At 43.6% G+C, this 55,845-nt stretch carries 61 protein-coding genes and 1 riboswitch (2 of these 62 only partly in view); of the genes, 43 read left to right on the forward strand and 18 right to left on the reverse strand.

What is annotated here, in order from left to right:
- Together parE and parC are read left to right on the forward strand one after the other, a co-directional pair.
- Window positions 1-743 carry the end of a DNA topoisomerase IV subunit B gene (gene parE, locus AC2Q9J_RS08605; protein WP_499038989.1) on the forward strand. Its footprint begins 1,234 nt before the window's first position, so only the last 743 of its 1,977 coding nucleotides appear in the window; its start codon lies off the left edge, out of view; it ends in the stop codon at window positions 741-743.
- Window positions 740-3,166, forward strand: a complete 2,427-nt coding sequence (gene parC / locus AC2Q9J_RS08610; protein WP_499038991.1) for a DNA topoisomerase IV subunit A — start codon at window positions 740-742, stop codon at window positions 3,164-3,166. Before parE ends, parC begins: the two co-directional genes overlap by 4 nt.
- 233 nt (window positions 3,167-3,399) lie before the next feature.
- Here parC and AC2Q9J_RS08615 read toward each other — a convergent pair whose 3' ends face one another.
- From AC2Q9J_RS08615 to AC2Q9J_RS08625, 3 genes are all read right to left on the reverse strand, one after another.
- Complete coding sequence (locus AC2Q9J_RS08615) at window positions 3,400-3,876, reverse strand: DUF948 domain-containing protein (protein ID WP_499038993.1); 477 nt, start codon at window positions 3,874-3,876, stop codon at window positions 3,400-3,402.
- A gap of 92 nt (window positions 3,877-3,968) precedes the next feature.
- Window positions 3,969-5,060, reverse strand: coding sequence for an FAD-dependent oxidoreductase (locus AC2Q9J_RS08620; RefSeq protein ID WP_499038995.1), 1,092 nt, complete (start codon window positions 5,058-5,060; stop codon window positions 3,969-3,971).
- Between the two features lie 15 nt (window positions 5,061-5,075).
- Window positions 5,076-5,657 (reverse strand): CDP-alcohol phosphatidyltransferase family protein, encoded by a 582-nt coding sequence (locus AC2Q9J_RS08625; protein WP_499038997.1) that lies wholly within the window; start codon window positions 5,655-5,657, stop codon window positions 5,076-5,078.
- 179 nt (window positions 5,658-5,836) lie between these two features.
- Here AC2Q9J_RS08625 and AC2Q9J_RS08630 point away from each other — a divergent pair, with 179 nt between their 5' ends.
- The 7 genes from AC2Q9J_RS08630 (at window position 5,837) to AC2Q9J_RS08660 (ending at window position 13,945) form a co-directional block, all read left to right on the forward strand.
- Window positions 5,837-7,720: an FAD-dependent oxidoreductase gene (locus tag AC2Q9J_RS08630; RefSeq protein ID WP_499038998.1), complete on the forward strand. Its 1,884-nt coding sequence runs from the start codon at window positions 5,837-5,839 to the stop codon at window positions 7,718-7,720.
- A 14-nt stretch (window positions 7,721-7,734) separates the two neighbouring features.
- Window positions 7,735-8,376, forward strand: coding sequence for a TVP38/TMEM64 family protein (locus tag AC2Q9J_RS08635; protein ID WP_499039000.1), 642 nt, complete (start codon window positions 7,735-7,737; stop codon window positions 8,374-8,376).
- 36 nt (window positions 8,377-8,412) lie between these two features.
- A complete protein-coding gene (locus AC2Q9J_RS08640; RefSeq protein ID WP_499039002.1) occupies window positions 8,413-9,660 on the forward strand; it encodes an ABC transporter substrate-binding protein in 1,248 nt (415 codons plus the stop codon).
- Entirely contained in the window at window positions 9,644-10,528 is an 885-nt protein-coding gene (locus AC2Q9J_RS08645) for an ABC transporter permease (RefSeq protein ID WP_499039004.1), read from the forward strand. The genes AC2Q9J_RS08640 and AC2Q9J_RS08645 overlap by 17 nt, the downstream gene beginning before the upstream one ends.
- Window positions 10,528-11,358, forward strand: a complete 831-nt coding sequence (locus AC2Q9J_RS08650; protein ID WP_499039006.1) for an ABC transporter permease — start codon at window positions 10,528-10,530, stop codon at window positions 11,356-11,358. The genes AC2Q9J_RS08645 and AC2Q9J_RS08650 overlap by 1 nt, the downstream gene beginning before the upstream one ends.
- Window positions 11,355-12,431 carry an ABC transporter ATP-binding protein gene (locus tag AC2Q9J_RS08655; RefSeq protein ID WP_499039008.1) on the forward strand — a complete coding sequence of 359 codons (1,077 nt, stop codon included), beginning with the start codon at window positions 11,355-11,357 and terminating at the stop codon, window positions 12,429-12,431. The genes AC2Q9J_RS08650 and AC2Q9J_RS08655 overlap by 4 nt, the downstream gene beginning before the upstream one ends.
- 200 nt (window positions 12,432-12,631) lie before the next feature.
- Window positions 12,632-13,945: a M48 family metallopeptidase gene (locus AC2Q9J_RS08660; protein ID WP_499039010.1), complete on the forward strand. Its 1,314-nt coding sequence runs from the start codon at window positions 12,632-12,634 to the stop codon at window positions 13,943-13,945.
- Between the two features lie 66 nt (window positions 13,946-14,011).
- On the opposite strand, the gene AC2Q9J_RS08665 is transcribed toward AC2Q9J_RS08660, so the two are convergent.
- Both AC2Q9J_RS08665 and AC2Q9J_RS08670 read right to left on the reverse strand, forming a co-directional pair.
- Window positions 14,012-14,326, reverse strand: coding sequence for a DMT family transporter (locus AC2Q9J_RS08665; RefSeq protein WP_499039012.1), 315 nt, complete (start codon window positions 14,324-14,326; stop codon window positions 14,012-14,014).
- Entirely contained in the window at window positions 14,326-14,667 is a 342-nt protein-coding gene (locus AC2Q9J_RS08670) for a DMT family transporter (protein WP_499039014.1), read from the reverse strand. Before AC2Q9J_RS08670 ends, AC2Q9J_RS08665 begins: the two co-directional genes overlap by 1 nt.
- 59 nt (window positions 14,668-14,726) lie before the next feature.
- Window positions 14,727-14,822: riboswitch (guanidine-I (ykkC/yxkD leader) on the reverse strand.
- A gap of 183 nt (window positions 14,823-15,005) precedes the next feature.
- On the opposite strand from AC2Q9J_RS08670, the gene AC2Q9J_RS08675 reads away from it, so the two are divergent.
- The 5 genes from AC2Q9J_RS08675 (at window position 15,006) to AC2Q9J_RS08695 (ending at window position 18,516) form a co-directional block, all read left to right on the forward strand.
- Window positions 15,006-15,440 carry a MarR family winged helix-turn-helix transcriptional regulator gene (locus AC2Q9J_RS08675; RefSeq protein WP_499039016.1) on the forward strand — a complete coding sequence of 145 codons (435 nt, stop codon included), beginning with the start codon at window positions 15,006-15,008 and terminating at the stop codon, window positions 15,438-15,440.
- A 64-nt stretch (window positions 15,441-15,504) separates the two neighbouring features.
- Entirely contained in the window at window positions 15,505-16,488 is a 984-nt protein-coding gene (locus AC2Q9J_RS08680) for a ring-cleaving dioxygenase (RefSeq protein WP_499039018.1), read from the forward strand.
- Between the two features lie 182 nt (window positions 16,489-16,670).
- Window positions 16,671-17,240 (forward strand): nucleoside/nucleotide kinase family protein, encoded by a 570-nt coding sequence (locus tag AC2Q9J_RS08685; RefSeq protein WP_499039020.1) that lies wholly within the window; start codon window positions 16,671-16,673, stop codon window positions 17,238-17,240.
- On the forward strand, window positions 17,241-17,948 hold the full coding sequence (locus AC2Q9J_RS08690) for an alpha/beta fold hydrolase (RefSeq protein ID WP_499039022.1): 708 nt from the start codon (window positions 17,241-17,243) through the stop codon (window positions 17,946-17,948).
- A 103-nt stretch (window positions 17,949-18,051) separates the two neighbouring features.
- Window positions 18,052-18,516 carry an NUDIX domain-containing protein gene (locus AC2Q9J_RS08695; RefSeq protein ID WP_499039024.1) on the forward strand — a complete coding sequence of 155 codons (465 nt, stop codon included), beginning with the start codon at window positions 18,052-18,054 and terminating at the stop codon, window positions 18,514-18,516.
- Window positions 18,517-18,578: 62 nt separating this feature from the next.
- Here AC2Q9J_RS08695 and AC2Q9J_RS08700 read toward each other — a convergent pair whose 3' ends face one another.
- The 3 genes from AC2Q9J_RS08700 to AC2Q9J_RS08710 form a co-directional block, all read right to left on the reverse strand.
- Entirely contained in the window at window positions 18,579-18,788 is a 210-nt protein-coding gene (locus AC2Q9J_RS08700) for a hypothetical protein (RefSeq protein WP_499039026.1), read from the reverse strand.
- 277 nt (window positions 18,789-19,065) lie between these two features.
- On the reverse strand, window positions 19,066-19,791 hold the full coding sequence (locus AC2Q9J_RS08705; RefSeq protein ID WP_499039028.1) for a hypothetical protein: 726 nt from the start codon (window positions 19,789-19,791) through the stop codon (window positions 19,066-19,068).
- Window positions 19,778-20,296 (reverse strand): RNA polymerase sigma factor, encoded by a 519-nt coding sequence (locus tag AC2Q9J_RS08710; protein WP_499039030.1) that lies wholly within the window; start codon window positions 20,294-20,296, stop codon window positions 19,778-19,780. Before AC2Q9J_RS08710 ends, AC2Q9J_RS08705 begins: the two co-directional genes overlap by 14 nt.
- 168 nt (window positions 20,297-20,464) lie before the next feature.
- Between AC2Q9J_RS08710 and AC2Q9J_RS08715 the strand changes: the two genes are divergently transcribed.
- From AC2Q9J_RS08715 to AC2Q9J_RS08725, 3 genes are all read left to right on the forward strand, one after another.
- Window positions 20,465-20,629, forward strand: a complete 165-nt coding sequence (locus tag AC2Q9J_RS08715) for a hypothetical protein (RefSeq protein WP_499039032.1) — start codon at window positions 20,465-20,467, stop codon at window positions 20,627-20,629.
- A gap of 192 nt (window positions 20,630-20,821) precedes the next feature.
- A complete protein-coding gene (locus tag AC2Q9J_RS08720; RefSeq protein ID WP_499039033.1) occupies window positions 20,822-21,145 on the forward strand; it encodes a TrkA C-terminal domain-containing protein in 324 nt (107 codons plus the stop codon).
- A gap of 82 nt (window positions 21,146-21,227) precedes the next feature.
- The gene (locus AC2Q9J_RS08725) at window positions 21,228-21,701 is read left to right on the forward strand and encodes an immunoglobulin-like domain-containing protein (RefSeq protein WP_499039035.1); all 474 of its coding nucleotides are present in this window, start codon (window positions 21,228-21,230) and stop codon (window positions 21,699-21,701) included.
- A gap of 65 nt (window positions 21,702-21,766) precedes the next feature.
- Here the strand turns inward: AC2Q9J_RS08725 and AC2Q9J_RS08730 are convergent, their stop codons facing one another.
- On the reverse strand, window positions 21,767-22,243 hold the full coding sequence (locus AC2Q9J_RS08730; RefSeq protein ID WP_499039037.1) for a flavodoxin: 477 nt from the start codon (window positions 22,241-22,243) through the stop codon (window positions 21,767-21,769).
- A gap of 212 nt (window positions 22,244-22,455) precedes the next feature.
- On the opposite strand from AC2Q9J_RS08730, the gene sdhB reads away from it, so the two are divergent.
- Together sdhB and AC2Q9J_RS08740 are read left to right on the forward strand one after the other, a co-directional pair.
- On the forward strand, window positions 22,456-23,226 hold the full coding sequence (sdhB, locus tag AC2Q9J_RS08735; RefSeq protein ID WP_499039038.1) for a succinate dehydrogenase iron-sulfur subunit: 771 nt from the start codon (window positions 22,456-22,458) through the stop codon (window positions 23,224-23,226).
- Window positions 23,227-23,283: 57 nt separating this feature from the next.
- Window positions 23,284-23,526, forward strand: a complete 243-nt coding sequence (locus AC2Q9J_RS08740; RefSeq protein WP_499039040.1) for a hypothetical protein — start codon at window positions 23,284-23,286, stop codon at window positions 23,524-23,526.
- Window positions 23,527-23,590: 64 nt separating this feature from the next.
- On the opposite strand, the gene AC2Q9J_RS08745 is transcribed toward AC2Q9J_RS08740, so the two are convergent.
- Genes AC2Q9J_RS08745 through AC2Q9J_RS08755 form a run of 3 tightly spaced genes read right to left on the reverse strand, consistent with a single transcriptional unit; the run spans window position 23,591 to window position 26,240 of the window.
- Complete coding sequence (locus tag AC2Q9J_RS08745) at window positions 23,591-23,935, reverse strand: YflT domain-containing protein (RefSeq protein ID WP_499039042.1); 345 nt, start codon at window positions 23,933-23,935, stop codon at window positions 23,591-23,593.
- Window positions 23,932-25,818 (reverse strand): SEC-C metal-binding domain-containing protein, encoded by a 1,887-nt coding sequence (locus AC2Q9J_RS08750; RefSeq protein WP_499039044.1) that lies wholly within the window; start codon window positions 25,816-25,818, stop codon window positions 23,932-23,934. Before AC2Q9J_RS08750 ends, AC2Q9J_RS08745 begins: the two co-directional genes overlap by 4 nt.
- A complete protein-coding gene (locus tag AC2Q9J_RS08755) occupies window positions 25,815-26,240 on the reverse strand; it encodes a hypothetical protein (protein WP_499039046.1) in 426 nt (141 codons plus the stop codon). Before AC2Q9J_RS08755 ends, AC2Q9J_RS08750 begins: the two co-directional genes overlap by 4 nt.
- Window positions 26,241-26,432: 192 nt before the next feature.
- Between AC2Q9J_RS08755 and modA the strand changes: the two genes are divergently transcribed.
- From modA to AC2Q9J_RS08825, 14 genes are all read left to right on the forward strand, one after another.
- Window positions 26,433-27,203 carry a molybdate ABC transporter substrate-binding protein gene (modA, locus tag AC2Q9J_RS08760; RefSeq protein ID WP_499039048.1) on the forward strand — a complete coding sequence of 257 codons (771 nt, stop codon included), beginning with the start codon at window positions 26,433-26,435 and terminating at the stop codon, window positions 27,201-27,203.
- The gene (modB, locus tag AC2Q9J_RS08765) at window positions 27,203-27,883 is read left to right on the forward strand and encodes a molybdate ABC transporter permease subunit (protein WP_499039050.1); all 681 of its coding nucleotides are present in this window, start codon (window positions 27,203-27,205) and stop codon (window positions 27,881-27,883) included. Before modA ends, modB begins: the two co-directional genes overlap by 1 nt.
- Window positions 27,884-27,887: 4 nt before the next feature.
- Complete coding sequence (locus AC2Q9J_RS08770; protein WP_499039052.1) at window positions 27,888-28,526, forward strand: ATP-binding cassette domain-containing protein; 639 nt, start codon at window positions 27,888-27,890, stop codon at window positions 28,524-28,526.
- 187 nt (window positions 28,527-28,713) lie between these two features.
- Window positions 28,714-32,388 (forward strand): nitrate reductase subunit alpha, encoded by a 3,675-nt coding sequence (locus AC2Q9J_RS08775; protein ID WP_499039054.1) that lies wholly within the window; start codon window positions 28,714-28,716, stop codon window positions 32,386-32,388.
- Window positions 32,378-33,964, forward strand: coding sequence for a nitrate reductase subunit beta (gene narH, locus AC2Q9J_RS08780; RefSeq protein ID WP_499039057.1), 1,587 nt, complete (start codon window positions 32,378-32,380; stop codon window positions 33,962-33,964). Before AC2Q9J_RS08775 ends, narH begins: the two co-directional genes overlap by 11 nt.
- The gene (gene narJ, locus AC2Q9J_RS08785) at window positions 33,957-34,520 is read left to right on the forward strand and encodes a nitrate reductase molybdenum cofactor assembly chaperone (RefSeq protein ID WP_499039059.1); all 564 of its coding nucleotides are present in this window, start codon (window positions 33,957-33,959) and stop codon (window positions 34,518-34,520) included. Before narH ends, narJ begins: the two co-directional genes overlap by 8 nt.
- The gene (gene narI, locus AC2Q9J_RS08790) at window positions 34,517-35,206 is read left to right on the forward strand and encodes a respiratory nitrate reductase subunit gamma (RefSeq protein WP_499039061.1); all 690 of its coding nucleotides are present in this window, start codon (window positions 34,517-34,519) and stop codon (window positions 35,204-35,206) included. Before narJ ends, narI begins: the two co-directional genes overlap by 4 nt.
- Before the next feature lie 44 nt (window positions 35,207-35,250).
- On the forward strand, window positions 35,251-35,709 hold the full coding sequence (locus AC2Q9J_RS08795; RefSeq protein ID WP_499039063.1) for a GAF domain-containing protein: 459 nt from the start codon (window positions 35,251-35,253) through the stop codon (window positions 35,707-35,709).
- Window positions 35,709-36,752 (forward strand): sensor histidine kinase, encoded by a 1,044-nt coding sequence (locus tag AC2Q9J_RS08800; protein ID WP_499039136.1) that lies wholly within the window; start codon window positions 35,709-35,711, stop codon window positions 36,750-36,752. Before AC2Q9J_RS08795 ends, AC2Q9J_RS08800 begins: the two co-directional genes overlap by 1 nt.
- Window positions 36,753-36,766: 14 nt before the next feature.
- Window positions 36,767-37,414: a response regulator transcription factor gene (locus AC2Q9J_RS08805; protein WP_499039065.1), complete on the forward strand. Its 648-nt coding sequence runs from the start codon at window positions 36,767-36,769 to the stop codon at window positions 37,412-37,414.
- Window positions 37,415-37,433: 19 nt separating this feature from the next.
- The gene (locus AC2Q9J_RS08810) at window positions 37,434-37,961 is read left to right on the forward strand and encodes a hemerythrin domain-containing protein (RefSeq protein WP_499039066.1); all 528 of its coding nucleotides are present in this window, start codon (window positions 37,434-37,436) and stop codon (window positions 37,959-37,961) included.
- A gap of 165 nt (window positions 37,962-38,126) precedes the next feature.
- A complete protein-coding gene (locus AC2Q9J_RS08815; protein WP_499039068.1) occupies window positions 38,127-39,647 on the forward strand; it encodes a nitrate/nitrite transporter in 1,521 nt (506 codons plus the stop codon).
- A 26-nt stretch (window positions 39,648-39,673) separates the two neighbouring features.
- Window positions 39,674-40,693 (forward strand): ThiF family adenylyltransferase, encoded by a 1,020-nt coding sequence (locus AC2Q9J_RS08820; RefSeq protein WP_499039071.1) that lies wholly within the window; start codon window positions 39,674-39,676, stop codon window positions 40,691-40,693.
- Window positions 40,694-40,711: 18 nt separating this feature from the next.
- Window positions 40,712-41,227 carry a MogA/MoaB family molybdenum cofactor biosynthesis protein gene (locus AC2Q9J_RS08825; protein ID WP_499039072.1) on the forward strand — a complete coding sequence of 172 codons (516 nt, stop codon included), beginning with the start codon at window positions 40,712-40,714 and terminating at the stop codon, window positions 41,225-41,227.
- Here the strand turns inward: AC2Q9J_RS08825 and moaC are convergent.
- Complete coding sequence (gene moaC / locus AC2Q9J_RS08830) at window positions 41,215-41,703, reverse strand: cyclic pyranopterin monophosphate synthase MoaC (RefSeq protein WP_499039073.1); 489 nt, start codon at window positions 41,701-41,703, stop codon at window positions 41,215-41,217. The genes AC2Q9J_RS08825 and moaC overlap by 13 nt on opposite strands.
- A 64-nt stretch (window positions 41,704-41,767) precedes the next feature.
- On the opposite strand from moaC, the gene AC2Q9J_RS08835 reads away from it, so the two are divergent.
- The 10 genes from AC2Q9J_RS08835 (at window position 41,768) to AC2Q9J_RS08880 (ending at window position 50,640) form a co-directional block, all read left to right on the forward strand.
- Window positions 41,768-43,012, forward strand: coding sequence for a molybdopterin molybdotransferase MoeA (locus AC2Q9J_RS08835; protein ID WP_499039075.1), 1,245 nt, complete (start codon window positions 41,768-41,770; stop codon window positions 43,010-43,012).
- Window positions 43,000-43,512, forward strand: a complete 513-nt coding sequence (gene mobB, locus AC2Q9J_RS08840; RefSeq protein WP_499039077.1) for a molybdopterin-guanine dinucleotide biosynthesis protein B — start codon at window positions 43,000-43,002, stop codon at window positions 43,510-43,512. Before AC2Q9J_RS08835 ends, mobB begins: the two co-directional genes overlap by 13 nt.
- Window positions 43,509-43,949: a molybdenum cofactor biosynthesis protein MoaE gene (locus tag AC2Q9J_RS08845; protein ID WP_499039079.1), complete on the forward strand. Its 441-nt coding sequence runs from the start codon at window positions 43,509-43,511 to the stop codon at window positions 43,947-43,949. The genes mobB and AC2Q9J_RS08845 overlap by 4 nt, the downstream gene beginning before the upstream one ends.
- Window positions 43,946-44,179, forward strand: a complete 234-nt coding sequence (gene moaD, locus AC2Q9J_RS08850) for a molybdopterin converting factor subunit 1 (RefSeq protein ID WP_499039080.1) — start codon at window positions 43,946-43,948, stop codon at window positions 44,177-44,179. The genes AC2Q9J_RS08845 and moaD overlap by 4 nt, the downstream gene beginning before the upstream one ends.
- Window positions 44,176-44,736 carry a molybdenum cofactor guanylyltransferase gene (mobA, locus tag AC2Q9J_RS08855; protein ID WP_499039082.1) on the forward strand — a complete coding sequence of 187 codons (561 nt, stop codon included), beginning with the start codon at window positions 44,176-44,178 and terminating at the stop codon, window positions 44,734-44,736. Before moaD ends, mobA begins: the two co-directional genes overlap by 4 nt.
- 17 nt (window positions 44,737-44,753) lie before the next feature.
- Entirely contained in the window at window positions 44,754-45,770 is a 1,017-nt protein-coding gene (gene moaA, locus AC2Q9J_RS08860) for a GTP 3',8-cyclase MoaA (RefSeq protein ID WP_499039084.1), read from the forward strand.
- A 157-nt stretch (window positions 45,771-45,927) separates the two neighbouring features.
- Window positions 45,928-47,820, forward strand: a complete 1,893-nt coding sequence (locus AC2Q9J_RS08865; protein ID WP_499039086.1) for a heavy metal translocating P-type ATPase — start codon at window positions 45,928-45,930, stop codon at window positions 47,818-47,820.
- 23 nt (window positions 47,821-47,843) lie between these two features.
- Window positions 47,844-48,065 (forward strand): heavy-metal-associated domain-containing protein, encoded by a 222-nt coding sequence (locus AC2Q9J_RS08870; protein WP_499039088.1) that lies wholly within the window; start codon window positions 47,844-47,846, stop codon window positions 48,063-48,065.
- A 101-nt stretch (window positions 48,066-48,166) separates the two neighbouring features.
- The gene (locus AC2Q9J_RS08875) at window positions 48,167-48,874 is read left to right on the forward strand and encodes a Crp/Fnr family transcriptional regulator (protein ID WP_499039090.1); all 708 of its coding nucleotides are present in this window, start codon (window positions 48,167-48,169) and stop codon (window positions 48,872-48,874) included.
- 161 nt (window positions 48,875-49,035) lie between these two features.
- Complete coding sequence (locus AC2Q9J_RS08880; RefSeq protein ID WP_499039092.1) at window positions 49,036-50,640, forward strand: pyruvate oxidase; 1,605 nt, start codon at window positions 49,036-49,038, stop codon at window positions 50,638-50,640.
- Window positions 50,641-50,989: 349 nt separating this feature from the next.
- On the opposite strand, the gene AC2Q9J_RS08885 is transcribed toward AC2Q9J_RS08880, so the two are convergent.
- From AC2Q9J_RS08885 to AC2Q9J_RS08905, 5 genes are all read right to left on the reverse strand, one after another.
- Window positions 50,990-51,853, reverse strand: coding sequence for an LAGLIDADG family homing endonuclease (locus AC2Q9J_RS08885; RefSeq protein ID WP_499039093.1), 864 nt, complete (start codon window positions 51,851-51,853; stop codon window positions 50,990-50,992).
- Window positions 51,854-51,956: 103 nt separating this feature from the next.
- Window positions 51,957-52,565, reverse strand: a complete 609-nt coding sequence (locus AC2Q9J_RS08890; protein ID WP_499039095.1) for a 3'-5' exonuclease — start codon at window positions 52,563-52,565, stop codon at window positions 51,957-51,959.
- Window positions 52,566-52,617: 52 nt separating this feature from the next.
- A complete protein-coding gene (locus AC2Q9J_RS08895) occupies window positions 52,618-54,624 on the reverse strand; it encodes an ABC1 kinase family protein (RefSeq protein WP_499039096.1) in 2,007 nt (668 codons plus the stop codon).
- Window positions 54,625-54,764: 140 nt separating this feature from the next.
- Window positions 54,765-55,562: an MBL fold metallo-hydrolase gene (locus AC2Q9J_RS08900; protein ID WP_499039098.1), complete on the reverse strand. Its 798-nt coding sequence runs from the start codon at window positions 55,560-55,562 to the stop codon at window positions 54,765-54,767.
- A 27-nt stretch (window positions 55,563-55,589) separates the two neighbouring features.
- Window positions 55,590-55,845: the 3' portion of an NUDIX hydrolase gene (locus tag AC2Q9J_RS08905; RefSeq protein ID WP_499039100.1), read on the reverse strand. The gene runs 230 nt beyond the window's last position; the window shows 256 of its 486 coding nt (coding positions 231-486); its start codon lies off the right edge, out of view — the gene reads right to left on this strand; the stop codon is at window positions 55,590-55,592.

The raw sequence follows: 55,845 nt of genomic DNA on the forward strand, positions 1-55,845 counted from the left end.
GTAAACTGACGCCAGCCCAATCGCGAAATGCCGCTAAAAACGAATTGTATCTTGTAGAGGGTGACTCTGCCGGAGGTTCTGCCAAACAAGGGCGTGACCGGACATTCCAGGCCATTTTGCCGCTAAGAGGTAAAGTCGTCAATACAGAAAAAGCGAAACTTGAAGAAATTATGAAAAATGAAGAAATCTCGACGATCATCCATGCTATCGGCGGAGGGGTATCATCGGATTTCTCAATAGATGACATTGCCTACAATAAAGTCATTATCATGACAGATGCTGATACGGATGGGGCGCATATCCAGGTATTGCTGCTGACATTCTTCTACCGCTATATGAAACCGCTGATTGAAGCCGGCAAAGTGTTTATTGCGCTGCCGCCGCTTTATAAGGTTTCCAAAGGCATAGGCAAAAAAGAAGTCGTCGATTACGCATGGACTGAAGCGGATCTTGAGGCATCCACAAAGAAAATAGGTAAAGGTTACATGCTGCAGCGCTATAAAGGTCTAGGCGAGATGAATGCCGATCAATTATGGGAAACGACGATGAATCCGGATACACGTACATTGATCCGTGTGACTATTGAAGACGGAGCCCGCGCTGAACGCCGCATCACGACATTGATGGGCGATAAAGTTGAACCAAGAAGAAAGTGGATTGAGAATAACGTCGACTTTGGAATGGAAGAGGACAGTAATATTCTGGAGAACGACCTGATCCACGCTGAGGAGGAACTCGTATGACGCAAATCGAACGTTTTCAGGATCTGCCATTAGAAGAAGTCATCGGCGATCGGTTTGGGCGTTACAGTAAATATATAATCCAGGACCGCGCTTTGCCGGATGCCCGTGATGGGCTGAAACCCGTGCAGCGCCGAATTCTATATGCTATGTACCATGAAGGCAACACAAATGAAAAAGCATTCCGTAAGTCTGCAAAAACGGTCGGTAACGTTATCGGTAACTACCATCCCCACGGAGACAGTTCGGTTTATGAAGCTATGGTCCGTTTAAGCCAGGACTGGAAAATACGCCATATGCTTGTTGAAATGCACGGCAACAACGGCTCCATGGATGGTGATTCACCAGCCGCTATGCGTTATACGGAAGCACGCCTGTCAGCAATTTCAGGTGAATTGCTGCGTGATATCGACAAGCGGACAGTTGAATTCATTCCGAACTTCGATGATTCCGATATGGAACCGACTGTTTTGCCAGCCCGCTTCCCGAATTTATTGGTGAACGGGTCGACTGGGATATCAGCTGGCTACGCAACAGACATTCCACCGCATGCACTGCACGAAGTTTTGGACGCTGTCCTTATGCGGATGGACAATCCTGAAGCAACGGTGGATGAATTGATGAAGGTCATCAAAGGACCGGATTTCCCGACAGGCGGCATCATCCAAGGCGTTGACGGGATCAGAAAAGCTTATGAAACCGGCAAAGGCAAGATCATCGTCCGTTCTAAAGCTGATATTGAGCCGTTAAAAGGCGGCAAGGAACAAATCGTCATCACTGAAATTCCATTTGAAGTCAATAAAGCGACAATGATTAAAAAAATTGATGATCAGCGTTTCGACCGAAAGCTTGATGGAATTTCCGAAGTTCGCGATGAATCCGATAGAACCGGCTTGCGCATCGTCATTGAGTTGAAGAAAGACGTCCAGGCAGCTGGCATTTTAAACTACCTTTATAAAAACACCGACTTGCAGGTAAGCTATAACTTCAATATGGTCGCCATTTATAAACGCCGACCAACGATGATGACGCTGCAGACATTGCTGGATGCTTATATCGCGCATCAAAAAGAAATTGTAACGAAACGCTCTGAGTTTGATCTGCATAAAGCAAAAGACCGCATGCATATTGTCGAAGGTTTGATGAAAGCTTTGTCCATTCTGGATAAAGTCATCAAAACCATCCGCGCGTCAAAAGATAAGCGGGATGCGAAAAATAACTTGATCGAGTCCTTCTTATTTTCTGAAGCACAAGCTGAAGCAATCGTTTCCTTGCAGCTCTATAGGTTAACCAATACCGATATTACCGAACTGCAAAAAGAAGAAGCTTCACTTAAGAAGCTTATTGATGAATTGACCGGCATTTTAACAAGTGCCACAAAGTTAAAAAACGTCATCAAAAAAGAGCTTGCAGGTGTCCGTAAACAATTCGCAGAACCACGCAGATCAGTTATTGAAGATAAGATCGAAGAAATAACGATTACACGCGAAGTGATGATACCAAGTGAAGAAGTGGTCGTTACTGTAACTAAAGAGGGCTATGTAAAACGCACAAGCACAAGGTCACATGCCGCATCCAATGGTCGCGATTTCGCCATGAAGGAATCCGATCACCTGTTGTTTGAAGGCAACCTCAATACACAGCACACCATTCTGCTCTTTACGACCAAAGGCAATTTTGTTTACCAGCCTATCAACGAATTGCCGGACATCAAGTGGAAGGATCTTGGACAGCATTTGTCCAGTATCGTCCAGCTTGAACCCGACGAATCAATTCTTGCGGTTTATCCATTCGAGAACTTTGATGCGGATGCCAGTATCCTTACTGTATCGAAACTTGGCCAAGTGAAACGTTCCGCTTTAAAGGACTATCAAGTGCAGCGTTATTCCCGGGCTATCAAAACGATGAATCTGAAAAAAGAAGATTCCATGATTTTCGCTGGTTTGGTTACAAAGGAAACCGAATTGTTCATAGGCACGAATCATGCCTATGGCGTTCGTTTCCCACTGGACGAAATTCCTTTGACGGGACTACGTACGGGCGGGGTAAAAGGAGTAAACCTGAAAGATAAAGACTTTGCTGTATCAGCGGTGCTTATTGAACCTGAAGTGAAACGGGATCTGGTAGTTGTTACGCAGCGCGGGGCAGCCAAAAAGATGCGTATTACAGAATTCGAAACAGGCAGCCGAGCAAAACGCGGAGTCGTCATGTTGCGTGAATTGAAGTCAAATCCGCATCGTGTCATTTCTGTACACGGTATAACAGGCAATGAGGAAATAATTTTAGAAACAGCAAAAAACATTCGTCTGACTTTGCCAGCGGCGAATCTTAAACCGGTAGACCGCTATTCCAACGGATCGTTTGTTCTGGACGAGTCTACAGATGGAAAAGTGCAGGATGTTTATCTGGTGCCGAATAAAGATTAAGAAAAGCGTCTCCCGAGAGGGGGCGCTTTTTTATATATCAAAAAATGGTCCCGGAATTATCGTATAAGCATATACTAATGTTATTATATTTTTATTATGTAAACAAAATTATTCGGATTAGATCTTGTCAGTAACGTTGAGTGACAATAAAGAGATAAAAGAAACAGAAAATCTTACTTGCTTAAAAAATTCACAAAAAAAAAGCAACCTTAGAAGGCTGCTTTAATTCGAGATTACCGTACTTTTCCAAAATATAATGTATCGTAATTTTCATGTTCAGCATCGGGATTGATTGTCTGCAGGTCCTGCGGCAGATGGATGATGCTGTCGGCAGTATTTGTCAGACGTTTCACCTGGCGTTTATTCTGTGGATCCCGCTCAGAACGGTCAACGATTCTATCCGTAATCGCGCGGACAGCTGCGTTCATATCCACCACAGAATTCACGGTTCCTTTCGCTGCATCGACAAAGACGCTCACTTTTTCAGATTTGACTGCAATTTCCTCTTGCAGCTCAGTAGTTGTATGGGTGAGGTTGGAAACCTCCAAGTTCAATCCGTCGACGCGTTCTTTCAGGTTATCTGCTGAACCTTTAATCTTTTTCATTGGTTCCTTCATGCCTTTTATGAACAAGACCACTCCGATGATTGCGATAATCAGCCCCAGCACAAGGATTCCAAGCGCAATCCACCACCATATTGTTGAATCCATTCTGATTCCTCCTCTATTATGTTCGTGTATTGCTCTTTCTATACCCCTAATTCTAGTCAAATTAACATACATGTCTCTTTGTATTTGCCATTTTATTCATAAAGTTTTCTAAATTCCTTTATAAAGTTCCGGTCAATACGCTGTTTGAGAACCCAAGGCAACTTTCCATGCATTGAAAAATTTCCATATGTCAGAAAAGCTTCTCCGCCTCCTGTGGAAAGAATGGAGACATAACGATCTTGGGGAATGAAAGGTTTCAGGTCTCCTGAATCCAATTGGCTCTTCAGGTTATGCCAAAGAATCGGTCCCTGTCTGACTGCGTAAACACCATTCTTCGACAAAGTTGGATAGCGGTCAATCGTAATGCAATCACCGGCTCCAAAAATCTCTGGATGCTGGACACTTTGCAAATATTCATTAACCAGAAGAAATCCACTGTTATTTGTATCGATGCCTGATTCTTGGAAGAGGCTGAAACTTTTCGGACCTGTCACCCAGAGCACCTCAGATTTTGGAAAGGATAGGCCGGAGCTGGTGACAATACTTTCATTTGCAATTGTTTCCACAGTTTCATCAGTGTAAAAAGACAAATCTTTCTGGCGTGCTATTAATTGGATTTTATCTGAAATTTTGCTATGTAATCCGGAAAGAAGGGGTGTTGCACTAATTAATACTGTATTTAAAGGCAATGAATGCTTTTTTCGCCAGGCATTAACCGAAAACGCCAATTCAACCCCTGATGCGCCGCCTCCAACTATAACCGGATATTCGGTCTCCCGTACTCGTTTTAATTGATCAGGAAACAGGAAATTCGGTTTGATGGTTGTAATTGATGATTTCATATCTTCCGGAACTCCGGCTGCGGAGCCGATATCAAATGACACATAATCGAACTCGAAAATTGATCCGCTGGAACCCGTAAGTTTTCTGGCATTTACATCCACCGCAACAACTTGATCACAGATAAATCCCGCTCCAACCTTTTCACAAAGGCGTTTCAAATCGACCCTGATTTCTTCTTGACTATACACATCCTCTGAAAATCCGGAAAACATTCCTGAATAGTATTGATATTCGGAAGGGGAGATCATTACGACCCGGCAGTTTGGCGGGAATTCATCCGCCAGCTGGCCAAGACAATGAAGATGGGCATGTCCGCCGCCAACCAGAACGAGTGTCTTCATGTTTTTGCCTCCAGACTATTTCAAAATTTTTCTGGCTTCTGTCATACGCTGAAAAATAGTAATGATTTGCATCGCCAAAAAAATCAAAGTAATGGCAGTTAAATATGTTGAAAAGGCAATCATTAGGGTAAAGAGAATAAAACCTTCTGTCCTTTCGGCTAAACCTGCTTGATAGTAGAAGGATTTCATCCCTTGTTTATCCGACAAGGCACCCACTGTCAGGAATACGGTCATCGCGATAATAATGGAAACGCTCAACAGCAGCAATACCCACATTGATTCCGGAAAACGGAATGCGAGCCCGAGTATCACGCTGATTTCCACCATACGGTCAAAACTGATATCCAGTAAGGTCCCCCAAGCGGAAGGTTTTGTTTTCCTCGCCATCGTTCCGTCCACTACATCGAGATAGCCGGATATCCAGAGAGCGATTATAGCTAATAATGGATAATCCAGATAGATGAAAATACCAGTGGATATACCGATGATAAAAGCGATTTTTGTAACAGTATCGGCTGTCAAACCTCGTTTCAATAAAAAATCAGCTGTTTTTTCAATAGCTGGCTGAACATGTTTTCGCGCGTGCGTATCAAGCATAAAATCACCTTTTCGTTTAGGGGTTAATTTCAGTATAGTATAACTCTGAAATTCAAACCCGCAATTTCACTTTAGGTGAATGAGCGGATCACAAATGAGTGCGAGGGTAATTAAGAGCAAATTTTTAGACTTTATTGTTAAACTGAATTTATTACAGGAAAAGAAAGGAAATGGTATAGATGGTAAAAAAATATGACATTGCAATAATCGGAGCAGGCGCAGCAGGCTTGACTGCGGCATTCACAGCAGCTGGATTTTCAAAAAAAGTTGTATTGATCGATAAAAATCTGCCAGGCGGAGAATGTACATGGTCCGGTTGTATACCGAGCAAATCATTGATTAACATTGCTGAAGAAGTCCACCATGCGAAAAAATACACCCCAGACCTGCAAGTTGATACATCGGTTGTATTAAAAGATATTCAGGATGTCATTCAAAAGGTATATGCAGGTGAATCCCCAGAAGTGTTGAAAAAATCCGGCATCGATTTTATCAACGGCTATGCAAAATTCATCGAACCGCATGCCGTGGAAGTCGAAGGCGAACGCATTGAAGCTAAGAAAATAATCCTATCAACCGGCTCTTCGCCGCTCGTTCCACCTATTGAAGGACTGGATAAAGTGTCTTATTTAACAAACGAAACCATTTTTAAACTGAAATCTTTTCCTAAAACGATGACCATTCTTGGCGGAGGCGCAATTGGAGTCGAGTTGAGCCAAGCATTGAACCGAATCGGTGTAAAAGTGACACTTGTAGAAAAATTTGAAAGAATCTTGCCTAAAGACGAAAAAGATCAAGTCCTTATGATTCAAAAGCGTCTGCTTGATGAAGGCGTAGTAATCCATACGTCTGCAACTGCGGTAAAAGCTGTACAGCAAGGCGATCAAGTCGACTTGGTCATCGAGAAAAACGGCAAGGAAACCACGATTACCAACGCTTCACTATTGGTGGCTCTTGGCCGCAAAGCTAATGTGGATGGCTATGACCTAGAAAAAGCTGGTGTAAAATATGATTCGAAGAGTATTCAAGTGGATGATCATATGGAAACTACCGCTAAAGGAATATATGCCATCGGAGATGTTGTTGGCCCATACCAATTATCGCATATGGCAAATTACCAAGGCATTACCGCAACTCAAAACGCCATCCTGCCAATCAATAAGAAAATCGATTATGAAAATGTGACTTGGTGCACTTATACCGATCCGGAACTTGGCAGATCGGGTCTTTCAGAAGAGGAAGCACGTGAAAAATATGGTGACGACATTCGGGTATATGAACATGAATATGCTGAGATCGATCGAGCCAATACAAAAAAAGACAGTATTGGCACAGTAAAAATCATATTGGACAAAAAAGGCTACATCTTGGGTGCAAGCATCCTTGGCGACCGTGCAGGAGAAATAATCAGTCAGATTCAGACCATCAAGTCGCTTCATATCAATATGGGCAAACTGTCTGGTGTCATTCATCCATACCCGACTTACAGCGAAGTTCTTGTGAAGATTGGCAAAAAGGTGTACGTCGACAATCTGTTGAATCAGCCAGTGGTCAAAACTTTCAATAAAGCCAGATCTGGTGAATTGCCTGCTGAAAAAATCGGAATATACGGAGCTGCTGCGGCTGCAGGAATCGGTATCGCCAACATGGCGATCAAGAACAATGTCAAGCCCAAACTTGGTGTTGAGGATGGCCGTCTTAAAGAAATGCCAATTACTCCAAATGCGGTTTCTTCTCAGACCAAAGCAAAAGATAAATATGTTCAGCCCCTCCCATATATGGGCAGTCAGCAACTATCCCAAAAATGCCTGATTGGCATGCTCAAAGGCTATAAAGGTGTTGAGATTGTCCAAGTAGAGGAAAATTATGTGTATGCTATAGCCAAATCGAAAACGTTTAAATTCAAGGATGATCTTGAGTTCTACTTCAACGATGCGGCACAGCAAATTGAGTTTCGATCGGCTTCACGAGTAGGTGCGTCAGATGCGGGGGGCAATCGTAAGCGTTATGAAGAGATGCGAAAACGATATTTGAGCATTGCATCCCATAATCGAAACCAGTGAACAGAGCGAACGCATTGCTCTTTTTTAAATGGCTGATGGTGCTGACGGGCATCGGCCTCGCAGTCTGGCTGGGCCGTTCAGTATTAGATGTCGATGCGGCACAGCTGCGTGTTTGGATCGAGTCTTATGGTAGATGGGCGCCGTTGGTCTATATCGTCGTCTATACTATAAGACCCTTGATCTTTTTTCCGGCATCCCTGTTATCGCTTGCAGGCGGCCTGGTCTTCGGTGTCTGGCTGGGTACCTTGTATACCATCGCCGGTGCTGTCAGCGGGGCAATCCTTTCTTACACCGTCGCAAGAGGACTCGGAAAGAAAATAATCCGGAAGAATTGGGACGGTAAAGCAGCAAAAATCCAGCAGCAAATGGAACAAAATGGATTTTTCTATGTATTGATTTTCCGTTTGATTCCTGTAATCAATTTTGATTTGATCAGTTATCTTGCTGCTTTTTCCAAAGTCCGATTCGCATCCTTTGCTTTAGCGACGCTGATTGGCATCATTCCAGGAACATTTGCGTATAATTTTTTAGGAAGCAGTGCCGGCAGCGGCAATCCGAAATTAATCTTGCTGGCTGGCAGCGTTTTTATTTTGCTGACAGTTATTCCAATCTATTTACGCAAGCATTGGCTCGAAAAAAAGGCAGGAAAATTTTAAATAAGCAGTTCATATTGGATTTAGGAAGTGAAGACGATGAAGAAAAAAACATTAACCGCGTCCGTGCTGCTGGCTTTAACGCTGTCGGCATGTTCGGCGCAATCGGGTAATGAGGAGTCGGAGGATTCAGCCAATCTGCTTTCAGCTGATTGGCAGGTCGTCACCGATAAAGCAAAAGGGCAAGAAGTGAATATGTATATGTGGGGCGGCAATGACAATATCAACCGCTACCTGGATGATTGGGTGGCGCCGCGCATGAAAGAAATGCATGATATTGAGCTTTCACGTGTCCCCGTGAGCGACGCCCAGGATTTCATCAATCAATTGCTGGATGAAAAATCAGCCGGCAAGACAGCCGGCAGCATCGATGTCATTTGGATCAACGGGGAAAATTTCAAAACCGCAAAAGACAATGGCTTGCTGTTTGGTGATTTCGCCGGTCAATTGCCTAATTTCAATGAGTACATAAACCAGGAGGCTCCTGAGATTTCACATGATTTCGGCGAACCGGTTGAAGGCCTTGAAGCGCCATGGGGAAAAGCCCAGTTCGTGTTTGTGCATGATGGACAAAAAGTGGATGCGCCTCCGAAATCCATGGAACAGCTCGCTGGATGGGTCCAGGAAAATCCCGGCCAGTTTACGTACCCCGCCTTGCCTGATTTTACCGGCAGCGCTTTTATCCGGCACGTCCTTTATGAAACGACAGGCGGCCATGAACAATATGAACAGCCCGCTGCTGAAATCGAAGATCTGGAATCGCGATTGGAACCGATGTGGGAATACCTGAATGGTATTGAACCTTATTTATGGCGCGAAGGGGAAACCTATCCGGAGAGTTTGGCAAAACTGGACCAGCTGTACGCAAGCGGGGAAGTGTCGATGACGATGAGCTACGACCCGGCACTGGCAGCCAGTGAAGTGCTGAAAGGGCGTTTCCCGGAATCTACACGCACGTTCCTATTGGATGGGGGCACGCTTTCCAACACTCACTTCCTCTCCATTCCTTTTAATTCATCCGATAAAGCGGGAGCGATGGTGGCGATCAATGAAATGATGTCACCCGAAGCCCAGACTGCTAAGTTGTCACCGGAAAATTGGGGCGATTTATCAGCGCTGGATCTGGAAAAGTTATCTCCTGAACAGCAGCAGGCGATGAATGGTGTTGAACTCGGGGAAGCGACACTTTCCCTGGAAGAACTTGAAAATAATCGATTGCCGGAATTGTCTTCGGATTATATAGAAATCATCGAAAAAGGGTGGATGGAAAATGTGGCGAAAGAGTAAACCTTATCTTTTGCTGCTACCGGCCACCGGTGTGATTGTCCTCCTGTTTTTTGGAGGACTTTTTGACGGGTTGCTGAAAAGCCTCGGCTATTTTCCAGCAATCGGGGAAAATCAAATGAGCTTTATCGCATATAGGGATTTATTGGGCTCAGAAAGCTTCTGGGAATCGCTTGGACTTACGATAAGAGTTGCCGCGATTTCTTCGTTATTGGCTGGAATACTGGGTGGTGCGCTGGCAATTGCGCTGTTCATGCTGAGCCTTTCTTCCAAAACAAAACACTCGAGGCTTTGGCAGCGGTTGTTCCAGTTGCCGCTGACAATCCCTCATCTGGTGGCCGGCTATGTGATCGTTCTGCTTTTCATGCAAAGCGGGCTCTTATCCAAATTATTGGCTGCAGCCGGGATCATTAAGGAAATAAACGAATTCCCGGTGCTGGTCAATGATGCATTCGGCTGGGGCATCATACTCGCCTATACATGGAAAGAAGTTCCCTTTATAATGCTGATGCTTTATCCCGTACTGGCAAGGATCCAAAAATCATGGCGGGACGTGTCACGCGTCTACGGGGCTGGGACTTTCCGTTTCATCCGTGAAATTGCCTTGCCGATTATGATGCCGTCATGGATCATAGCTGTTTTCATCGTCTTCGTCTTTACTTTTTCCGCTTTTGAAATACCCTTTTTGCTGGGTGTAACTTATCCGAGCATGCTGCCTGTTTATTCATTTCAGCTGTATACAAGCGGAACACTTGCTGAGCGGCCGGAAGCTTTGGCTGTGAACATTATTCTGGCGGTGATGACCATCGCTCTCGGTTTGGTTGTCTATTATTTCAGTAAGCGCTGGAAGATAACGAAGGGGTGGCAATAATGAAACGGATGTTTTTACCCCTTCGAATCTGTCTGTCTCTTATATTATTCCTGTTCATCGGCCTTCCTTTCATCGCGTTATTGATATCGAGTATAGCCGCAGGCTGGCAGTGGCCTGATTTGTTTCCTGAGACATTCAGTTTCCGCGCCTGGGAATATGTTCTCGTTGGCAGTTCCGGAACATGGCAATCCATCGGAACCAGTTTACTGATTGCACTTATCGTAATGATTATTAATATTTTACTGGCGGTCCCCGCAGCAAACGCATTGGTGCGCTTTCAATTCAGAGGCAAATGGCTGGCGGAAGCCATTCTATTTGCTCCCATCATCATTCCGCCGTTTGTCGCTGTGATGGGGATCCATTTGACTTTCCTGCGGCTTGGCTTGACGGAAACGATTCTTGGCGTCGTGCTGGCGCATATTTCACCGACGCTTCCTTATATGGTGCGTGCTGTAATGGTCAGTTACAGCACATTATCAACAGACTGGGAAAATCAGGCGCGCATGCTCGGAGCGGGTCCGATCCATCGTTTCTATCATGTCGTATTGCCGCATTTGCTGCCGGGAATCGCGGCTGGGGCAAGTTTGAGCATCCTGATTTCCTTAAGCCAATACCTCATCACTTTCATAATCGGTTCCGGCCAGGTGGTGACTTTGCCGATTCTGCTGTTCCCATTCATCAGCGGCGGCGATCCGGCTGTTGCCTCAGCCTACTCGCTGTTGTTCGCAGGGATGGCCATTTTGGCTTTGTTCTCATTGGATGTGGCTTTAAAAAAATATTACCAGACAAAAAACCCGTCAGTTCTAAAAGTTAAGGGGGCGAAGAGATGACCGGTCTGCACATCGAACAAGTTGAGAAAAAGTATAAGACAGCTGAAACTGATCAAAAAGATTCTTTTGCCCTCGAACCAATCGACCTTGCTATTTGTGAAGGAGAGTTCTTCTCGCTGCTGGGGCCTTCCGGCTGCGGTAAAACCACGCTTCTTAAACTCATTGCAGGTTTATTGGAGGGAGATGCAGGAAAAATCCGATTTGGAGACAAGGATCTGACTCACGTGCCTCCGGAAGCGCGCCGTTTTTCCATGGTATTTCAACAATCGCTGCTGTTCCCCCACATGACAATCGGAGAAAACACGGCTTTTGGCTTGAAAATGCAGAAAGTCGGCAAAAAAGAACGGCTCTCTGAAGCGAAGCGCATGCTTGGGATGGTGGGGCTGGAGGGTTATGAGAACCGGTTTCCTGAGGAGCTGAGCGGCGGACAGCAACAGCGCGCAGCACTGGCAAGGGCGCTGGTTGCAAAGCCCCGGCTGCTATTGATGGATGAACCGTTCAGCGCACTTGATCCCGGCCTTCGTGAAGATATGAGAGAGCTGCTAAGCGGGATTCAACGGGAGCTTGGTGTGACAGTGCTGTTCGTCACCCATGACCGTGAAGAAGCTTTTGAATTGTCCGACCGCATCGGAATTATGAGCGACGGGCGATTACTTCAGGTTGGTACGGCCATGGAATTATATGAGCAGCCCGCCAGTTCAAAAGTCGCTTCCTTTCTGGGCTTGAAAAACATTATCAGCGGCAATATCAGAGCTGGTTATTTCAAATCCGAGGATAATGGCATGGAATTCCAAACCATCCATAAGATGGCTGACGGCAGACAGTTTCTGATTTTGCGTCCTGAAACATTGCGTCCAATAGTTTCGAACAGCCAGGCGCCTATCGGTTCGGTGCGATTCAAAGGGGCAGTGAGCAAATTGAAATTCAAACATGGTGCTTATACAGCCCAGATCCAGGCAGGGAACCTGCAGCTGGAATGCGCGTTATCACGCGATGAGGCGGAAAAACTGGAACCGGCGCAGGCAATGGAACTCTATGTGAACCAAAGCGATTTACAATTTGTTGAGCACTGATTTCATCCAACGGGTTTTGCTTTTACACTGAACTGCATTTATGGATGCCCGGATACAATGAACAACCAGCAGTATTCTTCCGTTATACCGGAGGAATACTGTTTTTTTTAAGCCGATTTGAGCGCATCAAATTTATAGTTTCTTTTTAGGCATATTGTGCTATTATATGTAAGATATTTCATATTAAAGGGGAGAAAGAGATGAATCATTCGGCTATTCAATCAAACAGAGAGACAGCTTATTTCATAATCAGTTTAGTGTTCAGCATTTTAATCTACATCCTGGTTCTTGTATCAGTTATCGGAATTGCAATTGCACTCGGTATTTTCGCTTTTGTATTATTCGCTAATGCCATGATGCTGGGTTCCATTCGCGGCAACGGCGTCCGCATACATGAAAGGCAATTTCCGGATGTCTACGACAGTGTCCAGTCACTCTCTAAACAAATCGGATTGAAAACCGTTCCGGATGTTTTCGTCATTCAATCTGAAGGGGCATTGAATGCATTTGCCACCCGTTTTTTCGGAAGAAATATGGTGGTCTTGTATTCCGAGGTTTTTGAATTGGCGCGTGAACAGGGCAAAGACGAACTTGACTTTATCATCGCCCATGAATTGGCGCATATCAAACGCCGCCATGTCTGGAAGAACATCGTACTGATACCGGCCGATTTTATTCCATTTTTAAGCCAGGCCTACAGCCGTTCCTGTGAATATACATGCGATCGCCATGCAGCCTATCTTATTCAAAATTCGCCAGCTGCCAAACGCGCGCTGACATTGCTCGGAATCGGAAAGAAAATGTATGCTGAAGTAAACGAGGATGCTTACCGTGAACAAATCCGGACGGAATCGAATGGTTTTGTCTGGCTGAGCGAAGTACTATCATCACACCCGCGCCTGCCGAAAAGGATACAGGCGATACAGCAGTTTGAAGGCAGCGGAGAACGCCTCTATACTCCCAATCACGGCAAAATCGTCTTCGGAATGCTGTTGCTTGGTGGAGCGGGTATGGCTGTCTACTTTATCAGTATCCTGTTATTGGCAGGAGGCACACTGGTGTTTTCGCAATTTGCCAATGAGCTTCCTGAATCTTATTTTACCGAAGAAGACCCTTATTATAATGAAGACTATTCCTTAGAAGGGCAGACGGATTTGATGGCAGCTGTTTCTGCTGGGGATATCGTGGGCATCGACCGCGCGCTGGCTGACGGGGACGAAATCCTTGCGCGCGATTCTGAAGGGTCCGATGCTTTAATGTATGCCGTCTATTCAGGACAGCCTGATATTGTTTCCTACCTGCTGGATGCGGGGGCAGATGCCAATACAGCTGATGATTACGCCACCGCATTGACCAATGCCATCATGTATGGAGACAATCAGACAGCACTTGTGCTGATGGATAATGGAGCTGATCCGTATCAGGCAGGCCCTGACGGCATGAACGCTTTGGAATATGCAGGGGCTTCGTCTCCTGATGAGCTGTATGCATCTTTACAGGCCGGAGAGTATTAAAAGAAATGAAAAAGGAAGGTTCCCTGCTCAGAGTGGGAGACCTTCCTTTTCTGCATTTCATTTAGTTTAGGACACAAGCTTTAAGCCGACAGCAGAACCGAGCACCATGGCAATAAACAGAATCCGCTTCCAGTCTTTTGCTTCATTATAGAAAAGCATGCCGAGGATGGCGCCGCCAGAGGCACCGATTCCGGTCCAGACGGCATAAGCCGTACTCATAGGCAGAGTTTCCATGGCGAAAGATAAAAACAGGAAACTCAAGCCAAATCCCAAAAGCAGCAGCAGGAAGGATTGCCAATTCCGATCATTATGCCATTTATTAATCATTGCGACACCGGCCATTTCGAATAATCCGGCGGCAAGCAGAGAAAACCAGGCCATTACGATGCAACTCCTTTTTCACTATTGTCATCCGTTATCAGTTTCAACCCGACTACACCAGCCAGTAGAACGGCGATCAATAACAGTTTCGCCAATTGGACCGGTTCGCCGAAAAGAATGATATCGGCGATCACAGTGCCCGCAGTCCCCATTCCGACAAAAACAGCGTAAACAGTGCCTACCGGCAATTTGCGTCCAGCCATGATCATCAGATAGAAACTGACGATGATCGCAATGACAGTGCCCGTCCAAGGCCAAAAACCATCCGCGTGCTTTAAGCCAATCACCCAGAAAACTTCAAAAAAAGCGGCTATATAAACCTTCACCCATTCAATATTCATTTCAAAAACCTCCATTTTCAAATTTCAATTAAAAAACCCGGGAGCAACTGATAAACAGTTTCTCCCAGGCTTTTGTCCCTCCGTGTCACAGCAAGCTGTGCGTTTTCTCTCGGACCAGGCCGAGCAAAGCTCGCGGAACCCTAGAAAACATTGTCTTCTATTTGATTACTTAAAATTATACACACGATTTTGATTCAACGGAAGTAAAACTGCTTTCCTCCATTAATAAGCATAGTACAGATACCATATCAAACGAGATGGTTGACGCTGGAAAATCCGCGTGATATGATTATCTCGAATTAAAGATATATGAATTATATTTAAAAGAGGTGAAAAGCATGGAAGTCACCAACCGCAATTTAAAGGCAGTGACCGTTATTATTCGGGCTGCTGATGCCATAAGGGAAGTCATCAAAAGCGATGCAGCGGACAACGGCATGAATCCCACCGAGTTTTCTGTGCTTGAGTTGCTGTATCATCAAGGCAGGCAGCCGATTCAATCCATTGGCAAAAAAGTTTTGATTGCCAGCAGCAGCATTACGTATGTTATCGATAAACTGGAAGTGAAGAACTATGTCCGGCGTTCCGAATTTTCCGAAGACCGGCGTGTCACATTCGCTGAATTGACAGAAGAAGGACAAGAGTTGATGAAACGAATATGGCCTATACACGAGGAAAAAGTTAATGGTTTATTTGAAGGATTAAACACGGAAGAAACAGAAGCGATCATAAGCGATTTGAAAAAAGTGGGCTATCAGGCAATGAAAAGCTAAGTTTACTTACCCGGAAATTATCTGTAGTTCGAGATAAAAACTATTTTGAGGAGAGATCATTATTATGAATGAATTAAAAGGAATCCACCATGTAACCGCAATTACCAGCAGTGCCGAAAAGAATTATGAGTTTTTCACCTATGTACTAGGTATGCGGCTGGTGAAGAAAACAGTCAATCAGGATGATATCCAGACATACCATTTGTTTTTTGCAGATGATAAAGGTTCAGCAGGAACCGATATGACATTCTTCGATTTCCCAGGCATTCCGAAAGGGACACACGGCACGAACGAAATTTACAAGACTGCTTTCCGTGTTCCTTCCGATGCAGCGTTGGATTATTGGGTGAAACGTTTTGACAAATATGAAGTGAAGCATTCGGGCATCAAAGAGTTATTCGGCAAAAAGACTCTGTCATTCGCTGATTTTGACGACCAGCAATATATGCTGGTATCGGACGAATTGAATGAAGGGGTGGAGTCCGGAACACCATGGCAGAATGGCCCCGTTCCGTTGGAATTCGCCATCACCGGCTTGGGACCGATCCATATCCGGATAGCGCAATTTGATTATCTAAAAGAAGTGCTGGAAAAAGTGATGTTGATGCGGGAACTCGCTAAAGAAGGTTCGCTGCACTTATTCGAAATGGGAGAAGGCGGAAACGGCGCCCAGCTCATCGTAGAATACAACGCCATCCTACCAGCTGGTCAGCAAGGATTTGGTACAGTTCACCATACGGCGTTCCGCGTCCATGATACTTCAGTGTTAAATGAATGGATCGATCATATGCAAGCAGCTGGCTTCGGCACATCGGGTTATGTCGACCGTTTCTTCTTCGAATCCTTGTATGCACGAGTAGCGCCGGGAATTCTATTTGAATGGGCAACGGACGGCCCTGGATTTATGGGGGATGAGCCTTATGAAACATTAGGCGAAAAACTGAGCTTGCCGCCATTCCTGGAAGCACAACGTGAGCGGATTGAAAACATGGTGCGTCCAATCGACACAGTCCGCAGCACGCGCGATATCGAAAAAGAATATCTTTAAAAACGAGTAAATTTAAAAACTATCTTTCATTTTGAAGGTGCCCAGGGGGCATCTTCTTTTTATTTAGCTGAATTTCGGTCTTCTCTAACAGATTTTGGATATTTCACTCATGTCGTTTTTTCATTCTGAATCTTCAGGTATGATTAAGAGGTAGACTCAGCTGCAGGAGAGGCAGGAAGCCAATGGAAACTAAGAGCTCCCCTAAAATACTAGCAATTGCCAGCGTATCAGGCGGCGGCAAATCGACAGCAGTTGCCAATCTGACGGAACGATTGCCGAATGCCAAGGCGCTTTGTTTCGACGATTATAATTTTCGAGGCCCAGCCGATATAGTGCTCTGGCTGGAACGTGGAATGGATTATGACGAATGGAACCTTGAGCCGTTGCTAACGGATATCAAGACACTGCTTACAGAACCCCTGGATTTTATTGTCCTGGATTTCCCTTTTGCCCGTTTACATACAGCATCAAGATCATACATAGATTTTACGATTTTTATCGATACCCCGTTGGATCTAGCACTTGTGAGGCGAATAAAGAGAGACTTCGCCGACAGTACCAGCAACGAAATAATAACCGACGTCGACCATTATGAAAACAAAGGAAGAGCGGCTTATCTTCAAATGCTGGAGGATATCAAACCGGATTCTGATGCAGTAATCGATGGCAGTGGTACCAGAGAAGAAGTAACCCAAGCGATATTGCGGCAGCTTTCTAAACACCAATATTTGGACATAGAGGAGGACGCTTAAATGATTTTACATACGGTTACAAAAGGGAACGGGGAGGCGCTCGTTTTCCTTCATACAGGACTTCAAACTTCTGCAACTGATTTCATTCCACAACAAGCAGTATTCAGTGAACACTACCAGGTGATATCGCCGGATCTGAGAGGACATGGGAAATCTGATGCAGCGGACATCAGCAATTTCTTTGAGGATTCTGCCCATGATCTGGACGAAACTTTTGAAAAGCTTGGCATCCAGTCAGCACATATAGTCGGCGCTTCGTTAGGTGCCTTGGTTGCCATAGTTTTTGCAAAACGTTTTCCCGCCAAAGTAAAAACCTTAACCATCTCAGGCGTAACGAAACAAAAACCGGAGAATTGGCAAAGTTTGCACCAAGAGGATGCAAAAATGCAAGCTCAATTAGTGCAGAATGAAGAAGCGAATTCCTTTTTTACTGACCTTCACGGACCAGAGTGGAAAAGGTTTATCGAAATGGGCAAATCTGAAGACTGGTATCCATTTAATGAAACCAGCGATTTAAGTCGGATTTCTTCACCAGTCCTCGTGATTGCCGGTGAAGGCAGCCAGAACGAATCCCGCAGTGCAATTGAATATAGCGCTGCACAAGATAATATTCACATTTCCATCATTCCATTCGCTTCCCATTTGGTACACGCCGAACAGCCGGAATTGTACACAGAAGTTTTAGGACGATTCTTAAAAAGTATCTAAAAAGAATAAATCTATTACTGATATACAGCCTGATTATATAGCGGATAATGTACTCGGCGCCGCTTTATGGATAAAGCAAGAACTTGCGAAGGAGAAATAGCGTATGAATATCAGAAATTCGGCCAAAGCTGTAATCTTGAAGGAAGCTAAGCTGCTGCTGACAAAGAACAGAGATGATGAAGGGGATTTTTACCTTTTTCCCGGGGGCGGCCAGAACCATGGAGAACCCTTGAGAGAGACGATTAAAAGAGAATGCATTGAGGAAGTGGGTGCAGTAGTAGAGGCTGGAGAATTGCTTCATATAAGGGAGTACATCGGCAAAAACCATGAACATGCCGCATTCGATGCTTCCATACACCAAATCGAGTATTATTTTAAAGTCAATTTGGTAACTAAAGAAGAGGATTTTTTTATACCCGAAAACCCAGATTTCCATCAAACCGGTATTGAATGGGTACCGGTGACTGAACTTAAAAGTTTGAGAGTTTATCCTAAAGCGATTGTTCCCGCTATATTTGATTTATTGGAGTATCGAAAAGCTGCAGTATATCTTGGGGATGTAAACTGAAGATAGAGTATCGAAAAAGCGGCAGCCATAACCGGCTGCCGCTTTTTACTGTGTGAATGGTATTAAGTTGTGGTTTTTCTTTGCAAGCGGGTTGGTGCTGAAACACAATTGGGGCATTTTAAATAATTTTTATCCTCGATTAATTGTTTTACATAGGCAGGGCAGTTTGTAAATTCCCTATAAGTGATCGGGGTGGAGACAAAACCGCAGGAATCACCAGCAAATTGCTGAGAGTGGATGCGTTTGCTCTTATGGTCGATGAAGTATTTCATGCCTTTCACTCCTTCATATAGCCAGAAAATAACGCCGAAAAGAATTTAGCTCCTTTTCGGCGTTATCTTCAGCACTAATGTCTGTGATATACGACCATTTACTGTGAATTATAGTAGAGGATTTGTGACAAAAAATTTAAGCTTCCGCCTTATCCCTTTTTTGTGTGATGCTTATGATTCAACTTTAACCAGTTCTTGATCGAAAGTAAAGAATAAATATGAATATTTGATAAATTAATATTTATTTGTCGTTTTATCATTTGAAGCCATCATCTTTTCACTCTGAAGAATCATCTGATATTTTCTCCTGCAAACCGTCCACATCCGTAAATTGGATGCTTCCAATTTTACCTTGCTCAGGAACAATGGCTCTTCCTGCAAGGTTATATACTTTCGATTCTCCATTTGGATCTGTGTAGTCAACTTCTGCAGAGAACGAGTAATTGGTCGCAGTATTTTCGCTTTGTTCAATATTCAAATCCAACAATTCCATTTCATAATTGCGCTGATTGTCCATAGCGAAGAAATAATGAAAATCCATGGGCTGAACTTTGAAATTATCAAAGCCATTCATCGTGAAATAAGGCTTGAATTTTTTCTCGATGTATTCTTCATAGGCAAGCAATTCAGGTGTGCCTTCCATGGGATCACTGGTATGTTCAGTATCAGCGGCATATACTTCCTCCATACGCTGCCATTTCGCATAGACGACTTCAAAAAATTCATCTTCGGGTTTATTCAGCTGCATAGCCAGGACTTCTTCAATCGCTTCTTCATCAGTAAGAGATCCAGCAGTTTCCTGGGTATCGTTCATAAAGGAGAATACGAGGAAAAAGGTTACTGCAACAAGAGCAACTGAAATAACAGCAGGCATTACAGGATATGATCGTTTCTTCTGAATCCGGTTCTGCAGCTTTAAGTACGTTGCCTTTTTCAACTCTTCAGAACGTTCAATATTATTCAGTTCTTTGAAAAGCTGATCTGGGTTCTTAGAAAGATTCATGAATAACGCCATCCTTTCCTGCTAATTCTAGTTTCAAAGCATCCATTGCCCGACCGGATTTGGTTTTTACTTTAGCTTCCGTCCAGCCCAGTATGTATGCGGTGTCTTTAATTGAAAGTTCTTGGATCTTGCGAAGAATGATGACGTCACGATAATCTTTCTTTAAGCGATTAATGGCATTGTGTAATTCCAGTACTTGCTCTTTCCGTTCTGCTGAAGCATCTGGTGCAATTGAGGAAGTTTCTTGATCGTGTTCATCACCCCAGGAAAAAAATTGGACGAGGCGTTTTCTGCGGAAATGATCATAAGTGACATTACGCGCGATTTTCAGCAGCCACGTGGCAGGGGAAGCTTCTTCATTAAATGAAGACAAGCCTTTGAAAGCTTTATAAAATGTTTCCTGTGTCAGATCTTCGGCATTTTCCTTATTGCGAACTAATAGAAAAATATATCGGTAAACGCGATCACTGTGTTCATGGTAATAGTTTTCAATTTGCTGGTTCACGTTTTTCGCCTCCTTATATAAGAATAGACGAAGATGGAGCGGGGAAGTATCGCTTATTAAACATTTTTTCAATTCTTTTACAGGGGAAAGCTAAATGGACGTTCGTTTTAAAAACGTCTGGTTTAAAACATTTAAGATTTGGAAATTTATAAAAGGCGGGGTGATTTTATGTGGGATTTTGCATTCATTGCACTTTATGCTTTAATCATTACCCTGGTCATTGAAATTGGAGTCATCCTATTCCATATGACCGGACTCGAGAAAGAAATTGCCCGCTACCAGGTTATCTCTATGCTGACTGGAACGGGTTTTACTACACAAGAATCCGCTTAAATCATCGATCATCCAATCAGGAGAAGAATCAGCAGCGGCCTGATCTTATTCGGCTATTTCTCATTAGCTGTAATTATTTCTTCCATCGCTACAATCCTTTCAAATGACCTTCGACTAGAACTGCTGTTCATCATTATTGTGATTTTAGCTGTATTCTTATTGATATTCAAAAACAATTTGGTGTTCAAAAAATTGGAAAATCGTTTCGAACATGAAATGGATACCGAATACAATCTTGAAGATTGGCCAATGAAGACAGCGCTTGCTCTCAACGAAGATGAGATGGTGGCTATTATCCAAATTAAAAATAAATCCGAATATATTGGTGAAAAAGGCAAAACTTTGGTCGAGGAAAATCTCGATGTTGTTCTTCTGATTATTAGAAGAGGAGATGAAATTCTGCGTTTTGATCTCTTTGAAGTGGAACTGCAGGAAGGGGATAAGATTATGATCATCGGTAAAGAAGACCATATTAAGGAAAGATACAAAGGGATGCTGTCGGAAGAAGAAACGTAAAATTCAATTGCATAGAAAGAAGTTGACCCGAGTCAAGGAAAATTCTAAAAATTAGGGTTAAGGTATAGACAGAGGTGATTTTATGAAGTCTATACTTATTATCATAGCCGTACTGTTGCTAACTGCATGCCAGAATTCCTCAGCAGTTATGACTTTGGAAGACGCGTCACCGGATCAGCTGATTTCGGCCACAAAGGCGGGACTAACCCTTGAATTGCTTCAAGATACTTTTCAAGAATCTCCTTCAATCCTGGAAACAACGTTAATGAACAATAGCTCTAAGGATTTTGAATTTGGAGACTATTATTACCTTGAAGTCGAAAAAGAAGGTGCCTGGTTCCTATTGGTGCATTCGGACGCGGTGTTTATCGAAAATCCAAAGTTAACAGATTTCGGAAGAGTGTTACCTGCTGGCAGCCAGGTCCAACAGTATTTCTCTATTGATATGCTCGGTTTAAAACTTCCGCCTGGACAGTACCGTGTGGTTAAAACATTTTTATCAAACTCACTTCCTTTCCAAGAAATTTCCTTAGCTGTTCCCTTTAAAGTGGAATAACACATAAAATAGCCGGATCAACTATCTACACGTTGATCTGGCTTTTTATTGAAACTTACATAAATTTAAGATGAGCTTTGTATAGCATGTGCTGATAAAGCTTTTTGAAATAAAAACGCCAATTCTTTTATCGCGTCCAACTCTTCTTTTTCATCTGGGAACAGATCCACTTTAACCACATGGTCAATTACAATTGAACCTCTGCTCTTGAATTCATTTTTCATTGTGTCGACAGCTTCGCAAAATTGAAAATAAGCCGTATCTCCCGAACCAAATAAACCGATTACTTTACCGTTTAAATCGACGTTTTGGAGATTATCATTGAATACATCCGTTTCAAAAGGCAAATCTCCATCATCATAAGTGTAGGTGCCGAACAGGATGCCATCATACTCCTTTAATTCCTTCACATCGACTTCGGTCATCTCCAGATTTTTTGAAGTAATATCAAGTACTTTCGTATCCAGATGCTGTTCCAGCAAAGACGCGATTTCTTCGGTATTTCCAGTGGAACTTGCGTACAGGATGAGCACTTTTTTCATCGTAAACACTCCTGTCAGATTCCTAAAACTTTATTCCTGTTAACTTAGTTTATAACGAATAAGCAGAGAAGAAATTGATGGCCGTCAAGTGGTCGGTCATTTAAAGAGAATCTTTATTCAATAAATGATTTTTGAATAATCAGATAATTAATGATAGTATTAGATAAACTAATATTTCAATAAAGATATTATATAAAAGGCAGGTGAAAAGAATGGCAGAAGCAATGAAAACAGTCATCTTTAAAATTGAACGCAGAGATCACCCCGACCAAAAACCATACTGGGAGAAATTTGAACTTCCATATCGAATGAACATGAATGTTATTTCAGCTTTGATGGAAATTCGTCGTAATCCTGTAAATATAGAGGGGAAGAAAACCACACCAGTTGCATGGGATATGAATTGCCTAGAGGAAGTATGCGGCGCATGTTCAATGGTTATCAATGGAAAAGCTCGTCAATCCTGCACAGCATTGGTCGATCAGCTGGAGCAGCCGATTAATCTGCAGCCAATGAAAACTTTTCCCGTAGTGCGTGATTTGGTCATTGACCGCAGTACGATGTTTACGACTTTAAAAAAATTGAAAGCATGGATTCCCATCGACGGAACTTATGATTTAGGAGAAGGACCGAGGATGCCTGAAAGAAAAAGGCAATGGGCTTATGAACTATCCAAATGCATGACTTGCGGTGTATGTTTGGAGGCATGTCCAAATGTAAACGATAAATCCGAGTTTATTGGGGCAGCACCAATCTCGCAGGTTCGTCTAATGAATGCACACCCAACAGGGGCTATGAACAAAGATGAACGATTGACCTTATTGATGGGCCCAGGAGGAATCCAGCAATGCGGTATGGCGCAAAACTGTGTAGAATCATGTCCTAAAGGGATTCCACTGACTACGTCCATTTCTGCCATGAACCGGGAAACAACCGTCCAAATGTTTCGGAACTTCTTTGGAAGCGATCGGATGGTGGATTAGTTTTAAAGCACTTAAAAAAGGGAAGTCTTATTGAAAGATCAAGAAGGAGGGATTATTGTGTCCATTGAAAATAAGCCAGAAGAAAAATATACGTCCCGCAATGAAAGGGAAGAAATCGGCCGACGGACCAACGCTGGTTTTGCAAGGGTAGAACGTGCTGAGTTTGAAGAAGGGGCAAGCGACATTCCGACAGGACCGGTAGGACAAAAACTAACGGAAGAAGAAATTCGCCGCCGTGTAGGTGAAGGGAATTTCGATACTGCGAAAGATGACCGCCAAACGAATTCGATCAATAGTTGAATAGTTACAAATAAAAGCTGGAACCGTCCGATAAAACGGACGGTTCCAGCTTTTTTAAGTTCTCTTAAAAAGTAAAGCCTTCAGGCATATTCAAAATAACAACTATCACATTTCGATTTTCAACTGACTGTTGCAAAACTTCTGCTTCCGCACGGCTGAAACCCAGCTCTTCGAATTGGTTGCGCAATACCGTTTCTTTTGGGCTCAACAAATTGGAAATGACAGAATCAATACCTTCTTCTTTCAAACCGAATTTATTGGCATTCGCCATTTTCACCAAGTCCTTAGTGCGTTTTGCATCGTCGGTGAAAATATACATATCTTTGGCCAACACACCCTCAGTTTTTAGATGTTCGATGTCCCTGATGGCTTCATCGTCATGACGATATTCCCGGTATGACAGAGTCATTTCTTCACCTCCAAGTTTTGTCGGAGCAAACCTGGTGCCAAGAATGACCAGATCAAGTGGGCTTCTTCTGGCGAGCGAGGAGAAATAACCGCTTTTTTTGGATATGGAGAAGATGGACTGAATTTTTCAATATGTTTTTTCACATAAGGATTCTGCTCAACAGCTTGCAAGTAAAGGTCTTGGGTAGCTCGAGAATGCATACTGTGTTTACGTGCAATCAGCCATTTGAACCATGTATAGAATGCATTATCCGAATAGTCGTCTTCATAATGGTGAATGAGGCTTTCTGCTTGCTGTAAACGGTCAAGCACAATCAATGATGAAACTGCTAAATAACGTGCTCCTTGGTGATCAGCCGGGTTAAGCTGCAGCAATCCCTGAAATTGGTCAAAAGCGTTTTCATACTCTTCATTTTCCCAATAATGAATTCCAAGCTGGAATACTGCCCGTAAATAAGGCCGGTTTGCAATATAGAGCCAAGAAACTTCCATTTCAGATTCGTAATTCAATTTACCGCTGGAAACTGCCTTTTCCAAAAGAGATTTTTTCACCTCAGACTCCATCTCCATTTCCGCCGCTAACAAGAAGCCATCCGGAAGTTGAGGGTCGTATTGTTGTAACGCTGTTATTTCTTCGGGCAACACACTTCCGATTCCTTTATCAAACAAACGATAAGCGAGAAGCTGAGCTTTTTCAGAATCTGATTTCGGTTCGTAAGGCTTTGCATGATAATATTCCATTTGGCGTTTCAATGCAGCTTCGCTGCTGATTTCCGCATGTTTTAAGTGCATGAAAAGCTGCCAGTTCTGCAATTCATTTGCCTTTGGATTTGTACCTACTTCAAACGCGTATTCCGCTTCTTTATCCTGATGGGCCACAGTTTCCATATAGAAACTCTGAAGATTATCCGCAAACAACTCGATATCTGCTGTGTCATTCTCAAAAACAGCAGCTAATTTTTCAGTATTCCAATCTAAGTCGATCAGATTCTGATTCATGCCGAATTGGACAGCCCCATCAATTGCAGCAGTCGGAACATGCGCAAGCGACAGCAGATAATGGTAAAAAGTTTCAATTAAGTCATCACTCTTTAAATCCTGGTCAATCATGAATTTTTCAAGTTGTTCAACGGATTCCAGTATTTCCGCAGGCACTTCATGGGCACCACGGAGACCACTGGAAAACATCTGATACACATTTATTATATTTTGCTTGTAAAAGGTTTGTTCGTTTTTTGCGCTGGATGTCCTGAACATTGTTTTCAACTTTTCAATTGTTTCCGGATTAACTTCAATTGAAGTCGTAACACTGTTCAAAACCATAAGAAAATGATTGCTGATACGCGCGTCAGGCAAATAGAATCCCATGGCGATATTTCCAGTTTCAACAGCGAAAGACTCATTAACATCTATTTCATAAACTTCCTGTGATAATAAGTCCCGCATTTGTGCCCTGTAATTTGAAATGGACAAAATTTCTCCTGCGAGATATTGAGGATTCTTCCACGATTCAAGAATACTGTTAATTTGTGAATGATGGTCCTGCTCAATTTTCGAATCAATATACCCGTTCCAAATATCGACATGTTCAGAAAAGAAATAAATATCACCAATAATTCCGCCTGACTTTTCTTCGCCATACAGTGGCACCAGTAAATCCTCGGTTTTATTTTTCCAGTCGAGCAACCCTTTTTGCTGAGAGGGGCGGGGGTGCGTGCTGAAGAATTCCTGAAGAATTCCCTGAAGAACCGTGTTTTGTTCTTGCCGGATGATTTTTTCAGAGTCATTAATTCCACAGCACTTTTTATATTTCTTTCCGCTTCCGCATGTACAAGAATCATTGCGTCCGATAGCTGCCGCTTTTCCTTTTTGGAATTTTGTCATTCTGCCGGCTCCGCAAGCAGAAGACGTTCCTCGTCACGGCTATGTATCGCGTTCACCACTAATAATGCATGAAATTGTTTCATCACTTCATAAGTCAATCCCTCTTCTTTAAGCATCTTTTTAATATCCTCTGCAATTATGCGCAGAAGATCATGATCGCGAGTCAATTTTGCTACAGTATCTTCAAGATTCGGATTATTTTCAAGCATTTCAAGATAGAATCCTTCTTCTTCCGCATCTGCATGGCTGATAATGCGGGTTTCCCAGTATTCAATCAGATGATCCGCTGCCTGTAAGGCTACTTCAAACTCTTTAGCTCTCAGTAAATCCTCTATTTCTTCTGTTTTAGCGATGGCTCCTGATAAAGCTCCTTCGTGAATAGCGTGGTGAGCGTGCAGTTGACGTAATGATGGTCCTGACATAATACTTCATCCTCTCTTTTTTTCCCCAGTATAGCATGGAAAAAAGCCGGTTTTTTCAGCTAGGGGCATTCCCTTACCGAAAGAGGGAAGTCCCTGATATGGTACAGCTATTTTTCGCTATAAGCTTTCTATATTGGGTCTAATAGACATGAAGCATTGCATTCAAATTCCTTCGGGGAGAGGATTATAAAAATGAAAAATCCAGTTTTATTGATTATAAGTACTTTAATGCTGGCATCTTGTGGCAATACCTCCGCTGATGCAAAAGATAAACTCCGGATTTCGGCAGCATCCAGCCTGTCTCAAACCATGGAGTCTATTGAAGAGGATTTTCGGAAAGAATACCCTGAAATCGATTTGGAGTTTAACTATGGATCATCCAGCAAGCTGAGAAATCAGCTGCAGCAAGGCGCTCCAGCAGATCTGTTTTTATCAGCGAGTGCAAAAGACATGGATCAACTGGTAAAGGAACGGATTGTAATAGAAGAAACGGTAAACGATTTCGCACAGAATCATTTGGTGCTAGCTTCGTCGGAGATATTTGAGAATGAAGATTTGAATTTGATCCTCTCTGGCAATGATCTGTTAATCGGAGTAGGAGAGCCGGACAGTGTTCCGCTTGGGTATTATACTAAAGAAGCACTGGCGGGTCTTGGGCTTTGGCAACTGGTTGAAAACAAAGTCATTTACGCTAAAGATGCACGACAAATTCTAAGCTATGTAGAAAGCGGGAACACTGATGTGGGGTTTGTATATTCTTCGGACGCCCGCATTTCTTCCGAGATCAAAACCATCATTAATGTGCCAGAGAATGGGCAGCAGATCATTTATCCCGCTGCTATAGTTGAAAGAACAGGTAACAGACAAGCAGCTGAAGATTTTCTTGATTTTTTGCTGAGCGATAAAGGTCAGCAAGTATTAGTGGAATATGGGTTTTCCGCTGCCAAAGGAGACTTGCCTTGATGCCATATGATATGTCCCCGTTTGTTTTATCTTTAAAAATTGCATCAATATCAACTCTTTTTGTATTTATCATCAGTATTTTGCTCGCCCGATGGATGGGCAGAAGAGATTTTTTCGGCAAAAGCTTAATCGAAGCATTGATCTTATTGCCACTGGTTCTGCCGCCGACTGTCATCGGTTTTGCGTTGATCTTTCTATTCGGAATTAATGGTCCATTAGGAATACTTTTGGAAGATTGGTTTGGCATACGGATTGTTTTTACTTGGGTCGGAGCGGTCATTGCCTCTTTTGTTGTCTCATTGCCTTTAATGTACCAAAGTACATTGGCTGCCTTTGAAAAAATCGATGCCCGATGGGAAAATGTAGCGCGAACGATGGGGATTTCAGAAATGCGAATATTCCTCACTATCACTTTTCCACTCGCGTGGCCTGGGATTTTCGCCGGTTTAATTCTGTCGTTTGCAAGAGGAATTGGAGAATTTGGTGCGACTTTGATGATTGCGGGTTATATACCCGGGGAAACGGAAACGGTGCCTCTTGCAATCTACTTCGCTTATGAAGCCGGGCAAATGGAAAAAGCGGCATTCTGGGTGATTATCATTTCTTCATTGGGCTTAGCCGTTATATCTTGGTTGAACTACTGGCGGAAAAAAAACAGTTTGCGTCTTGGAAGGGAGTAGGAAATTGCTGACAGTGAATATCAGGAAACAGCTTGAAAAATACGAACTCCTTATTCAATTTCAAATAAACAATGAAATTTTGGCACTGACAGGTCCTTCCGGTTCCGGAAAAACCACACTGCTGAACTGCATAGCAGGTATCACAAATCCGGACACTGGAGACATTTCTTTGAATGGACGAATGTTTTTCGCTCAGCAGAAAAAACCTTTGAAGATTCAAAAACGAAAAGTTGGATACTTATTTCAGGATTATGCGCTTTTTCCACATTTTACAGCAGAAAAAAACATTCTTTTCAGTTTATCAAGAGGCGCTGATCTCTCGCATATCAATGAATTGACAAAACTTCTTGGGATCAATGGAGTCTTAGCCAAATATCCTCACCAAATTTCGGGCGGTGAAAAACAGCGCGTTGCACTGGCACGGGCACTCGCTGCAAAACCCGATATGCTTCTATTGGATGAACCGTTTTCAGCACTGGATGATGAGACTCGGGACCGCTGCCATCAGGAATTATTACGCATCCATAAATCATGGGGAATTCCGATTATTCTTGTTACACACCGAAAAACAGATGCTGAAAAGTTAGCCGATCGAATAATCAAGTTAGATAAAGGACAAGTCATGGAACAATGGACAAAATAAGCATCTCTCTTCTATAGAAGAGAAATGCTTATTTTTTGATTTTTGGAACAAGGGTTTTCCAGTAGTTCAATAGGACTTTCCCTAATGGGAAGATCTGAACGGAAAATCCATAATGGGTTTATACGAATGATATAGAATTGATTCCCTTCAATAGTCTTTCATTCTGAGAAGGAGTGGTTACGAGGTTATGAAAAAAAGATTCGGATTTAACTTTTTTAAACCCATTGAAAGTTATTCAGGAAGCTGGTCCATACTCGAAGAAAAAAGCAGGGATTGGGAAAATATGTACCGCCAAAGATGGTCGCACGATAAAGTGGTCCGCACGACTCACGGCGTTAACTGTACAGGCTCATGCAGTTGGAAAGTTTTTGTGAAAAACGGAATCATCACATGGGAGAATCAGCAGATCGACTATCCCTCGTGTGGTCCGGACATGCCGGAATTTGAACCCCGCGGATGTCCGCGAGGAGCAACATTCTCTTGGTACGAATACAGTCCGCTTCGCGTGAAGTATCCATATATGCGCGGTCGTTTATGGCGTTTATGGAAAGCTGCGAGGAGTGCGCATGCAAATCCGGTAGAAGCATGGGCAAGTATAGTGGAAGATCCGGAAAAAGCGCAATTCTATAAATCTGCTCGCGGGAAAGGCGGGCATATCCGTGTGAACTGGGAAGACGCATTGGAATTGATAGCAGCTCAGCTGATTTATACGATCCAAAAATACGGTCCTGACAGAATAGCCGGCTTCACACCGATACCAGCAATGTCAATGGTCAGTTATGCATCTGGAGCTCGTTTCATTTCATTGCTTGGGGGACAGATGTTGAGTTTCTATGATTGGTATGCGGATCTTCCGCCCGCTTCTCCTCAAATTTGGGGAGAGCAAACAGATGTACCGGAATCTTCGGATTGGTACAACGCTGGATATTTGATGATGTGGGGTTCCAACGTTCCAATGACCCGTACTCCAGACGCCCATTTCATGACTGAAGTTCGTTATAAAGGAACAAAAGTGGTTTCCGTAGCACCGGATTTCGCTGAAAACGTTAAATTCGCGGACAACTGGCTTGCGCCGAATCCTGGAACTGATGCGGCACTTGCCCAAGCCATGACGCATGTAATATTGGATGAGTTCTACCAGCAGCGCCAAGAACCGATGTTCATCAATTACGCAAAACAATACACCGATATGCCATTTATGGTCTTGCTGGATCCCCACGAAGATACGCTAAAAGGCGGTCGTTTCTTGCGTGCAAGTGATTTAGGGGATGGTTCACAGCATTCAGACTGGAAACCGGTCATTTATGATGAAGCCGTTGATGGACTGATGGTTCCGAATGGCACCATGGGACAACGATGGGAAGAAGACAAAAAATGGAATCTGATTTTAGAGAATGAAGACGGCAGCACAGTCGAACCTGCTTTGACAATTGAAGGGCACGGGGAAGAATGGGTGGAGATCGCTTTCCCTTATTTCGATAATGCTGGTAACGGTGTATTCAAACGGGTTGTTCCGGCCAAAAAATTTGTTTTGGCTGACGGGACAGAACGATATGCATGTACAGTTTATGACTTGATGATGAGCCAATACGGTGTTGCACGAATCGACAGTCCATTGAACGCCAAAGATTATTTCGATGAAACTTCACATTATACGCCTGCTTGGCAGGAAAAAATCACTTCTGTCAAAGCATCGATCGTCGTACAGATCGCGCGTGAATTTGCTCAAAACTCAATCGATACAGGCGGTCGTTCAATGATCATCATGGGTGCAGGAATTAACCACTGGTTCAACAGTGATACAATTTACCGCTCCATCTTGAACCTTGTTGTTCTGACCGCTTCACAAGGCGTAAACGGAGGCGGATGGGCGCATTATGTCGGACAGGAAAAATGCCGTCCGATTGAAGGCTGGTCGACAATCGCCTTTGCTAAAGACTGGCAGGGACCTGCGCGGCTGCAAAATGCCACTTCATTCTTCTATTTTGCAACAGAGCAATGGAGATACGAAGAAAGCGGCACCGACAGCTTAAAATCGCCGACAGGCGGAGAAGTCAGCTATCAGCATCCAGCTGATTATAATGTTTTGGCTGCGCGATTGGGCTGGCTGCCATCTTATCCACAATTTGAAAAGAACAGTTTGTTGTTTGCAGAAGAAGCAGCGCAGCAAGGCAAAAAGTCGAATAAGGAAATCATCGACCATGCAGTTGAACAAGTCACTTCAAGAGAAACAAAATTCTCAATTGAAGATCCGGGCGCACCGGAAAACTTTCCGCGTTCACTGTTCATCTGGCGTTCGAACTTGATATCGAGTTCTGCAAAAGGACAGGAATATTTCATGAAGCATTTGCTTGGCGCATCCGATGGCCTGCTTGCTGAACCGAATACGGAAGAAAAACCGGAAGAGATCGTTTGGCGGGAAGATGTAGAAGGAAAGCTTGATTTAATGGTTGCGCTAGATTTCCGGATGACGTCAACACCGCTGTATGCAGATATCGTATTGCCAGCTGCCACCTGGTACGAAAAGACGGATTTATCTTCGACAGATATGCATCCGTTCGTCCATCCGTTCAATCCGGCGGTAAACCCGTTATGGGAATCCCGTTCCGACTGGGATATCTACAGCAAACTGGCTGAAAAATTCTCGGAAATGGCGAAAACACATTTGCCGGGAGTTTATAAAGACGTCGTTACGACGCCTCTTGCTCACGATACAGTCAGTGAAATTGCTCAGCCGATGGGGCTTGTAAAAGATTGGACTAAAGGTGAAATCGCTGCTGAACCAGGTAAAACTATGCCAAACTTCAGCATCGTTGAACGCGATTATACAAAAATCCATGATAAATACATTTCTTTAGGACCGAATTTGGTGGTCGGAAAAACCGGAGCACACGGTGTCAGCTTCTCAGTAGCTGATGAATATGAAGAGTTGAAACATATTAACGGAACATTCTTTGATGATTCCATCAAAAATGGTTTGCCGAAAATCCAGACGGCAAGACAAGTAGCAGATGCAATGTTGAATCTGTCTTCGGCGACAAATGGACGGGTGTCACAAAAAGCTTACGCGGAAGCTGAAAAAGATACAGGGGTCCAACTGAAAGATATTTCAGCCGATCGTGCTGCTGAAAAGATTACATTCCAGAGCATCACCGTTCAGCCGCGTGAAGTAATTCCGACACCGGTATTCAGTGGATCCAATAAAATGGGCCGCCGCTATTCACCTTTTACTACCAACATTGAAAGGCTCGTTCCATTCCGTACATTGACGGGAAGGCAGCATTTCTATATCGATCATGAAATCTTCCAGCAATACGGAGAAGCACTTCCGATTTATAAACCGACATTGCCGCCGATGGTTTTCGGAGCCAATGATAAGAAGATTAAAGGCGGAGTCGATTCGTTGGTCTTGCGTTATCTGACGCCGCACGGCAAATGGAATATCCACTCCACTTATCAGGACAATCAGCATATGCTGACATTGTTCCGTGGGGGACCGACAGTCTGGATCAACAATGAAGACGCCGCTTCCCACGATATCAATGATAATGACTGGCTTGAAGTCTATAACCGAAACGGTGTTGTCACTGCTAGAGCTGTAGTCAGCCACCGGATGCCAAGAGGCACGATGTTCATGTACCACGCACAGGACAAGCACATCAATGTACCAGGCTCTGAAATTACAGATACGCGCGGGGGAAGCCATAATGCACCGACACGAATCCACATGAAACCGACACAAATGGTCGGCGGCTATGCACAGCTCAGCTACGGATTCAATTATTACGGACCGATCGGCAATCAGCGCGACGTCTATGTAGCTGTTCGGAAAATGAAGGAGGTAGACTGGCTTGAAAATTAAAGCGCAAGTAGCAATGGTGATGAATCTTGATAAATGTATCGGCTGCCATACATGCAGTGTTACGTGTAAAACCACATGGACAAACCGGAAAGGCGCAGAATACATGTGGTTCAACAATGTGGAAACGAAACCCGGCATCGGGTATCCGAAACGTTGGGAAGATCAGGAGCTCTATAAAGGAGGCTGGCAGCTCCGCAAAGGGAAATTAGAACTCAAATCAGGGAACAAACTGTCCAAAGTTGCATTAGGGAAAATTTTCTATAATCCGGATATGCCGGAAATGAAAGATTATTATGAGCCTTGGACTTATAACTACGAACATTTGACGAATGCGGGGGAATCAGAACATTCTCCTGTAGCTCGTGCCCATTCCGCGATCACGGGAGAAAAAATGGATCTTGAATGGGGTCCGAACTGGGAAGATGACTTGGCAGGGGCACACATTACAGGGCCTTTGGATCCGAATATCCAGAAAATCGAAGAGGAAATCAAATTCAATTTCGAAAAATCCTTTATGATTTATTTGCCAAGACTATGTGAGCACTGTCTGAATCCAAGTTGTGTAGCTTCTTGTCCATCCGGAGCAATCTATAAGAGAGAAGAAGACGGAATTGTTCTTGTGGATCAGGAAGCATGCCGAGGCTGGCGTTATTGCATGACCGGCTGTCCGTATAAGAAAGTCTATTTCAACTGGCAGACAAACAAAGCGGAAAAATGCACATTCTGCTTCCCGCGTATTGAATCCGGCTTGCCGACCGTCTGCTCGGAAACATGCACCGGAAGAATTCGTTACCTCGGTGTCTTGCTTTATGACGCCGACCGGGTGTTGGAAGTAGCATCGACACCGGATGAAAAAGACCTTTATAAAGCACAATGCGATTTGTTTATCGATCCGTTTGATCCTGACATGATTGCACAAGCCCGCAAAGACGGAATTTCGGAAGATTGGATTGAAGCAGCACAGAACTCGCCGGTTTACAAACTGGCTATTGAACACCAATTGGCGTTCCCGCTCCATCCGGAATATCGGACGCTTCCGATGGTTTGGTATGTGCCGCCGCTCAGCCCGATCATGAATTATTTCGAAGGTAAAGATTCGATTAAAAATCCGGATATGATTTTCCCGGCAATTGAAGAAATGCGTACTCCTATTCAGTACTTGGCCAATATGCTGACTGCGGGGGATACCGTAACAGTCAAGCATTCACTTCAGCGGATGGCGATGATGCGTTCTTACATGCGTGCACTTTCGTCCGGCAAAGAATTTGATAACAGCCGTCTTGAACGTGTCGGCATGACGCCTCATCAAACAGAATCCATGTATCGTTTGCTGGCTATTGCAAAATACGAAGATCGCTTTGTTATCCCGAGCACTCACCGTGAAGGACGCGTCAATCCATATCGTGCTCAGGGCATGGAAGGATTTGACACGGACGGCATGGGAGGCTGGGGAACAGATTCCGGCGGCTCTTGTGACGGCTGTGGACCTGCCAGCCCGAGCCCGACTGGAACGGCAACCAAAACTGGCAAGGAAATTTATGAAGAGAACTTCTACGGAGGGATCTGGCGTGATTAACCTGGAAAAATTATATGACTTTAAAGAATCATTCGGGTTTTTTGCCCATCACTTAACTTATCCCGAAAAATTGGATTTCCATCCGCAAATGATTGAAGAGTCATTTGCGGAAGCCCATCCTGCTCTTGTGCATGTTAAAGAATATTGGGGGCAGATGCATGAGATCAGTTTGGATGAAATTCAAGAGATGTACACGGATACATTTGATTTTCAAAAAGACTGCACCTTATTTATGACTTATTTTAAATTTGAAGACGCCAAAGAACGTGGCCAGATGCTTGCCAAATTGAAAGTGCTGTATGAAATGTATGGGCTTGAAATGCCGGAATCGGAGCTGTCGGATTTTCTGCCGCTCATGTGTGAATTTCTGTATGCGGCGGAATGGCTCGGTGATCCCCGCTCTCCGCAGAGCTTCGGCTTGCTGATTGCTGTTCTTGAAGATGGAACCTATCACTTGCTTCAGTCTCTCGAAAAGCACGAAAGCCCATATTTCCACTTAGTCAAAGGCTTGCGGGAAACATTCAAGGCATGTATTGAACAGGAGGTTCAGGCATGAGTTGGATCAATCAATTTCTTTGGGTGGTTTTCCCTTACTTTTGCATCGCCGTATTTATTTTCGGACATATCTACAGGTACCGCGTCGATAAGTTCAGTTGGACCGCAAAATCCAGCGAATTCATCGAAAAAAAACAATTGATGATCGGGAGTCTGTTGTTTCATCTTGGAATCATTCCGGTGATTGCCGGTCATATCGGAGGACTGGCTGTGCCGAAATCCTGGATGCAGACAATTGGTGTCAACGATCACCTTTACCATATCGGCGCGCTTTATATCGGTGGGTTTTTCGGATTCGTGACACTGGCCGGAATGCTGATCCTGACATTCCGCCGCTTCTCCATAAGGAGTGTGCGTCAGTTAAGTTCATTTTCCGATTTAGCCGTAAATACCTTATTGCTTTTTATCGTCATAATGGGCATGTATGCAACCGTAGTGACAAATGCGGTACAGCCCGATTTTGATTATCGGTCGACAATTTCCGTCTGGTTCCGCGGTTTGTTCTTTTTAAACCCGAACGCGGCATTGATGACTGTGGTTCCACTGTCTTTTCAATTACATGTTTTAACAGGATTTGCGATTTTTGCTTTCTGGCCATTCACCAGACTCGTGCATGTTTGGAGTGTTCCATTGAATTATGTTGGGAGAAGTTATATTCTATACAGAAGACATAAACCAACCAATTGAAAAAGAGGGCTTCCTCTTTTTCTTTTTAAATAGGAGATAAAAATATGAAAAATAATGCGGATCACCAAACTCAAATCGATCAATTCCGTGCTGGCACAGGCTTTGATCTTGTCGCAATCGCCTTGATAGAACCGGCTGAAAATCAATATGTTTTAAAATGGAAATATACTTCCGGAAATACGAGCAGCCGGATTAAAAAAATTCTGCTGCAATCTGGAAAAGGGATAGCTGGTATGGTTTTTAAAACGGGGAAACCGTTGATAGTGAAGGACCGAGGCGACTTTGCTCAAAATGATGATTTATTCAACTTTCCGATACTGGTCTTTGAGAATTTGAGAAGTTTTGGAGCTGTACCGTTATGGCACAATGGGAGAGTTGCAGGCGTTTTGCTTGGTGGATACCGTGAGGAAGGATTAATGACAGAAGAAAAGATGGTGTTATTGATTCAGAAAGCTGCTTCAGGAATCGGAAATTTGGATGGAAAGGATTTGATCTTGCATTGATGCCGCCAAACACTGATTTTCAAAGTGAATTGATGTTGAAAATGTATGCAAACAGTTCTGAAGCCATCTTTTTTTTCGACAGGAATGGAAAGACGCTTTCCTTGAATCCTGCAGCGGAAAATATTATAGAAAAAGATGTGCTGGAGCAGCTGATTGCCGGAGCGGATTCAGCGATTTGTGAAGCTTGCAGAGGCTTTACGAGCGAATCGGAAAACCAAACATGCAAAAATTGTTTTTTTGAAAGTGTCCAACCTGAAAACTTTACGTCTTTTCAAATTCATTTGAAGACGAAAGGCAAAGGAGTGATTCCCTATACCGCCACTTTTCATACCATCGATACAGAAAGAGGTATCCGGGTTTTCATGCTGCGTGATCTGACGACCCAATTTGAAACTCAGAAGAAATTGCATCAAAACACCATGATGAGACATGTCATAGAAGCTCAGGAAAACGAAAGAAAACGCATTTCACGTGAATTACACGACAGTGTGGCGCAGGAGTTGCTGAGTGCTGTTGTGGAGTTGCGTGCTTTAAAGTACATGACAGGCGATCAAAAAGTGCTGGACAAGGCAGAAGATACCAAAGCTACTTTGACGCGCTTGCTGGATGATATCCGCAATCTGTCATTGGAATTGCGCCCGGCATCGCTGGATGATTTTGGACTGGAAGCCGCATTCCGCTCACACTTCAAGCGAATTGAAGAAAGTTACGGCATCAGTATCGAACTGATTTCTTCTATTAATAAGAAACGCTTTGAAAGTGAAATTGAAACAGTCTTTTACCGGATATGCCAGGAAGCTTTATTGAACTCCATCAAATATGCATTCGTCGAAGATCTAAAAGTTCATTTGTTTGAAAAAAATCATCATCTACATCTAATCGCTGTAGATGAAGGATTAGGTTTTAAAGAGGGCCAGTCACCGAAAGGTACGGGATTAGGCCTATTCGGAATGAGAGAACGCGCAGAATTGGTTAGCGGTAAAGTTGAAATCACATCCGAACTTGGGAAAGGGACGAAAGTGCATTTAAGTGTACCTTTATGAAAAGGGGTGGGAGGATGAAAATTGTCATAGCGGACGACCACGCGATAGTAAGAAGCGGTTTTTCTATGATTTTAAATTTTCAGGAAGACATGGAAGTCATCGGACTTGCCGCTGACGGTATCGAAGCTTATCAAATGGTTGCCAAACATCAACCCGATGTGCTGCTGTTGGATTTAAGCATGCCTCCGGGTGAGAGCGGTTTGATTGCCACCGGGAAGATCAAAGAAGATTTTCCTGAAACCAAAATTCTTATTTTAACTATGCACGATGACGAAGAGTATTTGTTTCACGTTCTGAAAAATGGTGCTTCAGGATATATGCTGAAAAATGCACCGGATGAGGAACTTTTGTCCGCCATCCGTACTATTTATAACGGGGGAACATACATACATCCTAAAATGGCGACTTCACTTGTCCGCGAATTTTTCAATAAAAATTCCAGTACTTCTCAAAATGATCCGTTTGAGCTGCTGTCGAAACGAGAAATCGAGGTTCTCCCTTTAATCGCAAAAGGCTACGGCAATAAAGAAATTGCCCAGAAACTTTATATTTCCGTGAAAACAGTGGAAGCGCATAAAGCGAAAATTATGGAGAAGCTGCAACTGAAAAGTCGACCGGAATTGGTTGAGTACGCCTTAAAGAAAAAGTTATTGAATTTTTAATACTTCTGGAGGGATAGGAATGTCAGACTTTGCAGAACTGCGTTTTAAGGAACCAGGCATGCGGCTTCTTGAAAATGAACACAGGTATTTAACTTATTTAATGGATGAATGGCATGCGCACGTATTGGATTTTGAAAGAGATGATATGACTCTTGAAGAAGGCCGGGAAAAATTGAAGCTGATCCGGCAAAAGCTTTATGAATTTGTGGAACCGCTAAAAAACCATACGGATAAAGAAGAAGAGCATTTCTTCCCGGTGTTGGGTACTTATATCGGATTTGAACAAGGGCCGCTCATGGGCATTCAGGAAGAACACCAGGAAATAGACGGTTATATCGGCCATTTCTTCCACCATACAAGAGGAAATATAGATTTGATGACGCTGGACGATATGAAAACGATCGCCAAAGACGCAGGTGAGGCCTATGAAGTATTGACGATCCATTTCGTCAAAGAGGAAACTGTGCTGTTTCCGATGGCTGAAAAGCTGATGAAGGCAGTTGATCAGGACGAGCTATACGAAAAAATGAAAACATTGATCTCTTAAAGCCGCTTCCAGTTAAGCGGTTTTTTGTTTTGGTTTTTTTTAGGGTTTCCCCTCAGACTGCAAGGGGACTCCCTTATTAATAAGCTCTCGGACTAGCGATACAATGGAATCAGGGAATCGATAATTGAACTCGTAAAGAAAATTATTGCAGAAAAGGTGATTTGGATGATCAAGAAAGTGCAGTTGCCGTTACAAACGATGAACTTAGTAGTTGGATTCATGGTGTGGGTTATCATATCCTCACTGATCCCATTTATCAGTGAAGACATTACAATCCCACCGGAACGCTTAGCTATCGTCACAGCAGTACCAGTTGTTCTAGGATCCATCCTGCGGATCCCGCTTGGTTATTATGCCAACGTATTCGGGGCAAGGATTATTTTTCTGCTCAGTTTTATCCTATTGCTGTTTCCGGTGTTTTACTTAAGTGAAGCATCTACTTTTACAGATTTGATTATTGGTGGATTGTTTCTCGGTATCGGGGGAGCGGTATTCTCGGTGGGAGTAACGTCATTGCCTAAATACTATCCAAAAGAAAAGCATGGACTTGTTAATGGGATCTACGGGGCAGGTAATATCGGCACTGCGATCACCACGTTTTCCGCACCGTTGATCGCCACTCAAATCGGCTGGTCGGCAACCATCAAACTGTACTTAATCTTGCTGCTGATATTTGCTTTGCTGAACTTCTTCCTTGGGGACCGTCATGAAGCGAAAGTGAAAACCCCTATTTTCGAGCAGATTAAAGGCGTTTATAAAAACGAAAAGCTTTGGTTCTTTTCATTGTTTTACTTCATCACGTTCGGTTCGTTCGTCGCATTCACCATCTACTTGCCGAACTTTCTGGTCAACAATTTCGGCCTCGAAAAAGTGGACGCTGGCATGCGGACTGCAGGCTTTATCGCTGTCGCGACTTTCCTTCGTCCAGTAGGCGGCTGGCTGGCGGATAAATTGCAGCCATTGCTTTTATTGATGGGTACATTTTTTGTTTATACAATCGCAGCAATCGTGCTGGCTTTCTCGCCATCCATCGGTTTATATACGGTTGGCAGCATTGCGATTGCAGTGAGTGCAGGCATTGGAAATGGTGTCATCTTCAAACTTGTACCGTTTTACTTCAATAAGCAAGCCGGTATCGTCAACGGCATCGTCTCCATGATGGGGGGACTGGGAGGCTTTTTCCCGCCGATCATGCTGTCAATCATCTTTTCGATCACCGGAGCATATTCAATCGGCTTCATGCTGCTGTCTCAAGTGGCGTTAGCCAGCCTCATACTTGTCGTTTGGCTGTATTATCAGGACCGGCTGCAACTTGCTGGTGAAGTGTTCAATTCCACCGGCCAGGGTATTCTGGTCACTGATATTTCGGGGAAGATCAGAACGGTTAATCCAGCGTTCACAGAACTGACTGGTTTCGAGAAAGACGATGTAATAGGGGAGAACCCGAGCATCATGAAATCAGGACGGCAATCAAAAGAATTCTATCAGCAGATGTGGCAGGAAATAAAAGAAAAAGGCATGTGGCAAGGTGAAATATGGAATAAACGAAAAAACGGGGAAGAATACCTGCAATGGCTCAATATCAGTGCAGTAATGGACGATACCGGAGAAGTGGTTCGATATGTAGGAACGTTTACGGATATCACTTCCGAATATAAGAAGAAACATACTTCTGTTTTCCAATGATCATCAAACTGAAAGGAGGTCTTCCAGTGGATGGCCGTTATTCAAGACAGGAATTGTTCAAACCAATTGGCAAGGAAGGGCAAAAGGACATAAGCCAGGCAGTAGTTACGATTGTCGGCTGCGGGGCTCTGGGTTCTGCTATTGCTGAAACCATGGCACGAGCAGGGGTTGGAGAAGTCCATCTGGTTGACCGTGATTATGTGGAACTTTCAAATTTACAGCGCCAACAGCTTTTCACCGAAAAAGATGCAGAAGAGATGACACCAAAAGTCGAGGCAGCCAAAATTCGCTTAACAGCTATAAGAAGCGATCTACGCCTTACAACTTATTTGCAGCATCTTGACGGTGCATTGATGGAAAAGCTGGCACAATCCAGCGATTTGATCCTGGATGCCACGGATAATTTTGAAACCCGTCTTGTGTTGAATGATGCAGCCGCAAAATACAAAATACCATGGATTTACGGTGCCTGTATGGGAAGCTCCGGTGTCGTTTTCCCTTTCATTCCCGGTTATTCAGCCTGTTTCCGATGCCTATTGCCTGTACTGCCTTCTCTTAACGAAACCTGTGATACAGCGGGCATCATTCCCACGGCAGTTCAAGTTACAGCGGCTTTGCAATGTACAGAAGCTATCAAGTGGTTAAGCGGCAATAAATCGGCGATGAGAAGTAAAATGCACCATTTCAATCTATGGGACAACACCGTCCATGATCTAGGCATCAGCCGCATTAAAAATGAAAACTGTGAGACTTGCGGAATCCAACCGGTCTATCCCGCGCTGCAATCTGCTTCGGCTGGAACAATTGCGGTGCTTTGTGGCAGGGACGCGGTGCAATTCCTGCCGAATCCGAACAGGAATTTCGGAATGGTGGATGCGCTAAAAATAGGGGAAAAGTTGAAAGCACCAGTTAGATCCACTCCTTATTTTGTCGAGATGAAAGTCTATGGTAAAAGGGCAGTAGTATTTGCGGACGGCCGCATCCTGCTCCATGGCATTCGGAACAAATCCGAGGGGCAGAAATTCTATCATCAATTATTCGGCTGATGCTGAAGGGGGAAGGACATGTCTGAACAATTTAACAGTATCGGCGGTATCCGCATTGCCGTAGTGACTGTAAGTGATACCCGGACCATGGAAACAGACCACAGCGGTGGATTGATTAAACGATTAATATCGAATCAGAAAGATTTGGAAGTGGTGGATCATCGTATCGTCAAAGATGATATTGAGGAGATTCGGGGAATCGTTAAAAAGTGGCTGGGAGAAGAATCCATCGATGTCATTATAACCACAGGAGGTACGGGAATCGCCAAGAGGGATAATACGATTGAATCGATTGTGCCGTTTTACGATAAGGAAATAACAGGGTTTGGGGAACTGTTCCGGCACTTGAGTTTCACGGAAGACATCGGCACAAGAGCTATGCTCAGCCGCGCTTCGGCAGGAACGGCTTCAGATAAAGCCATTTTCATCCTGCCAGGTTCACGCGGAGCAGTGAAACTAGGGATGGAGAGGCTCATTTTGCCGGAACTCCACCACATTAGCTTCGAATTAAAAAAACATATTCAGTCTCGCTGATAATCGCCTGATTTACCACCGGTTTTTGTCAACAGCAAAGTAGGGCCGATCACCATTTCCTTGCCAGCTGCTTTACACATATCATAAATCGTCAATGCTGCGGCCGACGCTGCTGTCATTGCTTCCATTTCAACACCTGTTGGACCTTTTGTTTTTACGACTGCATATAAAAGAATTTCATAATGGCCATTGGTTTCATCGACATTCCATTCAAACTGTATGTCCACGCCACTCAAAGCCAAAGGATGGCACATCGGAATAATCTGTGCAGTATTTTTGGCAGCCATGATTCCAGCGACCTGTGCAACTGCAAAGACATCCCCTTTTTTATTGGTGCCGTCTTTGATCTGCTGGTAAATCGCTTCGTTGATCAATACAGCAGAAGCTGCGCGGGCAGTACGCACCGTTTCATTTTTTTCAGATACATCGACCATTTTCGCGCGGCCTTGTTCGTTGAAATGTGTCAGTTCAGACATTCGAATCATCCTTTCAAGTTCATATGGATTCAGTATATCAGGATTAAACGGGGAGTAGATACTATTGATGGAACATCGTAAACCGATTCCAGTCTCGGAAGCTGTTCAAAAAGTGATGGACCATGCACATACAATCGGGACTGAAATGGTTCCACTGGCAAACAGCTATAACAGAATACTTGCAGAACCGATTGTCGCAGGACATGCGGTGCCGCCTTTCGACCGTTCGCCTTATGACGGATTCGCCATCATTTCCAGTAGTTCACGGGAAGCTTCGGGTGATAACCGGATTCGTTTTGAAATAGTGGACCATATTGGAGCAGGAGAAGTGTCAGAATCAGTGCTAAGTGGGAATCGAGCGGTCCGTATTATGACCGGAGCGCCGTTGCCTGAAAACGCGGACGCCATTGTCATGTTTGAACAGACGGTTGAATCAACGGATTCATTCACTATTCGCAAGCCATTTGATCCGCTGGAGAATGTGTCTCTGGAAGGAGAAGATGTACAGCAGGGAGAAACTGTCATCGAGAGCGGCCACTTGATCCATCCTGGAACAGTGGCATTGCTGGCGACTTTCGGTTACGCAAACGTCCAGGTTGCCAGGCAGCCGGTGGTCGGCATTCTGTCTACCGGTACAGAGTTACTGGATGTCTCGGAACCACTTGTACCCGGGAAAATCCGCAACAGCAATGGACCGATGATTGCAGCGCAACTTGCCAGAATGGGCATTGGCTGCAGAGTCTATGGACTTTCAATGGATGACCTGGATCAAAGCTTCAATATTGTAAAAAAAGCGGCGGCTGAAACTGACTGCCTGATAACAACAGGCGGCGTTTCCGTGGGAGATTTTGATTTCCTGCCGGCGATTTATGAACGGCTTGGAGCAGAGGTGCTGTTCAATAAAGTTGCCATGCGTCCAGGAAGTGTCACGACTGTCGCGGTAGCAGACGGCAAATACTTATTCGGCCTCTCCGGCAATCCGTCAGCCTGCTTTACAGGATTTGAATTGTTTGTCCGCCCAGCTCTTTTGAAAATGATGGGAGCGGAAAAAAAATATTTGCCCCATACTAAGGCAATACTTGTTGAAGATTTTACAAAAGCCAATCCGTTTACACGATTTATCCGTGCAGTTTATGATGGTGAGTTTATCAAACCAGCAGGGTTCAATAAGTCGAATGCGGTTGCGTCCATCGCTAAAGGCAATGCGCTGATTGTGTTGCCGGGAGGGACCAGAGGCTACCAAAAAGGGGATACCGTGGATGTGCTGCTGCTGGGTGTCGAAGAAGGCAGTGCATCATGGAAAATATAAAGGCACTACAAATCGTGGGTTTCAAAAACAGCGGCAAAACGACATTGCTTAGTCGTTTTATGGAAATGGCTCTGAAATTCAATAAGCAAGTTTCCACCATAAAACATCATGGCCATGGAGGCGATTTGGAAATGCCTTCCCCAGAAACTGACAGTATGCGCTTCTTCGAAAAAGGCGCAACCAGTTCACTGGCTTATGGAAATGGCATTGTCCAGCTGCACCTCCAAACAAAAGAAGATGATCTGCAGAAGTTCATCCTGTTATCCCAACTGGCTGAACCCGATCTGATATTGATTGAAGGATTTAAAAAAGCGGATTTTCCAAAAGTTGTTCTTGTCCGAAGTGCTGAAGACTGGCAGGAGCTCCAAAAACTCACAAATATCAAATTGGTCATCATTCATAAAGGTGTCGCATTAAACAATATCAAATCTATCGAATTGGACAATGAAACAGAAATCAATAGGTTTTTTGTCCACTGGATGGAAGGGGATAACGGATGAAACCATACAGTGTTATAACCGAACCGATAATCCCGCAGCTTTATGCGGATTACGTATTGCGCCCAGAGGCAGGAGCGGTGACGCTTTTTACAGGACATGTCCGTGAATGGACAAAAGGGGTCCAGACAGTGTATCTCGCATATGAAGCTTATGTCCCGATGGCTGAGAAGAAATTAGCTCAAATCGGAAACGAAATCGAAGAAAAATGGGAGGGTACCCGGGTGGCTATTGCGCACCGCATCGGCGAACTTGAAATCAGCGATATCGCTGTGGTTATCGCTGTCTCCTCACCTCACAGAAGAACGGCATATGAAGCGAATGAATACGCAATTGAACGAATCAAAGAAATTGTGCCGATATGGAAAAAAGAAATTTGGAACGATGGAGAACAATGGATTGGGGACCAAAAGAAAAAGCCGGAAGGAGAATTGAAATGATCACTGTACATTATTTTGCGGGCATTCGGCAAATGACCGGAATTAAGACAGAAGACATTGATTATGCAGGCATGACTGTTCGCCAATTAAAAGAACAGCTCTTTCATAAATATCCGGAAATGCAGGGAAGTTCGCTGCATGTCGCTGTAAATGAAGAATATGCACTGCCGACGGATATCCTGTCAGAAGGAGACGCCGTGGCGTTGATCCCGCCTGTCAGTGGCGGATGAAGACCATCGGCATACTACTCGCCGGTGGGCTTTCCCGACGTTTCGGTTCTCCTAAAGCATTTGCCAAAATCGGAGATGAGTTGTTTTATGAAAAAGTCTATCAGGCACTAGCTGCCGCTTGTGATGAGGTGGTTATTGTCACCAGGAAAGAACTGGTGCAGTTATTTCCACCAGAACTGGATGTGATAACAGATCATGTCTCCGTTTCCGGAAAGGGACCACTGGCAGGTATATATACAGTGATGAAAATGAGAATTGCGGCAAGTTATATGGTTCTTCCATGTGATATGCCGTTTATCGGTCCTGCTGAAACATCGGCATTCAAACAATTAGTGCCGAAGAATGCACAGGTCACGGGGATTGTTACCGAAGATGAGAAGATTCCACTGTTCAGTTACTGGGCTGGTAATTTTGCCGAAGAGCTCGAACAGGCAATCGCCAATGAAAGATTAGGCGTATTTGATTTTCTTCGTATTTTGGACACCCAATGGATAGACCATTCATTGCTTCATCCGAATAAAGATAAATTTCGCAATATTAATAGAAATAATTTATAGAAAGGGAGGGCGTTAATATGGAAGGACAACCATTGAAAGATCGACTGGGCCGGCCGATACGTGATTTACGGATTTCTGTCACCGACCGCTGCAATTTCCGGTGTTCTTATTGCATGCCAAAAGAAGTGTTTGGTGATGATTATGCATTTCTGCCCAAGCAGGAGTTGCTGTCATTTGAAGAAATTCACCGGCTGACCAAGATTTTCGTATCAATGGGGGTCAAAAAAATCAGGCTGACAGGCGGCGAACCGTTAATGCGCCGGGGATTGCCGGAACTTATTAAGAAAGTCCTCTCTGTAGAAGGTGTAGAAGATATCGGTTTGACCACCAATGGGCTGTTTTTGAAACAGCAAGGAGCGGCGCTTTACGCAGCAGGACTGCGGCGGCTCAACATCAGTTTAGATGCACTGGATGCAGAACTGTTCGGCAAACTGAACGGCAGAGGCGTCAGTCCGGCGCCGATTCTTGAAAACATCGATTTTGCAAAAGAGCTCGGGTTTGAAATTAAAGTGAATATGGTCGTCCAAAAAGATGTGAATGAACAGGAAATATTGCCGATGGCCGCTTATTTCAAAGAGAAAGGCATAACGCTTCGTTTTATTGAATTTATGGATGTCGGAAATGATAATGGCTGGAGTTTTAAGAAAGTCGTTACGAAGAAAAAAATACTCGAATTACTCCAAAACGAATATGAGCTGGAAGCGGTTGATGAAGATTATTACGGAGAAGTGGCAAAACGGTTCCGTTATAAAGACAGTGCCTCACAAGTCGGCTTTATCACTTCTGTTTCAGAATCATTTTGTTCTTCGTGTACACGGGCACGCCTGTCATCTGATGGTAAATTCTATACATGCCTCTTTGCTGTTCAAGGGTTTGACATCAGGGAATTGATCCGGAGCGGGATGGACGATGACGCGCTATTGGAGGCCGTCAGTAATGTATGGGCTGGCCGAACTGATCGCTACTCCGATGAACGGACGGAACAAACGGCTAAAAACCGCAATAAAATTGGAATGTCATATATTGGTGGATAGGTCTTCGTTATGACTGTTCCTAATTACTTCCCCTGTGACTGAGTATTTTCAGTAACTGGGGACTTTTTTTGCTTTCTTGATGCCGGTCAATTTGTTCTTCAGCTCCATCCACTATGATTGGGATAGAAATAGTATTGGAAGAAGGAGTTGAAGGAAAATGGCTGGTTTGATCCATCAGTATAAAAAGAAGATTACATTCTTTGCAGGGTTCTTGCTCATTTTAGCCCTGTTTTTCAATGGTCTGGCGTTTACAGAATTTCAGCAGCTGACCCTGATCGCAGCGACGCTCATTGCGGGCATACCAATCGGGTTAAAAGCGTTGCAAGCAATGCGCATGAAAGCATTCAGCATCGAGATGCTGGTTACTATCGCAGTTATTGGCGCACTAGTAATCGGTGAATACACAGAATCTGCGATTGTTACATTTTTATTTCTGTTCGGGGATTATCTGGAAGCACGGACATTGGAGAAAACAAGATCTTCCTTAAAGAGTCTGATTGATTTGACACCTGAAGAAGCAACAATTGTTCGGGACGGGATAAATATTACCGTACCGGTTGAAGAAGTTGGCATAGGAGACCGGGTCATCGTCCGAACTGGCGGTAAAATTCCGGTGGATGGAACAATTATTAGCGGTCAGGCATTGCTGGCTGAAGCAGCCATCACTGGTGAATCTGTGCCGGCCTTGAAAAAGAATGGAGACAATGTATACAGCAGTACTATGATCGAATCGGGCTATATCGAAGTCCTGGCTGAAAAAGTCGGGGACGATACTATATTTGCAAAAATCATTGAACTCGTGGAAGAAGCACAGGAATCTAAAACGAAAACCGAAAAGTTTCTTAACAGGTTCTCAGCAGTTTATACACCCGGTGTCGTCGTGCTGTCGGTAATGGTCTATATTCTATCAGCGGACCTGCATTTGGCCATCACTTTTCTCGTTATCGCCTGTCCAGGGGCATTGGTCATCGGTGCACCTGTTTCTAGTGTAGCGGGTATCGGGAACGGGGCGAAAAATGGGGTCCTCATCAAAGGCGGCGAAGTGATGGACCGCTTTTCAAAAGTGGATACGCTTGTTTTCGATAAAACGGGCACTTTGACGAAAGGAAAACCACAAGTGACTGCTATTAAATCGCTAAATAGTTTGGAAGAAAGCGATTTGCTGCGCATGGTGGCTTCTGCAGAAACAGTATCAGAACACCATTTAGGCAAAACCATTGTCAAAGAGGCTGAAATCCGCGGCATTAAACTGGCTTCACCTGAAAAATCCAAAGTCAAAAAAGGACGCGGTTTGATGGCGTTAGTCGATGGAAAATGCGTGGCGATCGGCAACCGCAAACTTATGGAGTCTAATGACGTAGAGATCCCTTCAGAAATAATGGCATATGCGATTGAACGGGAAAAAATGGGCAATACAGCTATCTTCATTTCAGCAGATAGAGAGCTCGCAGGCATCATATCCATTGCCGATCAGATTCGGGAAGATGCACCAGCTGCACTTGCTGAAATGAGAAGAAACGGCATTAAGAGAATCATTATGCTGACAGGAGATAATCGATTTACGGCTGAACGAGTGGCCACAGCACTTGGCTTGGATGAATTCCATCCAGAACTGCTGCCGGCTGACAAAGTAAAATTTATCCAACAATTGCAGGCAGAAGGTCACATTGTGGCAATGGCAGGAGATGGCGTCAACGATGCGCCGGCAATTGCAGCAGCAAATATTGGAATAGCCATGGGGGAAGGCGGTACAGATATTTCAATGGAAACAGCGGATGCCGTATTGATGGCAGATAAACTTCTGCAATTCTCCCATGCCTACTCTTTATCCAAAGCGACGATACGCAATATGAAACAAAACACTGTCTTTGCCATAGGGATTGTCGGGGTATTACTGGCAGGTGTATTAATGGGATCCATCCATTTAGCTTCCGGCATGTTCATACACGAAGCAAGTGTTTTGTTAGTCATCTTGAATGCCATGCGATTAATGCACTTCAATCAGTATAAAATCAAGAAAGAAAATATATTGCGGCCAGTTCAGGCTTAGCAATATAACCAGGAGGAAGAATCATGTTGAAAGTTACATTTAAAATGGAACCGTTAACTTGTCCGTCATGCATTAAAAAGATCGAAAACGCTGTAATAAAACTACAAGGAGTTAAAAGTGTGAACGTTCTCTTTCACGCCGGAAAAGTGAAAGTAGTATTTAACGAAGAATTGGTTTCTGCTCAAGAAGTCGAAGAAGCCATTGTGCGTCTGGGTTATCCGGTCCTATCAACAAAAGTAGCTTGAACCAGACCGCTAAAGCCCAGATAAAAATGAAGTTTTCAGATTTATGGTAAAATTAATACAACGAAATAATAGAAGTGTTTAGCAGTTAAGGAGGGTGCAAGATGCCGCTGCAGGAACCGGGTAAACTTAATGAAGCAAAGAAAACGGAAAATCATAAATCATGCGTTTCCATCGTACCGATTTTTAATCACTTAGAAGACGATGAAATGAACAGTATCGTAAAATCAGCAGTACATCTTAACTTAAAAAAGAATGAGGTTCTATACCGCGCCGGTGATCATTCCAATTCACTGTATATCGTCCATAAAGGAAAAATCAGGGTTTACCGGTTATCAGAAAATGGCAGAGAGCAGCTTATCCGAATACTGAATCCGGGAGAGTTTACTGGTGAATTGGCGTTATTCAGGGAGTCGGTCCATGAAGTCTATGCCGAAGCTATGGAACACACGGAAATTTGCAGCATACAACGGGGCGATTTACAGGAAATTCTCCAGCAGCATCCTACTATTTCATTGAAAATCTTAAACGAATTTTCAAAGCGACTGGATAATACAGAACATCTCATGACCAGTTTCGCCACAGAAAATGCAGAGACGCGAATCGCTCTTTACTTGGCACAGCAGGCAGAGGACAATGATTATGAAAATATAGTCTTGCCGATGTCACGAAAAGATTTAGCCTCTTATCTTGGAACCACACCAGAAACAATCAGCCGAAAACTGGCGAAATTTGAAGATGAGGGCTTGATTCGCCAAAAAGATCATCGGACGATAGAAATCCTGGACTTAGAGTCGCTCCAATCAGTCTGATAAATAACTTAAACACTTAAAAACAGCCATTCGACATCGAGTGGCTGTTTTTAAGTCTAGGCCACGGTATGCATTGGGTTTGTACTGGAGCAGCTGGGGAATGAAAAGGGTGAACAGATAAAAATGTTGCTTGGTATCCAATGAGATAAAGGAGTGAAGGGATGTTTGATAAAAAAGCAGGAGCCTACGTCATTGATTTTTTGAAGCAATGGAAAGTGGACCATATTTACGGAATGCCAGGAGATTCAATCAATGAATTCATGGAGGAACTGCGTAAAGATGAAGACATCCGGTTTATCCAGATCCGTCACGAAGAAACGGGTGCGCTGGCTGCAGCAGCTCATGCCAAGCTGACGGGTCAGATCGGGGTCTGTATGTCAATAGCGGGACCTGGAGCGGTTCACCTGCAAAACGGGCTTTATGATGCAAAAAAAGACAAGGTGCCTGTATTGTCCATTGTCGGACAGGTAAGCAGTGAGCTGGTCGGTACGGATAATTTCCAGGAATTGAAGCTGGAGACGATGTTTGAGCAAGTGGCGGTTTATAACAGACGCGTACAGACCGCCGAGCAACTTCCAGATATGCTGAATCAGGCAATTAGGTCTGCGTATGCGGAAAATGGACCGGCCGTGCTGATTGTTTCGGATGATTTGTTCAGTTCGAAGATAAAATATGAAAAAGCCATGACTTCGTCAAACTATTCCCAACCAAAACTGAGACCAGCGGAAGAAGACCTTGAACAGGCGGCTGCTTTGATCAAATCCGCTAAAAAACCTGTCATTTTGGGAGGGAAAGGGGCAAAAGGAGCGGTTGCGGAACTGTTGATGTTTGCTGAGGAGATTAAAGCACCGCTTATTGCTTCATTTCCATCTAAAGGCCTGATTCCTGACGGGCATCCCAATCATATGGGCCATCTCGGGCAATTAGGGACTGAACCGGCTAAGGAAGTGATGAAGGAAGCGGATTTATTGATATTAGCGGGTACTGCCTATCCATACCGGGATTATTTGCCGAATGATGCTCCAGCCATCCAAATTGATATCGATCCGGCTGTAATCGGTAAATATTATCCGGCAACCATAGGCATTGCCAGTGAATTGGAACCGGTCATGGCTTGGTTTATTGAAAATATCCAGCCTAAAGATGATACATTCCTTAAAAAATCTCAAGAAAAACGGGATAAATGGGATGAGAGGTTGCAGCAGGAGATGGCGAAAGAGACGGAGCAGCTGCAGCCACAGCAAGTAATAGCAGAAGTGCAGAGTATTTTGGAACCTGGAGCGGTCGTATCACTCGACGTAGGAAGCGTGACGCTCTGGTCCGCACGGTATTTAAAGCTGACAGATCAAAAAATGGTCGTTTCCGCATGGATTGCAACGATGGGCTGCGGTTTGCCCGGTGCAATAGCCGGAAAACTGGCGTATCCGGAGAAACAAGTAATCGCTTTGATCGGTGACGGCGGTTTTTCAATGGGCATGCAGGATTTTGTGACAGCGGTCAAATACGATCTGCCAATCATTATAGTGGTCATGAACAACCAGAAGATCCAATTGATTGAAACCGAACAGGAAGAAATGGGGAACAAACCGACGAATATCGAGCTTGCCAATATAGATTTTGCGGCGTTTGCTGAAGCTTGCGGCGGCTTAGGCTACACAGCCAAAAACCCCCAAGAGTTAAAAGATGCGCTGGAGATGGCTAAAGTCAGCAACAAAGCTGCAGTAATTGATGCATACGTGGAAGATATCGATTTTGAGACGCTGTAAAGTTGGATCAGAGATGAATTGGAATACATGAAATGATAGAAATTATAAGGCAGCAAACAATAAAAATTAAATAAGCTATAAAGATTTCAATGAAATTAGAAAAACGAAATTGCTGAAAGTTCCACAGGCAATTTCGTTTATTTATTTTGAGACCATATCAGAGATTAAATAAATGTCTCAAACAATTTTTATGGTTGTAAAACAGAAACGTATTTGAAGCAACTAAAACGTCAATATAAGTGATATTGTGAAATTAGGCTGGTTTCAATGAAAAAACAGCTTTCGTCTCAATATCAAAAGTATACTTATGATTTGATACGCAACTTCCTATAATTTATATTATGTCTACTTAATTATTTTTTAAGTTATTGCTACCTCTATCACTCCTAGCCTTTTTAGCGTTATTATGCATTTTGATCTTATCTCTTAAAATTGATACATCTTCTTTTTCTTTGTTGAACTCTTCATACTTCCTTTCTAAAAATAGTTCTTTATCTTTATAAAGCCATTCAGAAAAGTTTTTAATTGTTTTTCTACCACTAACATAAACTCGATAATGATTTTCGTGTGTAGTAAAATTCGTTGCAAATCCATGTACTTCAATTTTGTTTTGTAATGATTTCATGAATTCTATCGAACCACCAACAATACTGACAAAGTAGCTCTTATAATTTACATATCCATCTCCATCAAAATAACCTCGAATAAAATGAGACATATATTCTTCTGGTATTATTGGGAAGATTAATTCTTTCGATTTTTTGCTTGTAACTCCATGTAGTTTCATTAAATCGGTTTTCATAATTTTACTGTGAATATTTAAGATGTAAACGCCTGTAATTGGATTCTGTATGATAGGATGAGTTGATTCTATTACGTCTTTTATTTGCATAAGAATATACTTTTCCTTATGGGCGAAACTTATTGTTTGCTGATCTTGTACCATACATCCGTCGGCCATAAAAAAGCCCAATATATATGCCATATTATTGGACCATGTTTTAAAATAGTTTTCGTTCACTTTAAATTTTCTTTTCCAACTGCCTATAGGTCTCATTTCGACCTGATTTTTATTAAGTATCGAACGTATATATCTGGCTGAAACGTTCGAGAAACTACCTATTTCAGAAGTACTGTAACCTTCCAAGTATAAAGCAATTATCTCATTTTGAGTTAATATGGATTTACTTCTTTTATTAGGAAATTCATTCAAAACGAACACTCCTTCCTATAAATAACCTTTAAAATTTTTTAAAAACCCCTCAAAACGAATTTTGAGGGGTTTTCATTACTATAAGTAATCCAAATTAAAGTATTCATATACGATCTATACAAAACTGATAAATCGCAGCTGTTGCCAGACAGTCACCGAGCGCGTCGTGCGCATTATGCTCAAGCTCCAGGAACGCTGATAAAGTCGTCAGCTTATGGTTCGGTGTCTCTGGTATCACTTTACGCGCCAGTTTCACTGTATCGATAACCGTATACTCCGGTATCGGCGTGATTTCCTCCAATGCGTACAGGAATCCCATATCAAACGGCGCGTTATGCGCGATGATCGGCAATCCTCCGATGAACTGGATCAATTCATGTGCAACTTCCTCGATAACCGGTGCATCACGCACATCTGCATTCGTAATGCCTGTTATCCGCGTAATCGTGCTTGAGATGTGCTGTTCGGGATTAATCGTTAAATACATGGTGTCCTTATGCATATGGTTAATGTATTTGACGGCGCCGATTTGAATGATTTTATCGCTGCCGGCACGCAGACCGGTTGTCTCAAAATCAAGTACAACGTAGTCATCAACCCGTTTCATACTGGATTTATATTTACGCGGTTTTGCTGGAGCTTTACGCGTCCAGGACGGACGCGTTTCGCGCATTTTCTGTTCGAGAATCTCTCTTGGACTCGGTCTTTCCATTTAATCCACTCCTTTTCACTCCTGCAGTGTCCCTGCGTGAGCATACAGCGTCCTACAGGCCACTCGTGCGTTTCATATCACGAATTGCCTGTATCGACAGTCTAACCAATAATACTACACTTAAAAATAGACCTGCATATGACGCTATATTTAAATATACCGCATATGCTGTGTCGATAAACTGTGCAATAGCCAATAAAGCTGCTGACACGAGACCGAATGTGATGCCTGTCATCAGCAATACGAAACGTGAAAACAATTGCGTGACGAACATGGAATTATGTTTGTCCGAAAATACGTCGTGATGTAAGATCACTTTGCCAGACTCCACGCGCTGGACAAGCCGGTCCAATCTTTTAGGCACTTTCATTAACTCCGGAAGCCATACAGCCAGCTCTTCTTCCAATTTTTCTTTCGTTGCTGAAGGCTGTGTAAAAGGTTTAAACAGATAAGAAGCTTTATACTTTTTGGCAAATGTCTTGGATTCCCTGAACATATCGAAATCCGGATCCATCGTGTGGATCGTGCTGTCGAGAACGATTAATGCCCGTAACGCCGTACCCACCGGCGGATAGAATTTCAAGCCGAAATCCCGTACGATATCAAACATGGAATGGATCAATTCCCGTGTCGGGATCTTATCGATATAAGAGATGCGCATAAGGCTTTGGCCAATAGCGTATTCAAATTTCTTTCGATCCATGCTTTGGGTGTCCTGTACAAGTGCCATCACTGCGTCAGCCATGACTTCTGCATCATTCTGCTGAATACCGATAACAAAAAGGTTCAGCGCCTTCTGCTGTTCATCAGACAACCTTCCGACTGCACCGAAATCCAGAATGATCGGACTGCCGTCCATACGATCCACAAAGATGTTGCCTGGATGCGGATCTGCATGGAAAATACCGTTGAAAAACATCTGTTCCAGATAAGAGAAAAGAATAGTCCGTGCAAATTCACTGCGATCGACCTGATAGCGGTCAAATAATTCCTGTCCTTTCGCAATGCTCTTGCCCTCCAGATATTCCAGTACGATAATTTTGTCATTGCTGTATTCTGTATAGACTTTTGGAACCTTGATATCATAATCGCTTTTTCCCATAATATTGCCGAGCTGAATTGTATTGCGTATCTCAATATTAAAATTCACTTCTTCACGCATACTGTTGGCAAAACCGATTGCCAGATCCCGGATGCCGATGCTGTTGATCCAAGCGGATTTCACGGACAGCCATTCGGTGAATGCCACCAGTAAGTTCAAATCATCTCTCATGATGCTTCGAATATCAGGACGCAGCAGTTTCACGACCACTTCATCACCATTTCTCAAGAGCGCCTTATGAACTTGACCGATGGATCCCGCAGCAATCGGTTCCTTATCAACCTCCGCAAAAACATCTTCTATCCGGTAAGGCAGTTTTTCATTCAATAAACGCTCTACTTGCTCACTCGTGAGCGGTTTGACATTTTGCTGCAATGAACCCAGTTCTCTGATAAATGCAGGTGGAAACAATTCGGTGTGGGTCGAAAGCATCTGGCCGAACTTTATAAATATGCCTCCGCTTTCCTCCAGCGTAACACGGAAAGCACGCGCCAGTTCAAGGTCATTCTCCCCCCGGTGGCGTGCAAAATCCAGCGCCTGTGAAAATCCGTTGCGGACTGAAATCTCAAGGATCCTGCTGAGACGCCTCTGCTCTCTCAGCCGATTTCTCCAGCGTATAAAAAAGATAGCTTTCCCAGTCTTCGGTTCTCCTGATTCACCCAGCTCAACCGGATCAAATAATTCAAAGAATAAATACAATAACATCGAGATCAGCAGCATGCTGCCAATCCAAAGAATAGATGTTTCATCTTGAACGATTTGAATCGCGCCTAAATCCATGTAATCTGTAAAACGCAAATAAGAATACCAGTAAAGGAATGTTGTAAGGACAACTCCCAATGACACAGAAAGAATGCGTTTCCGGATATCCACTTTCGGACCCATCAAACGGCCGCTGATAATATAAATTAGGACAGCAATCACTAATAACTCAAGAAAAAACTTCAAAAAGCCCATTGCGGCAACTCCCTTCGATATTTTCAGAATTTATCGTCAATACCATTACCATTAGTATATCAAAAATAAAAGTTTTATTTTACTAATGAAAAAACCTCCGAAACTGGAGGTTTTATGAGTGCAACAGAACCATTTGATATTTAATTGAAAGCGGAACTTTTCATGATCGAGTTCACGAGATGCACTGTGTCCCATTCCCTATCTGAAAAGTAAACGATAGGATAGTCTCCAGGGAATAAAAGACCGGCAATTTCATCGGGTGATTTTCCTTCGCGCGCAAGTACTTGCACTTTTTCGGAGACTTCCTCCAAATAACTGAGCTTTTTCTCGAGCAACTCTCTTCCATTTTCAAGATATCCGGCATGACTGCAATAAATCGCTTCAAAATCTTGCTGAAGCAGCAGCTCGATTGATGCCATTATTTGTGGAATCGACTCCGATTTCATACTGACTTTTGTTCTTGAAGAAACAAAAAGATCACCCGTGAACATAAGTTTTCGTTCCAGATTATATAAGGCGATGTGGTCATCAGCATGTCCTGGTGTATACAAGACCTGCCATTCCAGAGTGTTTGAAACGATTTCGGTCTTCAGAATTCCAGGAGCAAAAGCTTTTCGGCCTCCCCACGTATACTGCCGGTAAGCTGGATAGTCACCGTCCTCTAAACAAACAGCAAGGCCAGCTGGATGAATGTAAATAGGCTTATCCAAATTGTTCTGGATCCAGGCCGCGTTTCCTGTGTGGTCTTCATGATTATGAGTGAGAATAACTTGTTCAAATATGTGCGTGCGGAAAAAAGGCAGCAATTCTTCCTGTAAAATTTCGGGACCACAATCGATCAGCATGCCATCAACCAAATAAAGAAATACCTTCTGTCCAATCGCTTCGATCAAACCTTCAGCACAAATCACACCGCCTCGTTCATAGACAGTCAACATAAAAAAATTCCACTTCCTTTTCAGCTCTTAGTTAATGGATAGCTTTTTCTTTTCAATGCGTCCCAGTAAGTTATAAGGACGAGTTTCCCAGGTCTCATAAGGTACGCAATCTTCGGCCTGCATAGCGTCCAAGGTTCTGGAAACCATATGGGGCCGCGTTATGTATTCTTCTATATTATCTTCTGTCAACGCAACGAATTTCGCGTCGAAGATTTCTTCCGGCTGCATCCTGATTTCAGACTTGATACAAGTTGCCCGGAATACCACAGACAAAATTTCGCTG

Source organism: Planococcus sp. RAB007_Raresut, from assembly GCF_057369535.1.

What these genes read in the sequence shown, in the direction of transcription:
- parC (WP_499038991.1), top strand. Translation starts at nt 740, where the DNA reads ATGACGCAAATCGAACGTTTTCAGGATCTGCCATTAGAAGAAGTCATC.
- AC2Q9J_RS08615 (WP_499038993.1), bottom strand. Translation starts at nt 3,876, where the DNA reads ATGGATTCAACAATATGGTGGTGGATTGCGCTTGGAATCCTTGTGCTG.
- AC2Q9J_RS08620 (WP_499038995.1), bottom strand. Translation starts at nt 5,060, where the DNA reads ATGAAGACACTCGTTCTGGTTGGCGGCGGACATGCCCATCTTCATTGT.
- AC2Q9J_RS08625 (WP_499038997.1), bottom strand. Translation starts at nt 5,657, where the DNA reads ATGCTTGATACGCACGCGCGAAAACATGTTCAGCCAGCTATTGAAAAA.
- AC2Q9J_RS08630 (WP_499038998.1), top strand. Translation starts at nt 5,837, where the DNA reads ATGGTAAAAAAATATGACATTGCAATAATCGGAGCAGGCGCAGCAGGC.
- AC2Q9J_RS08640 (WP_499039002.1), top strand. Translation starts at nt 8,413, where the DNA reads ATGAAGAAAAAAACATTAACCGCGTCCGTGCTGCTGGCTTTAACGCTG.
- AC2Q9J_RS08645 (WP_499039004.1), top strand. Translation starts at nt 9,644, where the DNA reads ATGTGGCGAAAGAGTAAACCTTATCTTTTGCTGCTACCGGCCACCGGT.
- AC2Q9J_RS08650 (WP_499039006.1), top strand. Translation starts at nt 10,528, where the DNA reads ATGAAACGGATGTTTTTACCCCTTCGAATCTGTCTGTCTCTTATATTA.
- AC2Q9J_RS08655 (WP_499039008.1), top strand. Translation starts at nt 11,355, where the DNA reads ATGACCGGTCTGCACATCGAACAAGTTGAGAAAAAGTATAAGACAGCT.
- AC2Q9J_RS08660 (WP_499039010.1), top strand. Translation starts at nt 12,632, where the DNA reads ATGAATCATTCGGCTATTCAATCAAACAGAGAGACAGCTTATTTCATA.
- AC2Q9J_RS08665 (WP_499039012.1), bottom strand. Translation starts at nt 14,326, where the DNA reads ATGGCCTGGTTTTCTCTGCTTGCCGCCGGATTATTCGAAATGGCCGGT.
- AC2Q9J_RS08670 (WP_499039014.1), bottom strand. Translation starts at nt 14,667, where the DNA reads ATGAATATTGAATGGGTGAAGGTTTATATAGCCGCTTTTTTTGAAGTT.
- AC2Q9J_RS08675 (WP_499039016.1), top strand. Translation starts at nt 15,006, where the DNA reads ATGGAAGTCACCAACCGCAATTTAAAGGCAGTGACCGTTATTATTCGG.
- AC2Q9J_RS08680 (WP_499039018.1), top strand. Translation starts at nt 15,505, where the DNA reads ATGAATGAATTAAAAGGAATCCACCATGTAACCGCAATTACCAGCAGT.
- AC2Q9J_RS08685 (WP_499039020.1), top strand. Translation starts at nt 16,671, where the DNA reads ATGGAAACTAAGAGCTCCCCTAAAATACTAGCAATTGCCAGCGTATCA.
- AC2Q9J_RS08690 (WP_499039022.1), top strand. Translation starts at nt 17,241, where the DNA reads ATGATTTTACATACGGTTACAAAAGGGAACGGGGAGGCGCTCGTTTTC.
- AC2Q9J_RS08695 (WP_499039024.1), top strand. Translation starts at nt 18,052, where the DNA reads ATGAATATCAGAAATTCGGCCAAAGCTGTAATCTTGAAGGAAGCTAAG.
- AC2Q9J_RS08700 (WP_499039026.1), bottom strand. Translation starts at nt 18,788, where the DNA reads ATGAAATACTTCATCGACCATAAGAGCAAACGCATCCACTCTCAGCAA.
- AC2Q9J_RS08705 (WP_499039028.1), bottom strand. Translation starts at nt 19,791, where the DNA reads ATGAATCTTTCTAAGAACCCAGATCAGCTTTTCAAAGAACTGAATAAT.
- AC2Q9J_RS08715 (WP_499039032.1), top strand. Translation starts at nt 20,465, where the DNA reads ATGTGGGATTTTGCATTCATTGCACTTTATGCTTTAATCATTACCCTG.
- AC2Q9J_RS08725 (WP_499039035.1), top strand. Translation starts at nt 21,228, where the DNA reads ATGAAGTCTATACTTATTATCATAGCCGTACTGTTGCTAACTGCATGC.
- AC2Q9J_RS08730 (WP_499039037.1), bottom strand. Translation starts at nt 22,243, where the DNA reads ATGAAAAAAGTGCTCATCCTGTACGCAAGTTCCACTGGAAATACCGAA.
- sdhB (WP_499039038.1), top strand. Translation starts at nt 22,456, where the DNA reads ATGGCAGAAGCAATGAAAACAGTCATCTTTAAAATTGAACGCAGAGAT.
- AC2Q9J_RS08745 (WP_499039042.1), bottom strand. Translation starts at nt 23,935, where the DNA reads ATGACTCTGTCATACCGGGAATATCGTCATGACGATGAAGCCATCAGG.
- AC2Q9J_RS08750 (WP_499039044.1), bottom strand. Translation starts at nt 25,818, where the DNA reads ATGACAAAATTCCAAAAAGGAAAAGCGGCAGCTATCGGACGCAATGAT.
- AC2Q9J_RS08755 (WP_499039046.1), bottom strand. Translation starts at nt 26,240, where the DNA reads ATGTCAGGACCATCATTACGTCAACTGCACGCTCACCACGCTATTCAC.
- modA (WP_499039048.1), top strand. Translation starts at nt 26,433, where the DNA reads ATGAAAAATCCAGTTTTATTGATTATAAGTACTTTAATGCTGGCATCT.
- modB (WP_499039050.1), top strand. Translation starts at nt 27,203, where the DNA reads ATGCCATATGATATGTCCCCGTTTGTTTTATCTTTAAAAATTGCATCA.
- AC2Q9J_RS08775 (WP_499039054.1), top strand. Translation starts at nt 28,714, where the DNA reads ATGAAAAAAAGATTCGGATTTAACTTTTTTAAACCCATTGAAAGTTAT.
- narI (WP_499039061.1), top strand. Translation starts at nt 34,517, where the DNA reads ATGAGTTGGATCAATCAATTTCTTTGGGTGGTTTTCCCTTACTTTTGC.
- AC2Q9J_RS08795 (WP_499039063.1), top strand. Translation starts at nt 35,251, where the DNA reads ATGAAAAATAATGCGGATCACCAAACTCAAATCGATCAATTCCGTGCT.
- AC2Q9J_RS08800 (WP_499039136.1), top strand. Translation starts at nt 35,709, where the DNA reads ATGCCGCCAAACACTGATTTTCAAAGTGAATTGATGTTGAAAATGTAT.
- AC2Q9J_RS08805 (WP_499039065.1), top strand. Translation starts at nt 36,767, where the DNA reads ATGAAAATTGTCATAGCGGACGACCACGCGATAGTAAGAAGCGGTTTT.
- AC2Q9J_RS08810 (WP_499039066.1), top strand. Translation starts at nt 37,434, where the DNA reads ATGTCAGACTTTGCAGAACTGCGTTTTAAGGAACCAGGCATGCGGCTT.
- AC2Q9J_RS08815 (WP_499039068.1), top strand. Translation starts at nt 38,127, where the DNA reads ATGATCAAGAAAGTGCAGTTGCCGTTACAAACGATGAACTTAGTAGTT.
- AC2Q9J_RS08825 (WP_499039072.1), top strand. Translation starts at nt 40,712, where the DNA reads ATGTCTGAACAATTTAACAGTATCGGCGGTATCCGCATTGCCGTAGTG.
- moaC (WP_499039073.1), bottom strand. Translation starts at nt 41,703, where the DNA reads ATGTCTGAACTGACACATTTCAACGAACAAGGCCGCGCGAAAATGGTC.
- mobB (WP_499039077.1), top strand. Translation starts at nt 43,000, where the DNA reads ATGGAAAATATAAAGGCACTACAAATCGTGGGTTTCAAAAACAGCGGC.
- AC2Q9J_RS08845 (WP_499039079.1), top strand. Translation starts at nt 43,509, where the DNA reads ATGAAACCATACAGTGTTATAACCGAACCGATAATCCCGCAGCTTTAT.
- moaD (WP_499039080.1), top strand. Translation starts at nt 43,946, where the DNA reads ATGATCACTGTACATTATTTTGCGGGCATTCGGCAAATGACCGGAATT.
- mobA (WP_499039082.1), top strand. Translation starts at nt 44,176, where the DNA reads ATGAAGACCATCGGCATACTACTCGCCGGTGGGCTTTCCCGACGTTTC.
- moaA (WP_499039084.1), top strand. Translation starts at nt 44,754, where the DNA reads ATGGAAGGACAACCATTGAAAGATCGACTGGGCCGGCCGATACGTGAT.
- AC2Q9J_RS08865 (WP_499039086.1), top strand. Translation starts at nt 45,928, where the DNA reads ATGGCTGGTTTGATCCATCAGTATAAAAAGAAGATTACATTCTTTGCA.
- AC2Q9J_RS08870 (WP_499039088.1), top strand. Translation starts at nt 47,844, where the DNA reads ATGTTGAAAGTTACATTTAAAATGGAACCGTTAACTTGTCCGTCATGC.
- AC2Q9J_RS08875 (WP_499039090.1), top strand. Translation starts at nt 48,167, where the DNA reads ATGCCGCTGCAGGAACCGGGTAAACTTAATGAAGCAAAGAAAACGGAA.
- AC2Q9J_RS08880 (WP_499039092.1), top strand. Translation starts at nt 49,036, where the DNA reads ATGTTTGATAAAAAAGCAGGAGCCTACGTCATTGATTTTTTGAAGCAA.
- AC2Q9J_RS08890 (WP_499039095.1), bottom strand. Translation starts at nt 52,565, where the DNA reads ATGGAAAGACCGAGTCCAAGAGAGATTCTCGAACAGAAAATGCGCGAA.
- AC2Q9J_RS08895 (WP_499039096.1), bottom strand. Translation starts at nt 54,624, where the DNA reads ATGGGCTTTTTGAAGTTTTTTCTTGAGTTATTAGTGATTGCTGTCCTA.
- AC2Q9J_RS08900 (WP_499039098.1), bottom strand. Translation starts at nt 55,562, where the DNA reads ATGTTGACTGTCTATGAACGAGGCGGTGTGATTTGTGCTGAAGGTTTG.